The sequence below is a fragment of the Streptomyces chilikensis genome (genome assembly GCF_001642695.1).
Classification (GTDB): domain Bacteria; phylum Actinomycetota; class Actinomycetes; order Streptomycetales; family Streptomycetaceae; genus Streptomyces; species Streptomyces chilikensis.
Genome location: NZ_LWCC02000005.1, coordinates 1012861 through 1069134 on the forward strand (window position 1 = coordinate 1012861; position 56274 = coordinate 1069134).

The 56274-nt window shown below is 74.5% G+C and carries 50 protein-coding genes and 1 pseudogene (1 of these 51 only partly in view); 21 read left to right on the forward strand and 30 right to left on the reverse strand.

The genetic code is table 11. The features are described 5' to 3' along the window. Together A2U95_RS04520 and A2U95_RS04525 are read right to left on the reverse strand one after the other, a co-directional pair. Nucleotides 1-696, reverse strand: a 696-nt coding sequence (locus tag A2U95_RS04520) for a DUF2470 domain-containing protein (protein ID WP_166020930.1), incomplete at its 3' end; no start/stop codon positions are given. Nucleotides 697-882: 186 nt separating this feature from the next. After that, nucleotides 883-1998, reverse strand: coding sequence for a winged helix DNA-binding domain-containing protein (locus A2U95_RS04525; RefSeq protein WP_166020931.1), 1116 nt, complete (start codon nucleotides 1996-1998; stop codon nucleotides 883-885). A 169-nt stretch (nucleotides 1999-2167) separates the two neighbouring features. Here A2U95_RS04525 and ligA point away from each other — a divergent pair, with 169 nt between their 5' ends. Both ligA and A2U95_RS04540 read left to right on the forward strand, forming a co-directional pair. Next, on the forward strand, nucleotides 2168-4255 hold the full coding sequence (ligA, locus tag A2U95_RS04530) for an NAD-dependent DNA ligase LigA (protein ID WP_166020932.1): 2088 nt from the start codon (nucleotides 2168-2170) through the stop codon (nucleotides 4253-4255). A gap of 1488 nt (nucleotides 4256-5743) precedes the next feature. Next, nucleotides 5744-6967: an SfnB family sulfur acquisition oxidoreductase gene (locus A2U95_RS04540; RefSeq protein WP_166020933.1), complete on the forward strand. Its 1224-nt coding sequence runs from the start codon at nucleotides 5744-5746 to the stop codon at nucleotides 6965-6967. 51 nt (nucleotides 6968-7018) lie between these two features. On the opposite strand, the gene A2U95_RS04545 is transcribed toward A2U95_RS04540, so the two are convergent. After that, the gene (locus tag A2U95_RS04545; protein WP_166020934.1) at nucleotides 7019-7627 is read right to left on the reverse strand and encodes a TetR/AcrR family transcriptional regulator; all 609 of its coding nucleotides are present in this window, start codon (nucleotides 7625-7627) and stop codon (nucleotides 7019-7021) included. Between the two features lie 86 nt (nucleotides 7628-7713). On the opposite strand from A2U95_RS04545, the gene A2U95_RS04550 reads away from it, so the two are divergent. Then, nucleotides 7714-8454 carry an SDR family oxidoreductase gene (locus tag A2U95_RS04550; protein WP_166020935.1) on the forward strand — a complete coding sequence of 247 codons (741 nt, stop codon included), beginning with the start codon at nucleotides 7714-7716 and terminating at the stop codon, nucleotides 8452-8454. Nucleotides 8455-8509: 55 nt separating this feature from the next. Here the strand turns inward: A2U95_RS04550 and A2U95_RS04555 are convergent, their stop codons facing one another. After that, complete coding sequence (locus A2U95_RS04555) at nucleotides 8510-9187, reverse strand: LysE family translocator (RefSeq protein ID WP_166020936.1); 678 nt, start codon at nucleotides 9185-9187, stop codon at nucleotides 8510-8512. Between the two features lie 214 nt (nucleotides 9188-9401). Here A2U95_RS04555 and A2U95_RS04560 point away from each other — a divergent pair, with 214 nt between their 5' ends. Together A2U95_RS04560 and A2U95_RS04565 are read left to right on the forward strand one after the other, a co-directional pair. Beyond that, nucleotides 9402-10478, forward strand: a complete 1077-nt coding sequence (locus A2U95_RS04560; RefSeq protein WP_240957198.1) for a LacI family DNA-binding transcriptional regulator — start codon at nucleotides 9402-9404, stop codon at nucleotides 10476-10478. A gap of 12 nt (nucleotides 10479-10490) precedes the next feature. Continuing rightward, complete coding sequence (locus tag A2U95_RS04565) at nucleotides 10491-12536, forward strand: glycoside hydrolase family 31 protein (RefSeq protein ID WP_166020937.1); 2046 nt, start codon at nucleotides 10491-10493, stop codon at nucleotides 12534-12536. Between the two features lie 72 nt (nucleotides 12537-12608). Here A2U95_RS04565 and A2U95_RS04570 read toward each other — a convergent pair whose 3' ends face one another. The 6 genes from A2U95_RS04570 to A2U95_RS04595 all read right to left on the reverse strand — a co-directional run bounded on the left by A2U95_RS04570 (nucleotide 12609) and on the right by A2U95_RS04595 (nucleotide 21333). After that, nucleotides 12609-13322: a glycoside hydrolase family 12 protein gene (locus A2U95_RS04570; protein ID WP_166020938.1), complete on the reverse strand. Its 714-nt coding sequence runs from the start codon at nucleotides 13320-13322 to the stop codon at nucleotides 12609-12611. Between the two features lie 34 nt (nucleotides 13323-13356). Further along, the gene (locus tag A2U95_RS04575; RefSeq protein WP_166020939.1) at nucleotides 13357-15558 is read right to left on the reverse strand and encodes a glycosyl hydrolase family 95 catalytic domain-containing protein; all 2202 of its coding nucleotides are present in this window, start codon (nucleotides 15556-15558) and stop codon (nucleotides 13357-13359) included. Next, the gene (locus A2U95_RS04580; protein ID WP_166020940.1) at nucleotides 15555-17537 is read right to left on the reverse strand and encodes a beta-galactosidase; all 1983 of its coding nucleotides are present in this window, start codon (nucleotides 17535-17537) and stop codon (nucleotides 15555-15557) included. The genes A2U95_RS04575 and A2U95_RS04580 overlap by 4 nt, the downstream gene beginning before the upstream one ends. A gap of 80 nt (nucleotides 17538-17617) precedes the next feature. Continuing rightward, nucleotides 17618-18553: a carbohydrate ABC transporter permease gene (locus A2U95_RS04585; protein ID WP_166020941.1), complete on the reverse strand. Its 936-nt coding sequence runs from the start codon at nucleotides 18551-18553 to the stop codon at nucleotides 17618-17620. Then, the gene (locus A2U95_RS04590) at nucleotides 18550-19614 is read right to left on the reverse strand and encodes an ABC transporter permease (protein ID WP_166020942.1); all 1065 of its coding nucleotides are present in this window, start codon (nucleotides 19612-19614) and stop codon (nucleotides 18550-18552) included. The genes A2U95_RS04585 and A2U95_RS04590 overlap by 4 nt, the downstream gene beginning before the upstream one ends. A 27-nt stretch (nucleotides 19615-19641) precedes the next feature. Continuing rightward, entirely contained in the window at nucleotides 19642-21333 is a 1692-nt protein-coding gene (locus tag A2U95_RS04595; protein WP_166020943.1) for an extracellular solute-binding protein, read from the reverse strand. Nucleotides 21334-21645: 312 nt separating this feature from the next. Here A2U95_RS04595 and A2U95_RS04600 point away from each other — a divergent pair, with 312 nt between their 5' ends. Further along, the gene (locus A2U95_RS04600; protein ID WP_420856963.1) at nucleotides 21646-24495 is read left to right on the forward strand and encodes a glycoside hydrolase family 3 C-terminal domain-containing protein; all 2850 of its coding nucleotides are present in this window, start codon (nucleotides 21646-21648) and stop codon (nucleotides 24493-24495) included. 180 nt (nucleotides 24496-24675) lie between these two features. Here A2U95_RS04600 and A2U95_RS04605 read toward each other — a convergent pair whose 3' ends face one another. The 11 genes from A2U95_RS04605 to A2U95_RS04655 form a co-directional block, all read right to left on the reverse strand. Next, the gene (locus tag A2U95_RS04605) at nucleotides 24676-25905 is read right to left on the reverse strand and encodes a hypothetical protein (protein WP_240957199.1); all 1230 of its coding nucleotides are present in this window, start codon (nucleotides 25903-25905) and stop codon (nucleotides 24676-24678) included. Between the two features lie 481 nt (nucleotides 25906-26386). Further along, entirely contained in the window at nucleotides 26387-26677 is a 291-nt protein-coding gene (locus A2U95_RS04610; RefSeq protein ID WP_166020945.1) for a gas vesicle protein K, read from the reverse strand. Nucleotides 26678-26684: 7 nt separating this feature from the next. Beyond that, a complete protein-coding gene (locus A2U95_RS04615; protein ID WP_166020946.1) occupies nucleotides 26685-26936 on the reverse strand; it encodes a gas vesicle protein in 252 nt (83 codons plus the stop codon). After that, nucleotides 26933-27802, reverse strand: coding sequence for a GvpL/GvpF family gas vesicle protein (locus A2U95_RS04620; protein WP_166020947.1), 870 nt, complete (start codon nucleotides 27800-27802; stop codon nucleotides 26933-26935). Before A2U95_RS04620 ends, A2U95_RS04615 begins: the two co-directional genes overlap by 4 nt. Further along, nucleotides 27799-28200 carry a gas vesicle protein gene (locus A2U95_RS04625; protein ID WP_166024823.1) on the reverse strand — a complete coding sequence of 134 codons (402 nt, stop codon included), beginning with the start codon at nucleotides 28198-28200 and terminating at the stop codon, nucleotides 27799-27801. Before A2U95_RS04625 ends, A2U95_RS04620 begins: the two co-directional genes overlap by 4 nt. Before the next feature lie 5 nt (nucleotides 28201-28205). Beyond that, nucleotides 28206-29321 (reverse strand): SRPBCC family protein, encoded by a 1116-nt coding sequence (locus A2U95_RS04630; protein ID WP_166020948.1) that lies wholly within the window; start codon nucleotides 29319-29321, stop codon nucleotides 28206-28208. A gap of 5 nt (nucleotides 29322-29326) precedes the next feature. Continuing rightward, on the reverse strand, nucleotides 29327-29917 hold the full coding sequence (locus A2U95_RS04635) for a hypothetical protein (protein ID WP_166020949.1): 591 nt from the start codon (nucleotides 29915-29917) through the stop codon (nucleotides 29327-29329). After that, nucleotides 29914-30201 carry a gas vesicle protein GvpG gene (locus A2U95_RS04640; RefSeq protein ID WP_166020950.1) on the reverse strand — a complete coding sequence of 96 codons (288 nt, stop codon included), beginning with the start codon at nucleotides 30199-30201 and terminating at the stop codon, nucleotides 29914-29916. Before A2U95_RS04640 ends, A2U95_RS04635 begins: the two co-directional genes overlap by 4 nt. A 3-nt stretch (nucleotides 30202-30204) precedes the next feature. Beyond that, a complete protein-coding gene (locus A2U95_RS04645) occupies nucleotides 30205-30987 on the reverse strand; it encodes a GvpL/GvpF family gas vesicle protein (RefSeq protein WP_240957200.1) in 783 nt (260 codons plus the stop codon). A 2-nt stretch (nucleotides 30988-30989) separates the two neighbouring features. Then, nucleotides 30990-31589, reverse strand: a complete 600-nt coding sequence (gene gvpJ, locus A2U95_RS04650; protein WP_166020951.1) for a gas vesicle protein GvpJ — start codon at nucleotides 31587-31589, stop codon at nucleotides 30990-30992. Nucleotides 31590-31620: 31 nt separating this feature from the next. Continuing rightward, nucleotides 31621-31947 (reverse strand): gas vesicle protein GvpO, encoded by a 327-nt coding sequence (locus A2U95_RS04655; protein WP_166020952.1) that lies wholly within the window; start codon nucleotides 31945-31947, stop codon nucleotides 31621-31623. A 153-nt stretch (nucleotides 31948-32100) separates the two neighbouring features. Here A2U95_RS04655 and A2U95_RS04660 point away from each other — a divergent pair, with 153 nt between their 5' ends. The 5 genes and pseudogenes from A2U95_RS04660 to A2U95_RS04680 all read left to right on the forward strand — a co-directional run bounded on the left by A2U95_RS04660 (nucleotide 32101) and on the right by A2U95_RS04680 (nucleotide 38131). Beyond that, nucleotides 32101-32667: a DUF2243 domain-containing protein gene (locus A2U95_RS04660; protein WP_166020953.1), complete on the forward strand. Its 567-nt coding sequence runs from the start codon at nucleotides 32101-32103 to the stop codon at nucleotides 32665-32667. Further along, nucleotides 32667-33464, forward strand: a pseudogene (locus tag A2U95_RS04665) (cytochrome c oxidase assembly protein); the annotation flags it as partial. The gene A2U95_RS04660 and the pseudogene A2U95_RS04665, both read left to right, overlap by 1 nt. Before the next feature lie 304 nt (nucleotides 33465-33768). Beyond that, nucleotides 33769-35478 carry a PucR family transcriptional regulator gene (locus A2U95_RS04670; RefSeq protein WP_166020954.1) on the forward strand — a complete coding sequence of 570 codons (1710 nt, stop codon included), beginning with the start codon at nucleotides 33769-33771 and terminating at the stop codon, nucleotides 35476-35478. Between the two features lie 205 nt (nucleotides 35479-35683). Continuing rightward, nucleotides 35684-37024, forward strand: a complete 1341-nt coding sequence (gene gabT, locus A2U95_RS04675) for a 4-aminobutyrate--2-oxoglutarate transaminase (protein WP_166020955.1) — start codon at nucleotides 35684-35686, stop codon at nucleotides 37022-37024. 399 nt (nucleotides 37025-37423) lie between these two features. Then, entirely contained in the window at nucleotides 37424-38131 is a 708-nt protein-coding gene (locus A2U95_RS04680; RefSeq protein ID WP_240957201.1) for a phosphatase PAP2 family protein, read from the forward strand. A 14-nt stretch (nucleotides 38132-38145) separates the two neighbouring features. Here the strand turns inward: A2U95_RS04680 and A2U95_RS04685 are convergent, their stop codons facing one another. From A2U95_RS04685 to A2U95_RS04710, 6 genes are all read right to left on the reverse strand, one after another. Further along, a complete protein-coding gene (locus A2U95_RS04685; protein WP_240957202.1) occupies nucleotides 38146-38673 on the reverse strand; it encodes a hypothetical protein in 528 nt (175 codons plus the stop codon). A gap of 160 nt (nucleotides 38674-38833) precedes the next feature. Then, the gene (locus A2U95_RS04690; protein WP_166020957.1) at nucleotides 38834-40252 is read right to left on the reverse strand and encodes an NAD(P)/FAD-dependent oxidoreductase; all 1419 of its coding nucleotides are present in this window, start codon (nucleotides 40250-40252) and stop codon (nucleotides 38834-38836) included. A 31-nt stretch (nucleotides 40253-40283) separates the two neighbouring features. Beyond that, nucleotides 40284-41084, reverse strand: a complete 801-nt coding sequence (locus A2U95_RS04695; RefSeq protein ID WP_166020958.1) for an ABC transporter permease — start codon at nucleotides 41082-41084, stop codon at nucleotides 40284-40286. After that, a complete protein-coding gene (locus tag A2U95_RS04700; protein ID WP_166020959.1) occupies nucleotides 41084-42022 on the reverse strand; it encodes an ABC transporter permease in 939 nt (312 codons plus the stop codon). Before A2U95_RS04700 ends, A2U95_RS04695 begins: the two co-directional genes overlap by 1 nt. Further along, a complete protein-coding gene (locus A2U95_RS04705) occupies nucleotides 42019-43284 on the reverse strand; it encodes an ABC transporter ATP-binding protein (RefSeq protein WP_166020960.1) in 1266 nt (421 codons plus the stop codon). The genes A2U95_RS04700 and A2U95_RS04705 overlap by 4 nt, the downstream gene beginning before the upstream one ends. A gap of 5 nt (nucleotides 43285-43289) precedes the next feature. Then, nucleotides 43290-44519, reverse strand: coding sequence for a polyamine ABC transporter substrate-binding protein (locus A2U95_RS04710; protein ID WP_166020961.1), 1230 nt, complete (start codon nucleotides 44517-44519; stop codon nucleotides 43290-43292). Nucleotides 44520-44816: 297 nt separating this feature from the next. Between A2U95_RS04710 and A2U95_RS04715 the strand changes: the two genes are divergently transcribed. Next, on the forward strand, nucleotides 44817-45377 hold the full coding sequence (locus A2U95_RS04715; protein ID WP_166020962.1) for an NADAR family protein: 561 nt from the start codon (nucleotides 44817-44819) through the stop codon (nucleotides 45375-45377). 117 nt (nucleotides 45378-45494) lie between these two features. Here the strand turns inward: A2U95_RS04715 and A2U95_RS04720 are convergent, their stop codons facing one another. Continuing rightward, nucleotides 45495-45977 (reverse strand): DUF4190 domain-containing protein, encoded by a 483-nt coding sequence (locus A2U95_RS04720; protein WP_166020963.1) that lies wholly within the window; start codon nucleotides 45975-45977, stop codon nucleotides 45495-45497. Between the two features lie 123 nt (nucleotides 45978-46100). On the opposite strand from A2U95_RS04720, the gene A2U95_RS04725 reads away from it, so the two are divergent. The 3 genes from A2U95_RS04725 (at nucleotide 46101) to A2U95_RS04735 (ending at nucleotide 49210) form a co-directional block, all read left to right on the forward strand. Next, complete coding sequence (locus tag A2U95_RS04725; protein WP_166020964.1) at nucleotides 46101-47177, forward strand: adenosine deaminase; 1077 nt, start codon at nucleotides 46101-46103, stop codon at nucleotides 47175-47177. Continuing rightward, entirely contained in the window at nucleotides 47162-47881 is a 720-nt protein-coding gene (locus A2U95_RS04730; protein WP_166020965.1) for a glycerophosphodiester phosphodiesterase, read from the forward strand. Before A2U95_RS04725 ends, A2U95_RS04730 begins: the two co-directional genes overlap by 16 nt. 153 nt (nucleotides 47882-48034) lie before the next feature. After that, nucleotides 48035-49210 (forward strand): serine hydrolase domain-containing protein, encoded by a 1176-nt coding sequence (locus A2U95_RS04735; protein WP_166020966.1) that lies wholly within the window; start codon nucleotides 48035-48037, stop codon nucleotides 49208-49210. On the opposite strand, the gene A2U95_RS04740 is transcribed toward A2U95_RS04735, so the two are convergent. Continuing rightward, entirely contained in the window at nucleotides 49200-49742 is a 543-nt protein-coding gene (locus A2U95_RS04740) for a hypothetical protein (protein ID WP_166020967.1), read from the reverse strand. The two genes, A2U95_RS04735 and A2U95_RS04740, sit on opposite strands and share 11 nt — an antisense overlap. A gap of 261 nt (nucleotides 49743-50003) precedes the next feature. Between A2U95_RS04740 and A2U95_RS04745 the strand changes: the two genes are divergently transcribed. Beyond that, nucleotides 50004-50258: a hypothetical protein gene (locus A2U95_RS04745; protein ID WP_166020968.1), complete on the forward strand. Its 255-nt coding sequence runs from the start codon at nucleotides 50004-50006 to the stop codon at nucleotides 50256-50258. Nucleotides 50259-50331: 73 nt separating this feature from the next. Here A2U95_RS04745 and A2U95_RS04750 read toward each other — a convergent pair whose 3' ends face one another. Then, the gene (locus tag A2U95_RS04750) at nucleotides 50332-51771 is read right to left on the reverse strand and encodes a gamma-aminobutyraldehyde dehydrogenase (RefSeq protein WP_166020969.1); all 1440 of its coding nucleotides are present in this window, start codon (nucleotides 51769-51771) and stop codon (nucleotides 50332-50334) included. A 208-nt stretch (nucleotides 51772-51979) separates the two neighbouring features. Here A2U95_RS04750 and A2U95_RS04755 point away from each other — a divergent pair, with 208 nt between their 5' ends. The 5 genes from A2U95_RS04755 to A2U95_RS04775 form a co-directional block, all read left to right on the forward strand. Further along, on the forward strand, nucleotides 51980-52477 hold the full coding sequence (locus tag A2U95_RS04755) for an Lrp/AsnC family transcriptional regulator (RefSeq protein WP_166024827.1): 498 nt from the start codon (nucleotides 51980-51982) through the stop codon (nucleotides 52475-52477). Between the two features lie 2 nt (nucleotides 52478-52479). After that, nucleotides 52480-53859 (forward strand): aspartate aminotransferase family protein, encoded by a 1380-nt coding sequence (locus A2U95_RS04760; protein ID WP_166020970.1) that lies wholly within the window; start codon nucleotides 52480-52482, stop codon nucleotides 53857-53859. A 291-nt stretch (nucleotides 53860-54150) separates the two neighbouring features. Then, the gene (locus tag A2U95_RS04765) at nucleotides 54151-54891 is read left to right on the forward strand and encodes an ABC transporter ATP-binding protein (RefSeq protein WP_166020971.1); all 741 of its coding nucleotides are present in this window, start codon (nucleotides 54151-54153) and stop codon (nucleotides 54889-54891) included. Continuing rightward, nucleotides 54873-56120: a hypothetical protein gene (locus A2U95_RS04770; protein WP_166020972.1), complete on the forward strand. Its 1248-nt coding sequence runs from the start codon at nucleotides 54873-54875 to the stop codon at nucleotides 56118-56120. The genes A2U95_RS04765 and A2U95_RS04770 overlap by 19 nt, the downstream gene beginning before the upstream one ends. Before the next feature lie 131 nt (nucleotides 56121-56251). Beyond that, nucleotides 56252-56274, forward strand: the start of a protein-coding gene (locus A2U95_RS04775; RefSeq protein WP_166020973.1) for a VOC family protein. 385 nt of this gene lie beyond the right edge of the window; 23 of the gene's 408 nt are visible here — the first part of the coding sequence; the start codon lies at nucleotides 56252-56254; the stop codon falls past the right edge of the window.

Consider the following 56274-nt stretch of genomic DNA (forward strand, 5'->3'; position numbering starts at 1 on the left):
CGTGCCGGAGTGGGAGGCGCGGCGGCCGGCGGCCAGCAGGGCGTGGATCCGGACGCCGACCTGGTCGGCGTCGGTGACCGGGGTGGGGAACGGCAGGCACACGTCGCGTTCGGCGGCCGCGTACTCCAGGCGCAGGGTGACGCCGTGACGGTCCATCCGGAGCGGGAGCGCGCGCACCAGCCCGCGCCTGGCCCCCGGCTCGACGAGGCGCAGCAGGAGGGCGACCAGGTCGGAGTGGGCGGCGGCCAGGTGGCCCAGCAGTGACGCCTCGCGGGTGGCCAGGGGGTCGGGCTCCGCCGCCTCCAGCCGGCTCCACGGGACGTGGGCGCGCGCCCCGGCGCTCTCCAGGACCGCCCGGTCGAGCCGCATGCAGGTGCTCGCGGCGGTGTCCGGGTCGAAGGGGGCCGCCATGAGGCCGGTGAGCGTCACCCGGGCGCGCAGCCGGTCACGCACGGGCGTGGGGGCGATGTCGGTCAGCTCCACACGGGCCGGGAGGCGGGGCGCGCGGTCGCCGTCGCCGAACTCCGCGGTGGGCGCGTGGAGGTGGATCCGGCGCATGGCCGCGGTGCCGTCGAGACGGTGGACGTCGTGGCGCCGGCCGTCGACCACCACGGTCATGGAGTGGGCGGCCGTGATGACCGACCGCATCCGCTCGGCGGGCGTCGGCCGTCCGGCGTGGACAGTGCGCAGGCGCATGGGGGCTCCAGGGCGTCGCGGAACACAATTCTTACTTAGGTTTGCCTAACCTAACCTATAACCGCGCGGGCCGCGACGGGGCACGGCCGGTGGTCCCGTTCGTACGGAAGGCCGCGTGCGCCGTGCCCCCGCCGGCGTCCCCCGGTGCCGCGTCGCCGTGGGGCCGGGGGCCCGCCCCACGGGCCGTCAGACCGTGCGCACCGACAGCGTCGCCGCCCGCCCGGTGCACGCGGCGAGGTGCGCCGCCTCCGCCTCCAGCGCCTTCCCGGGCACCTGCGGGCACTCGCCGAACAGCTGGACGTCGATCGCGGCGTCCGTGAACTCCCAGACGCCCACGACGCGTCCCCGGTGCACGACCACCGGGGAGATCCAGCCGGCCGCGCGGCTCACGGCCTTGCGGCGCGCCGCGTCCAGGAGCCGGGTGTCGGAGGTGCCGGGCCCGAGCACGTACTGGTCGAAGCCGGCCAGCAGCCGCACCTCCCGCGAGGGCTCGGCCGCGGCCAGGGCGTCCAGGTCCTCCGTCCGCGCGTAGCAGCTCACGCCGTCGACCTCCACCCGCGTCAGCCCGGCGCCCAGGGAGGCGAACCAGCCGCGCAGCGCCGCCTTGCGGGAGGAGCCGCGGGTCAGCCAGGCGTCGAAGGCCTCCGGGGTCGCCGGCCCGTGGGCGCCCAGGTAGGCGGGGACGACGGTCCGGGCGGCCTCCTCCGGCTCCGGGACGCCGGCCCAGCCCGGCACCCGGTCGCGTGGGGAGGCGAAGGTGATCCGGTTCCCCCGGTTCGGCCCGTGGCAGAGCCTCCCCGTCCAGGCGAGCGGCTTGAGCACCGCGCCCCAGCCCGACGTCAGCTGTTCCTCGAGCCCGGCGAACCCGCCGCGCGCGACGAGGGCCGCCGTCAGCTCCTGGCGGGTCGGCGTCCGGCCGTCCAGCACCTCCTCCACGGCCTCGCCCAGGGCCGTCATCTGCTCCGGCGACACTCCGAAGGCGCGCTGCCAGGACGGTTTCTCCCAGGTCCGCGCGGCCGCCATCAGCGACAGGTACGCCGCCATGTGATCGGGCGTCAGCAGGTGGAGCGTGCCGCGCATGGCCCAGGTCCTGACGACCTCCCGGCTGTCCAGCGCCTCCTCCACGGCTCCCGGCACCGGCCCGAGCCGCCGGGTGGCGACCGCCAGTTCCGCCGACGACGCGACCTGCGCCTGGACCCCGGCGAGCCGTCGCACGAGGTCCGCGACCGACGCCGTGGTCCGCGGGGCGAGGCTCTGCCGCCGCAGCCGCCATGCGAGAACCTGGTCCTGGGTGACCTTCATGCGGCGGCTCCTCGTCCGGGTCGGGTGCGGAGTCCATCCTGCCCCCGGGGGCCCGGCCCGTCGGCCTTCCGCCGAAGATCCGCGCGCCCCGCCCCTCCGCGGGCCGTGGCCGGGCGGAGGCGGAACGATGCGCTCCGCATTGTCGGACCCCTGCGGAAGAGTGACCTCCATGACGACCTCTCCCGCCGTCCAGGCGCTGACGACCCCTGCCCGGTACACGGCCGCGATCGCCCGGGTGCGCGCGGCCGCCCGGGCGTACTACGGCGGCGACGGCGACGTCGCCGCCGAGAGCGTGATGGACGACGCGACGTACGACCGGGAACTGCTCGCGATAGCCGCCTACGAGGAGGCCCACCCGGGCGAGGCGGCCGCCGACTCGCCGACCCGCCAGGTCGCGGCGGGCGCGGCGCCGGCCGGCGACGTCGCGCACACCGTGCCGATGCTGTCGCTGGACAACGTCTTCTCCGCCGAGCAGCTGGTCGCGTGGGGCGAGGGCCTGCGGCGGCGCCTGGGCCGCCCGGTCGAGGGCGGTTTCACCGTGGAACCCAAGCTCGACGGCGCGGCGATCGCCGCGCGCTACCGCGACGGGCGCCTGGAGCGGATCGTCACCCGCGGCGACGGGCGGTTCGGCGAGGACGTCAGCCATGTGATCGGCACCGTGGAGGGACTGCCGGAACAGCTCGGCGCTCCGGTCACGGTCGAGGTGCGCGGCGAGGTCCTCTTCACCCGGGCGCAGTTCGAGCGCGCCAACGAGATCCGCGCCGAGCACGGCGCGAAGGTGTTCTCCAACCCCCGCAACGGAGCCTCCGGCACCCTGCGCGCCAAGGACCGGCCCTACCGGCCGGCCATGACGTTCTGGGCGTACGGCGCGGTCGACCTGGACGGCGGATCGTTCCTGCCGGCGGGGGCGTCGCACTCCGAGGTGCTGACCGCGCTGTCGCGGGCCGGCGTGCGGACCACCCGCGACAACCCGGCGGCGGCGCGGTTCGTGCGCACCGTGGAGGAGGCGCAGGCTCGCATCGAGGAGATACGGGCGATGCGGCCCGGCCTGCCGTTCGGCATCGACGGCGTCGTCGTCAAGGCGGACGCCGCCGCGGAACGGCGGGCGGCGGGGACCGGGTCGCGGTTCCCCCACTGGGCGATCGCCTACAAGCTGCCCGCGGTCGAGCGCACCACCCGGCTGCTGGAGGTGGAGTGGAACGTGGGCCGCACCGGCGTGCTCGCCCCGCGGGCGCGCCTGGAGCCGGTGGAGATCGACGGCAGCGTCGTCGAGTACGCCACGCTCCACAACCCGGCCGACATCCGCCGCCGCGACCTGCACGTCGGGGACACGGTCACCGTGTACAAGGCCGGCGACATCATCCCCCGCGTCCGGTCCGCCGTGGTGGGCCTGCGTCCGGCGGACGCCGTCGAGGTGCCGTTCCCCGGGGAGTGCCCGAACTGCGGCGGGGGGATCGACAGGAGCCAGGAGCGGTGGCGGTGCGTGAAGGGGGCCGCGTGCCGCCTGCCCGCGCTGATCGCCTACGCGGCGCAACGCGACTGCCTGGACATCGACGGCCTGGGCACGACGTACGTGAACGCGCTCGTCGCCTCCGGCGCCGTCACCGACATCGCCGACCTGTACACCCTCGACCTGGAGACGCTGTCCCGGGCGGCGGGGAGCGCCAAGCGGGGCGCGAGCCTGGTCGCGCGGATCGAGGCCGCCAAGGCCAGGCCGCTCAGCCGGCAGGTGTGCGCGCTCGGCATCCGCAACACCGGGCGGCGCCTGTCGCAGCGGATCGCCGCGCACTTCCGCACGATGGACGCGATCCGGGCCGCGGACGCGGAGGCGATGCGGGAGGTCGAGGGCATCGGCGCGGAGAAGGCGCCGGGCATCGTCGCGGCCTTCGCCGAACTCGGCCCCGTCATCGACAAGATGGCCGCCGCCGGGGCGACCATGACCGAGCCGGCCGACGAGAGCGCCGGCGGGGGCCCGCTCGCCGGCGAGGACGGCCGGCCGATGAAGGTCGTCGTCACCGGGAAGATGACCGGCCCGCTCGCCGACCTCGGCCGCACCGGCGTGAAGGACCTGATCGAGCGCGCGGGCGGGAAGGCCGGCGACAGCGTCACCGCCGCCACCGCCTACCTCGTCGCCGCGCCCGCCGCGGGCGGCCGGCTCAGCGCCAAGGCGGCCAAGGCGGAGCAGCTCGGCGTGAAGGTCCTCACCCCCGAGGAGTTCGCGGAGCTCCTGGCCGGCCACCTCGACGGTTCCGTCTGACCCGGGCTGCCGGTTCGGCGGGCCGGGCGGCCCGCGTCACGCCGGTGCCGGGCCGCTCGCCGCCCGGCCGGGCCCGTGGTGCGGGGCCGGGGGCCGGACGTCTCAGGCAGCCCGGCGGCGCTGGGCCGGACCGACCGGGACGTCCACCAGCAGGAAGGCCGGCAGCGTCCGCCCGAGGACCGGCAGTGCCCGGCCGAGCGCGGCGACGAGCGGGAGGCCCACGGCGAGGACCGGCAGGGGAAGGCCGCGCCAGGCGCCGCGCGCGGGAGCCCTGCCGACGGGGGAGCGCACCGGTCGCCGGGGCGGCGCGGCCGGCCACACCCCGGTCAGGAGCGCGGCGTCCAGGTGCCCCGACAGCGCGCCGGGGGAGGGCGACGAGCCGGCCGTCCCCGGCGAGGCGGCCAGGGCCCGGCGCGCGCGTGGTGGGCCAGGGCGTGCGCGGCGGCCGTGGGGGCGCCGACGACCGGCCGGGCGTGGGCGGACACCGTGTGCGGCGGGCCCCGCAGGGCCGTCGTCGCCGAGGTGACGGTCAGCGGATCGTGCTCACGGTCCGTGAACCGCCGGGCGGCGAGCGCGGTGCCCGCGAAGGCCAGGAGCAGCGCCCGGCCGGGGACCGGGCGGCCCGAGTCGAGGAGGTGGCCGGTGGCCGGTGGCCGTCGGGAGAACGCCGACGGCGGCGAACGTCACGGCCCGCACCCCTCGCGAACACCTGCCCGGAGTCATGACGCGCCCACCCCCGCGCTCCTCTCCCCGGGCGGGGGCCCGCCGTGCGGCGGCTCCCCCGGGGGTCATGCCTACGCGGCCGGGGCGCACCCCGCAAGACGGCCTCGCGCACGCACAGGTCCGCTCCGCCCATCCTCTGTCCTTCGCCGTGGCCTCACCGGTGTGGTCAGGCAGTCGGACGGCGGGCCCGTCCGGTTCCCGGCCCGCCGCCGGAGCCCGTGTCCGCCTGCCGGAGGGCCTGTTGACGCTGCACCGGCCTTCTGCTTGCATCGACCCATGTTGCGCCGGACGCTCACCTCCCGCCGCTGCGTCGACCTGGTCAGGGTCGCGGCGGCGCTCTGTCGTACGGCCTGACGACCCGGAGCCCCGGCCCACGCGTCCCGCCCGGAAGTCCCGCTCCCCGCACCCTCAGGCGTTCTCCGCCGTCGCCGTCGCCGTCGCCGTCGCCGTCGCCGTCGCCGTCGCCGTCGCCGTCGCCGTCGCCGTCGCCGTCGCCGGACCGTGCCGGTCCGCGGCCGCGGGAACGCCGGCCGGGCCCGCGGGCGTGGCCCCTCCCGGTGCCGGACGCCGCGGGACCACCGACGCCGCCACCGGGGCGCCCCCTCGTGCGGGGCGGCCCGTCCCCGAAACGGCCGGACGCGCCGCGTCCCCGGCGGGGTCCAGCCCCGGCGGGCGGCGGGTGGCGCGCCGCCGGAGCCGGGAACGGAGCACCTCGCCCTCCCCTTCCGAGAGCCCTTCGGACACTCCCCACGGAAAGCAGCAGCCATGGCAACCGCCCCTTCCCTGTCCCCGCCCGCCCATGTGATCGCCGACGACGCCGAGGCCCTCGTCGTCGCCGCGGAGCTGGCCGAACGCTTCCGGCACGACGCCTCCGGCCGGGACGCCGAACGCCTGCTGCCCGAGCGGGAGCTGGACGAGTTGTCCGCGTCCGGCCTGCTGGCGGTCACCGTGCCGGCGGAGTTCGGCGGGGCGGACGTCCGCCAGGAGACCCTCGCCGAGATCTTCCGCCTGCTCGCCTCCGCCGACGCCAGCCTGGCGCAGATCCCGCAGAGCCACTTCGTCTACGTCAACGTCCTGCGGCGCCAGGGCACGCCGGAGCAGCAGAAGTTCTTCTTCGGCGAGGTCCTCGCCGGCCGGCGCCTGGGGAACGCCCAGTCGGAGGCCGGCACCCGGCACGTCCAGGACATCCGCACCCGGCTGGACCCCGCCCCGTCCGGCGACGGCTCCTACCTGCTGACCGGCGTCAAGCACTACTGCACGGGCGCCCTGTTCGCCGACTGGATACCCGTGCTCGCCCGCGCGGCGGACGGCAACCTGTACGCCGCCTACGTGCCGCGTGACGCCGAGGGGCTGACCGTCGTCGACGACTGGGACGGCCTGGGCCAGCGCACCACGGCCAGCGGCACCGTCCGGCTGGAGGGCGTGCCGGTCCCCGCCGACCGGGTGGTGCCCCACCACCTCACCTTCCGGGGTCCGCAACTCCACGGGGCGGTGGCCCAGTTGCTGCACGCGGCGATCGACGCGGGGATCGCGGACGGCGCGCTCGCCGAGGCGGTCGCCTTCGTCCGCACCAAGAGCCGTCCCTGGTTCGAGGGCGTGGAGGCGGGATATCCGGAGGCCTTCGACGACCCGCTGCTGATCCAGCGCTTCGGGGAGCTCGCCCTCCAGGTCAGGGCCGCCGACGCCCTGCTCGCCGCGGCGGCGCGGGCCGTGGACTCCGCCCGCGCGGACCTGACCGACGACAGCGCGGCGGAGGCCTCGATCGCCGTGGCGGCCGCGAAGGTCACCGCCGGGCGGGCCGCGGTGGACGTCGCGAGCGCCCTGTTCGAGGTGTCCGGCACCCGGGCCGCCCGCGGCACCCTGGGCCTCGACCGGTACTGGCGGGACGCCCGGACCCACACCCTGCACGACCCCGACCGCTGGAAGATCCAGCACATCGGCCGTCAGGCGCTGCACGGCACCCGTCCGCCCCGCCACGGCCTGCTCTGACGGCGCCACCGCCGCTTCCGCCGTCGCCGCCGGTGGCGGCGGCCGCCGCGCTCAGCGCGGCGCCGCTCCGTGCAGCGCGTGGTCGACCAGGCGCGGGACGAGGGAGGCGTCGAAGGGCGTCCCGAGCACCAGCAGCCGGTGGTAGCAGGCGCCCCACAGCTGGTCCACGACGATGTCCAGGTCGGCGTCCGCCCGCAGCCGGCCCTGCCGCTGCGCGACGCGCAGACGCTCGCGCGCCAGCTCGCGGCGGGGCAGCGCGTAGTTCTCCGACCACGCCCGGGCGACGTCGGGGTCCGTCTGGGCCGCGCCGACGAGCTCCGCCACGGGCCGCTCCGCGCCCTCGTCCTTCAGCCAGCGGACGAAGGCGCGGAGCTGGGTGATCAGGTCGGCGCGCAGGTCGCCGGTGTCGGGGAAGTCGAGCACCGGGCGGCTCCGGGCGAAGTACGCCTCCGCCGCGAGCGCGCCGGGCGACGGCCACCACCTGTGGAGGGTCGTCCGGCTCACCCCCGCATCCTTCGCCACCCGGTCGAACGTGAGCGCCCGCAGGCCGTCCCGCAGCAGCAGGTCGCCCGCCGACGCCAGCACGGCGGCCCGCACCTCCGCGGCAGGTCGCCTGCCCCGGCCCGGCCGGCCGGACCGGCCGGCGGCGTTCTCGGACATCGTCACCTCGCTTGTGGACAGCGTGTTCATTTCCGCTGTAGCCTGATAAATGGACAGTGCGTTCATATTCTATCGGGGGTACCGTGATGACCGACGACACCGCGGGCCGGGTGGCGCTCGTGACCGGCGGGTCCGGCGGCATCGGCCGCGCCGTGGCCGAGCGGCTGGCCGCCGACGGCCTCGCCGTGGCCGTGCACCACGCGGGCAACGCCGCCCGCGCCGAGGAGACGCGGGACGCGATCACCCGGTCCGGCGGACGGGCCGTGACGGTCGGCGGGGACGTCGCCGACGAGCGGGCGATGGCCGCGGCGTTCGACGCCGTCGAGGAGGCCTTCGGCGGCATCGACGTCGTCGTCAACACCGCCGGGATCATGCTCCTGTCGCCCATCGCGACGCTGGACCTCGCGGACCTGGACCGCATGCACCGCACCAACGTCCGCGGCGCGTTCGTCGTCTCCCAGCTCGCCGCCAACCGGCTCCGGCCGGGCGGCGCGATCGTCAACTTCTCCACCTCCGTGACCCGCACCCGGTTCCCGGCCTACGGGGCCTACGTCGCGTCCAAGGCGGCGGTGGAGGGCATGACGCTCGTCCTGGCCCGCGAACTGCGCGGCAAGGACATCACGGTCAACGCCGTCGCGCCCGGCCCCACCGCCACGCCGCTGTTCACCGAGGGCAAGAGCCAGGAGGAGATCGACCGGATCGCCGCCATGAACCCCGCGGAACGGCTCGGCACCCCCGAGGACATCGCCGAGGCGGTCGCCTTCCTCGCCGGACCCGCCCGCTGGATCAACGGCCAGGTCCTCTTCGCCAACGGGGGCATGGCCTGACCCGCCGCGGAGCCCCGCGGCCGGGGGCGGGCCGGCCGGGGGCGGCCGCCGCGGCTCAGGCGGCCGCGGCGATGCCGGCGCCGATGGCGACGAACAGCCAGCCGGTGGTCAGCTCCCACCGGTGACGGACGCGCGGGCGGGCGAGGAACGCGCGCAGCCGTGCGGCGACGGCCACCAGGGCGAACCAGAGGGCGACGCCGATGAGGACGTCCAGGGTGCCGAGGAGGAAGATCTGCCGCGTCATCGTGCCGCCACCGCCACCGCCACCGCCACCGCCGCCGTGGACGAACTGCGGCAGGACGCTCAGGAAGAACAGCGCCGCCTTGGGGTTGAGCACGTTGGTGAGGAGGCCCTCGGAGAAGCCGGACCGCCACCGGCCGCGGCCGGCCCCCCGCCCGTCCGCGGACGGGCGCGCGTCCGGGAGTCCGGGGCCGCCCGCCGGGCGCGCGGCGCGGCGGGCGGCCAGGAGCGCCCGGATCCCCAGGTGCACCAGGTAGGCCGCGCCCAGCAGCCGGACGGCGTCGAAGACCGCGGGCGAACGGGCGGCGACCAGCGACAACCCGAGCGCGGCGGCGAGCATGTGCACGCACAGACCGGTCTGCGCGCCCAGCGCCGCGGCCCGCCCCTTCGCGGGGTGCTCGGTGGCCGACCGGAGCACCACGAGGAAGTCCGGGCCGGGGACCAGATAGGCCACCAGCACCACACCGACGAAACCCGCGAGGTCGACCGACATCCGCACCCCTCCTGCCGTGGCCGCCCCGGGTACCCCCGGCCGGCGGGCCGATGGCGCCGGTTTCCGCCACCGGGAGGCTCCCGGCGAGAAAGGCTGTCGAAGCGCTTCGACACCTATGGACACCCGGCCGTGGTGAAGTTACTGTCGACCCATTCTGACTCGCACGAATCGGCACAGCGCCCTGTCGAAGCGCTTCACAACCTTGGAGAGCTGGATGGTCACCCTCGCTGAGGTTGCCCAGCACGCCGGAGTCTCGGCCAGCACGGTGAGCTACGTCCTCAGCGGCAAACGGTCCATCTCGGCCACCACCCGGCAGCGGGTCGAGCAGAGCATCCGCGAACTCGGCTACCACCCCAACGCCGGCGCGCGCGCCCTGGCCAGCAGCAGGTCCAACATCATCGCCCTGGTGATCCCGCTCCGCACCGACATGTACGTGCCGGTCATGATGGAGATCGCCATCGCGGTGGCCACCACCGCGCGCACCCACGGCTACGACGTCCTGCTGCTCACCGGCGAGGAGGGCCCCGAGGCGGTGCGCCGGGTGACCGGCAGCGGACTGGCCGACGCCATGATCCTCATGGACGTCGAACTCGACGACGAGCGGCTCCCGTTGCTCCGCCAGGCCGACCAGCCGTCCGTGCTGATCGGCCTGCCCGCCGACACGACGGGGATGACCTGCGTCGACCTCGACTTCACGGCGACCGGGGCGCTGTGCGTGGAGCACCTGGCGGAGCTCGGGCACCGTGACATCGCGGTCATCGGCGAGGCGCCGGCCGTCTACGAGCGGCACACCGGCTTCGCCGAGCGCACCCTCGACGGACTCCGTTCCCGCGCACGGGAGCTGGGCGTCCGGGTCCTGCACCGCCCGTGCGAGGGCGGCTACGACGCCCTGACCGTCACCCTCGCCCGCGTCTTCGACGAACGCCCCGGCACCACCGGTTTCGTCGTGCAGAACGAGTCCGCGGTGGAGCCCCTGCTCGCCCTGCTGCGCCAGCAGGGCCGGGCCGTCCCCGAGGACGTGTCGGTGGTCGCGGTCTGCCCCGACCAGGTCGCCGTCCAGGCGTCCGTGCGGCTCACCTCGGTCGCCATCCCGGCGCAGGAGATGGGCCGGCGAGCCGTGGAACACCTCCTCACCAAGCTCGAGGGGCGTGGCAGCGAGGACATCGTGCTGCTCGCGCCGGAACTGGTGGTCCGCGCGAGCACCGGGCCGGCGCCCGCGGCTCCCCCTGACGCCGCCGGCCGGCCCCACGCCGCCCGGGCACCCCGGTCGGCCCGTCGTCCGCACCCGTAAGGAGTACGCCACGTGAACCAGCCGGTCGGAACACCGCCCGAGGTCGGCCTCGCCCAGTCCTCACCCACCGTCGGCGTCCTCCGGGAGCGCGACGGCGGCCTGGAGTGGAGCGGCCGGCAGGAGACCGTCCGCATCGAGCCGTGGGGCCCGGACGCGGTCCGGGTCCGGGCCAGACTCGGCGGTCCGGTCCTCGACGGCCTGCCCGGCGCGCTGCTCGGCACCGCGCCGGACGCCCCGGCCACGATCAGGATCGGTGACGGCACCGCCGCCCTGACGGTCGGCGCGCTGACCGTCGAGGTGGACGCGCAGGGCATGCTGCGCTTCCTGCGCACCGGCGACCGCGCGGAACTGCTCGCCGAGGAACGCGCCCACTTCTGGTGGCCGGGCCCCCGGCTCTACACCGCCGTGGGCAACGGGCACCACCGCCTGGAGCAGCGCTTCGCCGCCTACGAGGACGAGAAGCTGTACGGCCTCGGCCAGCACCAGCACGGCCGGCTCGACCAGAAGGGCCTGGTGATCGACCTGGTGCAGCGCAACGCCGAGGTGAGCATCCCCGTCCTGACCTCCAGCCGCGGCTACACGCTGCTGTGGAACAACCCGGCGATCGGCCGGGTCGAGCTGGCGGGCAACGGCACCCGCTGGGTGGCCGACTCGGCCCGGCAGATCGACTACTGGATCACCGCGGGCGCCCCGGCCGACGCCCAGCGCGCCTACACCTCGGTCACCGGCCGCACCCCCATGCTGCCCGCCTGGGCCGCCGGGTTCTGGCAGTGCAAGCTGCGCTACCGCACCCAGGACGAACTGCTCGCCGTGGCCCGCGAGTACCGGCGCCGGGGCCTGCCGCTCGACGCGATCGTCTGCGACTTCTTCCACTGGACCCACCTCGGCGAGTGGAAGTTCGACCCGAAGGAGTGGCCCGACCCGGCGGCCATGGTCCGCGAACTGGACGGACTCGGCGTCAAACTGGTCGTCTCGGTCTGGCCGTCGGTCTCGCCGCTGTCGGAGAACCATCCGGTGATGGAGCAGCGCGGGTACTTCATCGGCACCCAGTACGGGCCGCTGGCGCACGCCGACTGGCCGGACAAGGAGGTCGCCTCGACCGTCCAGGTCGCCTTCTACGACGCCACCAACCCCGAGGCGCGGGAGTTCGTCTGGTCCCGGATCAAGGAGAACTACCTGGACCCCTACGGCATCACGGCCTTCTGGCTGGACGCCTGCGAACCGGAGCTGAAGCCGGGCTTCCCGGAGAACCTGCGCTACTGGGCCGGACCCGGCCTGGAGGTCGGCAACCTGTACCCGCGGGAGAACTCCCGCGCCTTCCACGAAGGGCTGCGGGCGGCCGGCGAGAGCGAGGTCATCACCCTCAACCGGTCGGCCTGGGCGGGCAGTCAGCGGCACGGCGCGGCCCTGTGGTCCGGTGACATCGGCACCGACTTCGCGACCCTGCGCCGGCAGCTGGCCGCCGGCCTCAACACCGCGCTGTCCGGCATACCGTGGTGGAACACGGACATCGGGGGCTTCCACGGCGGCGACCCGGACGACCCGGCCTACCGCGAGGTGCTGGTGCGCTGGTTCCAGTTCGGCGCGCTGTCGCCGCTGATGCGGCTGCACGGCTTCCGGGACCCGGGCATGCCGCTCGGCCCGGACATGACCGGCGGCCCCAACGAGGTGTGGTCGTACGGCGAGGAGGCCGGGGCGGTCCTGGAGAAGTACCTGCGGCTGCGCGAGCGGCTGAAGCCGTACGTCCTGGAGGTCATGCGCGAGGCCCACGAGGAAGGGCTGCCGGTGATGCGGCCGCTGTTCCTGGAGTTCCCCGACGACCGCGCCGCCTGGTCGGTGGACGACGCCTACCTCCTCGGCCCCGACCTGCTGGTCGCCCCGGTGCTCGAGGCGGGGGCCACGAGCCGGAGCGTCCACCTCCCGGCGGGCGCGCGCTGGACGGACGCGTGGACGGGCGAGGCGCACGAGGGCGGTGCGGCCGTGACCGTCGAGGCGCCGCTGGAGCGCATTCCGCTCTTCCTGCGGGACGGGGCGAGCCTGCCGGTCCGCGAGGCCTGAGCCGGAAGGGGCCCGGAGCGGAAGGGGCCCGGGCCGGAAGGGGCCGCCCGCGGGTGCGGGCGGCCCCGGGGCCTAGCCGGCCGTGACCGTCAGGTTGTCGGTGCGGAAGTCCAGGCCGCCCGCCGACGAGGTGATCTCGTAGCCGAACTGCACGTCGCCGATGGTCTCGTCGCCCATCCAGCGCTTGGTGTCCTTGATCCACCGCAGGATGGGCAGCATGTCGACCGTTCCGGAGGTGGAGCGGGAGGTCCGCAGGAACGAGAAGACCTGGTTGGAGCCGTTGTCGCCCTTGTACACGTTCCAGGTGTGGCCGCCGAGGGTCACCGTGCCCTGGGACGAGCCGAGCGGGCCGACCGGACCGTACTGGTTGACCCAGAGCATGATCTCGTAGTCGTGGTCCGTGTCCCAGATGTCGTACGAGGTGTTGTACGCGCCCGCCGACGGCACGCTGACGCTGTAGCTGCTGGTGAGCGTGCGCAGCGAGGAGACGGTCCGGTTCACCACCTTCTTGGAGTTCGGGTAGGACTTGATGCCGCCGGTGTTCGGGTGGTCGGCCCACACGCCCCAGTTGGTGCCGGAGTTGGCCCACACGCACTGGCTGCCCGCGCCGGAGCCCCAGATGTTGTTGTAGAGGGTGTAGCCGTTCAGGCCGGTGTTGCCCCACCGGTCGCAGGAGCTCCACACCGCGGCCTGCGCGGGGGCGGCGGCGAGGCCCGTGGTGAGGCCCAGCGCGAGGGCGGGAGCCAGCAGGGCCCGGGTGATGCTGCGGAGGGTGCCTGTTGCCATGGTGTTCCTTCCACGGGTGGGGGGAGTCACGCGGTCACCGCGCCGTCAGGGTGAGGACGCGGTCTTCTCCGGCGACCAGGTCGAGGAACCCGGCGCCGGCCGAAGTCCTGAGTTCGATGCGGACCGTGCGGGTGGGCCGCAGGACGGCCGTGACGCCGTCCGGGCTCCAGGTGAGGTCGAGGACGGCGCCGAAGCGGGTGCGCACGCCGCGCAGCGATCCCCTGGGGTACGCCGGCGGCGGCGCGGGCAGCAGGACCAGCCTGCCGGGCGTGGACTGCGCCAGCGCCTCGATCAGCACCGCGGGCAGGGCGTGGGCCGCGTCCGCGTTGTAGACGTCGCGGTGCGGGTAGTGCGAGCTCATCAGCGAGACGTGGAAGTGGTCGCCGCGCAGCACGCGGGCCAGCGCGCGGGCGACCCGCTCGCCGTCCCGGAGCCGTGCGGCGACCAGCGCGTGGTGCAGGTGGCCGTGGGCGGAGTCGTTCTCCGGGCCGCGCAGTTCCAGGGCCCGGTGCGCGGCGGCGGCGAGCGCGGGCGTGTCGTAGGGGTTGATCTCGTCGAGCGGCCACACGCCGTAGAGGTGGCTGAGGTGGCGGTGGTCGTAGGTGTCGCCGAGGCCGGGCCAGGCCCACTCGGCCAGCGCCCCGTCGGCGTTGACGCGGTGCGGCGGCAGCCGGCCGGCGAGCGCGCGCCAGCGGTCGGCGGCGGCCCCGGGGTGGTAGCGGGCGGCGGTGAGCAGGGCGTGCCGGGCGGCGGAGAGGTCCATGGCCGCGTTGACCGCGCCCCAGCTCCCGCCCGCCGGGCGGTTCTCCGGCGAGTACGACGGCACCACCACCAGGTGGCCCGCGCCGTCGGTGCGGGTGAGGAAGTCCTCGTAGAACAGGGCGGTCTCGGCCAGCGCGGCGGCGGTCGCGGGAGTGGTCACGCCGTGGATCTCGTCGTGCTCGACGAGGGGGACCAGCAGCCAGTCCGCCCCGGCGGTCCACAGGTGGAGCGGGTACTCGCGGCTGAAGTGGAGGCTGAGCCCGCACTCGCCGTCGGTGTGCGAGGGGGCGACCACGCCCCGGGCGCCGAAGACGGCGCGCGCGTTCTCCCGCCAGTCCGGGAGCTGGCGTTCCACCAGGGCGGCCAGGGCCCCGGTGACCTCGGGGAGCGCGGCGGCGCCCGCCGAGGCGGTCTGGAGGTTGAGGTTGGCGTTGGTGGTGAAGGCGCCCGACCAGGCGGTGTCCCAGTCGCCGGTCCACAGACCGGTGAGCCGGGGCGGCAGCAGGCCGCTCGCGGAGAGCAGGTGGTAGCGGCCGGCCGCGAAGAGCCGTTCCAGGAGCGCGGCGCTGTCCGGCCGGCGGAGCAGCGCGGAGCCGGGAAGCGCGCGCTCGGCGGGGTCGGCCGCCAGGTCGAGCCCGGCCCGCAGGTAGGCGGTGCGGTGCAGGGCGGTGTGGCGGGCGAGGAGGGTGTCGTAGGTTCCGGCGGCGAGCAGGCCGCGCAGGGCCCGCGCCCCGGCCGCCAGGTCCGTCCCGCCGGTGTGGCGCCGCACCCGGGTCAGCAGCAGCACCGAGCGCGCGCCCGTGACGCGCACCCCGGCGGGCGTGGCGCCGGTGCGTCCGCCCGTGACGCGGACGAGGGTGACGCCCGTGTACGCGAGGTCGCCGTCCGGGTAGCGGACGGTCAGGCCGAGCACGGCGCCCCCGGGGACGAGCAGGACGCCGTGGTCGACGCGCAGGCGCTCCGGGGCGCCGGGCAGCCGGTGGTCCAGCCCGACGTCCAGCTCCGGGGCCGGCCCGGTGACCTGGTGGACGATCACGTCGTCGGCCCGGGAGACGAAGACCCGGGAGCACCGGTCGCCGCGCTCGGTGACGGCCTCCCCGGTGGTGAAGTCGACGGACCGCCGCATCCGCGAGGGCGCCCCGGCGCCGGCCACGGCCCGCAGCCGGACGAGGAAGGCCGGGTGGAACGGCCGCACCCACTGCAGCGGCCGCCCGTCGGTGAACTCCTCGGCGGCGGTGAGGTCCCCGGCCAGCATCCGGTCCCGCAGGGCGGGGAGGGCGGCGGCCAGGGCGGGGGGCCGGGCCCCCGCACTGCCGTTGGGACGGACCAGGGTGTGGTGGGTGACGACGACCCGGTCGTCGTCCGGGTCGCCGAACACCAGCGCGCCGTGCCGGCCGTTGCCGGTGAGGAAGGCGTCCTCCCAGCGGGTCGCCGGCGACGGCTCCCAGGTGCCGTGCACGGGGCCCGGGCTCACGGCCGGAGCACCGCCGCCCCGTACCGGCCGAGGGCGACCCCGTCCGTGACGGCGGTCCCGGAGAGCAGGTCGAGGTGGCGGCCGGGGAGCGGGACGGTCACCGGGGCGCGCCCGTGGTTGAGCAGGAACAGCAGCCCGCCCCGGCGGACCGCCTCCACCCCGGGGGGCAGCCCGTCCAGCACGGGGCTCACGCCCGCGCCGGCGGCGATCCGCGCGAGCAGGTCGCGCAGCGCCCGCGGTTCGGGGAGCGTGGACAGGTACCAGGCGCGGTCCCTGCGGAGCACCGCGGGCATGCCGTCGAGTTCGCCGCCCCGGTAGGCGAGGGTCTCGGAGACGGTGTCCGCCGCGTCGATCTCCTCCGACCACAGGGTTCCCGAGAAGCCCTCGCAGTCGACGTGCTCACCGGGCGGCAGCGGCCACCACTCGTGCAGGACGCCGATGCCGAACAGCTCGCGCAGCCGCGGGTCCATGCCGCCGGGCCGGATCCGGTCGTCCTGGTCGGCCGTACCGGTCAGGAAGCCGGCGACCAGTGTGCCGCCGCCGCGCACGTAGGCCAGCAGGTTGTCGACGGCGGCGTCGGTGAGCAGGTACAGCTGGGGCGCGACGACCATCCGGTAGCCGGACAGGTCGTGCTCCGGGTGGGCGAAGTCGCAGGTCACGGCGGACTCCCAGAGGGCGCCGTGCCAGGCGGACAGGACGGCCCCGTACTCGACCTCGGTGGAGGGGCGGCCCTGCTGGTCGCCGGCCCACCAGGCGTGCCAGTCGTGCAGCACGGCGACGTCCGCCCCGATGCCCGTGCCCGCGACCTCGCCGCCGATCCGCGCCAGGTCGGCGCCGAGCCGCTTCACCTCCTGGAAGGCACGGCCCCGCGGCCCGGCGTGGCCCAGCATGGCGGAGTGGAACTTCTCGGCGCCCTGCCGGGACTGGCGCCACTGGAAGTAGCAGACGGCGTCGGCGCCGCGGGCGACGGCCTGCAGCGACCAGAGGCGGTTGAGGCCCCGCGGCTTGGGCTGGTTGACGCCGCGCCAGCTGACGCCGCCGGCGGCCTGCTCCATCACCATCCACGGGCCCCGGGCCTGGGAGCGGGTGAGGTCCTGGACCAGGGCGGCGGACCGGGGCGCGAGCGGGTCGCGGGAGTCCGGGTACAGGTCGACGGAGACGACGTCCTCCTCCTCGGCCCACCGCCAGCCGTCCTGCCCCGTCCACAGCGGCATGAAGTTGGTGGTGACCGGGATGTGCGGGGTGTGCCGGGCGACGATGTCGCGTTCGGCGGTGAAGCACTCCAGCAGCATGTCGGAGGTGAAGCGGCGGAAGTCCAGCACCTGGGAGGGGTTGTTCAGGTAGTGCGCGCGGCGCGGGGGCAGCACGCCCTCCCAGCAGTCGTAGCCCTGGCTCCAGAAGGCGGTGCCCCAGGCGGTGTTGAGGGCGTCGAGGGTGCCGTACCGGTCGCGCAGCCAGCGCCGGAACGCGGCCGCCGCCTCGTCGCCGTGGTCGAACGTGCAGTACTCGTTGTTGATGTGCCACATCGTGAGGGCCGGGTGGGAGCCGTAGCGGGCGGCCAGGTCCTCGGTGATGGCGGCGGCGTACCGGCGGTAGACGGCGCTGGAGTGCGAGAAGTGCTGCCGGCCGCCCCACCACTCGACGTGGCCGTCGGCGTCACGGGGCAGCGTCTCGGGGTGGAGGCGGCCCATCCAGGGCGGGGGAGAGGCCGTCGGGGTGGCCAGCACGACGCCCACGCCGTTGTCGTGCATCAGGTCCATCAGGGTGTCGAGCCAGCCGAACTCCCGCTCACCCGGCCGGGGTTCCAGTCTGGCCCAGGAGAAGACGCCGAGGGTGACGGTGTTGACGCCGGCCTCCTTCATCAGCCGGACGTCCTCGTGCCAGGTCTCCTCGGGCCACTGTTCCGGGTTGTAGTCGCCGCCGAACAGGATGCGGCCGCGCGCGGCGTCGGCCAGTACGGGGCCTCGGGGCCGGTCCATGGGCACCTGCCTTGTCGTATGCCTTCTCGTGCGAGCCCGTGCGGGCGGACGGGGGTCGCGCCGCGGCGCGACCGCGCGGGTCAGCCCTTGACCGCGCCGGTCAGCATCCCCTTCCTGAAGTGCTTCTGGACGAACGGCGACAGCACGGCGACCGGCAGCAGCGCCAGCACCATCACCGCCATCTGGACGGCCAGGCCCGACAGTTCGCCCGTCTTGATCGCCTGTCCGAGCCCCACCGGGGCCTGCTGCTTCTGCACCAGCTGGATCATGACGTTCTGCAGCGGCATCTTGTCCTGGTCGTTGAGGTACAGCGACGCGTTGAACCAGGCGCTCCAGTACCCGACGGCGTAGAACAGGGTGATCACCGCGACGACGGCCCGGGAGAGCGGCAGGACGATCTGCCACAGGATGCGGAACTCGCCGGCGCCGTCGATCCGGGCGCTGTCGACGAGCTCCTGCGAGATGCCCATGAAGAACCCGCGCAGCACCAGGATGTTGAACACGCTCACCGCGCTCGGCAGGATCAGCGACAGGTAGGTGTCCATCAGGCCCAGCGACTGCACCAGCAGGTACGACGGGATCAGGCCGGCGCTGAAGAACATCGTCGCCATCAGCGTCATCAGGATCCAGCGGTGCCCCAGCGAGCCGCTGCGCGACAGGCCGTACGCGCACAGCACGGACACCGCCATCGAGAACAGGGTGCCGACCAGCGTCACCAGCACGCTGACCACGGCCGCCCGGCTGACCTGACCGCCGCTGAGCAGTTCCCGGTAGGCGACGAAGGTGATGTCCTGCGGGATCATCACCAGGCCGCCCGCCTCGTCGATCGTCCTCCGCGACGACAGGCTGGTGACGACGACGATCCACAGCGGGAAGAGGACGGCCAGGCAGGCGAGGGTGAGCACCAGGCCCTTGCCCGCGAGGCCGGCACGGCCCGGCGGCTCCTCCCACACGGGGCGCGGCGGGGCCGCCCACCACCGCTCCCGGGCGGACGCCTTGCCGAGTCGGGTCGTCACTTGCGGTACACCCCCTGCTCGCCCATGAGATGGGCGACCTTGTTCGCGGCGAGGACCAGGCCGATGCTGACCACGCCCTTGACGAGGCCCGCGGCGGCGGCGTAGCCGAAGTCCTGGTTGCGGACGCCGTACCACCACACGAAGGTGTCCAGGACCTCGGACGCCTCGGGACCGACGGCGTCGCGTTGCAGCAGGATCTGCTCGAAGCCGACGGTCAGCGCGTCGCCCACCCGCAGGACCAGCAGCAGGGCGATCACCGGACGCAGCGCGGGCAGCGTGACGTGCCACATGCGCCGCCACCGTCCGGCGCCGTCCATCGCGGCGGCCTCGTACAGCTCCTGGTCCACCGAGGCCAGCGCGGCGAGGAAGACGATGATCCCCCAGCCGGCGTCCTTCCACACGCTCTGCGCGGTGACGAGGAACTTGAACGTCTCCGGGTCGGTCATCAGGTCGATGCCGTCGAAGCCGTGCTGCCGCAGCAGCTGGGAGAGCAGCCCGGCGCCGCCGAGCAACTGCTGGAAGACGGCGACGACCAGCACCCAGGAGAAGAAGTGCGGCAGGTACAGGATCGCCTGGGAGACGGCCCGCACCCGGGGCCTGACCACGCTGTTGATGAGCAGGGCCAGCGCGATGGGCACCGGGAAGTAGAGGAGGAGCTGGAGCAGGAAGAGGACCAGCGTGTTCCGCACCGCGTGCCAGAAGGCCGGATCCCCGAAGAGCTGCTCGAAGTGCTCCGGGCCGACCCAGGAGCTGTTCAGGATCGAGACGACGCCGTTGTCGCTGATGTAGGGGTCGTAGTCCTCGAAGGCGACGACGTTGCCGAGGATCGGCACGTAGTTGAAGACCAGGACCAGGGCGACGGCCGGGACCGTCATCAGCAGCAGCGCGCGGTCGCGCCGCAGTCGCAGCCGCAGGGGCAGCCGCGACCCCCGGGGACGGCGGCCGGCGGTGCTCCGCCGGCCGCCGCCGGTGCCCCCGGTGGTGCCGCCGGACACCACCGGGGCCGTCTCCGGCTCTCTCGCCGCCCCGGTGTCGTTCCGGGGCGCCGTGCTGTGGGACACGGCCCTCTCCTCGCCTGTACGGGCCGGTCAGCCGGCCGCCGAGCCGTTCTCGTCCAGGAGCTTCCTGTACCAGTCGCGCAGTTCGTCGCCGCCCCTGCTCCTCCACTCGGAGACGGCCTGCTGCATGTCGGAGACCTTCTTGCGGCCGCGGACGATGTCGTCCTCCAGCTGCTCGAAGTCGTTGCCGAGGTCCGCCCAGCGGGACGGCTCGGTGATCATCTGGCCGTAGAAGCTGGACTTCCTCGTGAAGGCGCCCATCCGCTGCTGCCACCGCACCTGCGCCTCGGCGACCTCGGGGAAGTCGGGGTGGGCGATGGTGGCGGTGGGGCCGGCGATCATCACGAAGGCGTTCATCACCTCGTTGTTGCCCTGGTCGGTCTTGGCGGGCACCCCGTCCTTCACCGTGTAGTGGGTGCCCTCGACGCCGTAGTTGACGGCCATGTACTCCTTGGTGCCGTACGGCGCGGCGGTGACGTTGGCGACCGCCAGGACGTCACGGACCACGGCCTCGGAGGCCTTCTCGCTGACGAAGGCGAAGATGTTGGCCGGCTGGGTGGCCCACAGCACCGGATCGCCCCCGTCGTGGCCGAAGAAGTCCATCCCCCAGATCTTGAAGTCCGGGTTCTGGGTCGCCTGTTCGGCGGTGCGGCTCCACCACTGCGAGATGTCCTGGTTGTAGATGAGGAACTCGCCGGCCGCGAACTTCGGCCCCGCGTCGGGGGAGTTCTTGCCCAGCTCGGCGTCCGGGTGGACGTACCCGGCGGCGAAGAGCTTGCGGGTCCACTCCAGCGCCTCGAGGAACTCGTCCGTCTCCGTGCGGTGCACCAGCTTGCCGTCGACCAGGTTCCAGGCGAGCGGCTTCTCGCCGCCGGAGAGCACGCCGAAGGCGCTGAAGGCGGTCCACTTCATGTCCAGGCAGGCCCACCGCTTGGCCGCGGGACGGGTGATCTCCTTGCAGAGGTCCTCGAACTCCGCGCAGGAGCGCGGCACTTCGTAACCCTCCTCGTCGAAGACGTCCTGCCGGTAGAAGGGCACGTTGTTGGGCACGTAGGAGGACGGCATCGGCAGCCCGCGGAGCTTGCCGCCGATGATGCACCGCCGCCAGGCGTCGGTCGGGACCGCGGCCAGGTTCGGGTAGTCCTTGACCTTGTCGCCGGAGAGGTACGGGCCGAGGTCGGCGAACTTGTTGGTGATGGCGGTCGGTATCTTGCCGCCCATGTTCCAGCCGGGGATCACCACCACGTCCGGGATCGCGCTGGAGGCGAGCACCGCGCCGAGCTTCTGGTCGTAGGTGTTGCCGTCCTGGTTCTGCCACACGACGTCGACGCCGGTCAGGTCGTTCATCGCCCTGTAGTAGGCGTTGTCCTGCTTCGGCGGCGAGCCCCAGAACGGCGACATCACGGTGACCTCGTTGCCCTTGCCGAGCTTCTCGGGGACCGAGGTCCTGAGCGCGGCGAGGTCGAGCTCGGCGGTGAAGCCGACCGCCGAACCGTTCTTCGCGGGGATGTCCGGAGTGACGACGTCGTTGGCGACGTAGGCCGGAAGCAGCTCCTTCGCGCCCTTGTCCGAGGAGGAACCCCCGTCCTTGCCGCTGCCGGAGGCGCCGCAGGCGCTGAGCAGCGGCGTTCCGCCGGCCACCGCCACGACGGCGGCCGCCGTGGAGGCGAGGAAGGTTCTCCGGCCGGCGCCGGCGGGGGCGGGGGCGGCATTCGGCGTCATTGCGTCAAACCCTTCGTGGGGCGCCCGGACACCCGGGCCCGTCGGCTGCGGCGGCACTGTCGAACTGTCGAAGCGCTTCGAAGCTGGAGGCGAGGTTAGGTGAACACGACAGGGTGCACAAGGCTCGTCACCAAGATTCCTCGGCGGGCCCCGGAACCCGGAGAACACCGGGATTGTCTCGGAATGGACGGCGGGACGACGGACCCGCGCGCCGAACGGTCTTGACAGGGGCTCCTCCCGAAACCAGCATCGAAGCGCTTCGAAAGCCATCCGCCGCCGCCCTGCAGGGGGACCACCAAAGTGACCGCAGCGATGCCCGACGCACCGTCGTTCCGCGATTCCCGGCTGCCGTTCGCGAAGCGCGTCGAAGACCTCCTGGGGCGGCTCACCCTCGACGAGAAGATCTCCCTGCTGCACCAGTTCGCGCCCGCCGTCGAACGGCTCGGGGTCGCCGCCTTCCGCACCGGACAGGAGGCCCTGCACGGTGTCGCCTGGATGGGCCCGGCGACCGTGTTCCCGCAGGCGGTCGGGCTCGGCGCGACCTGGAACACCGACCTGGTCCGCCGGGTCGGCGAGGCGGTCTCCCGGGAGGCGCGCGCCATGCGCGCCCGCGACGACCGGGTCGGCCTCAACGTGTGGGCGCCGACGGTGAACCTGCTGCGCCACCCGCTGTGGGGCCGCAACGAGGAGGGCTACTCGGAGGACCCGGGCCTCACCTCGGCGATCGCCACCGCCTACACCCGGGGCCTGCGCGGGGACCACCCGGTGTACTGGCGCACCGCCCCGGTGCTCAAGCACTGGCTCGCGCACAACAACGAGACGGGCCGCGACGTCACCTCCTCCTCCGTCCCCCCGCGCGTCCTGCACGAATACGATCTGCGCGCCTTCCGGGAGACCGTCGAGGCCGGCGCGACCGCCGGGGTGATGCCCGCCTACAACCTGGTCAACGGCCGCCCCAACCACGTCTCCCCGTACCTCGCCGAGCACCTGCGGACCTGGACCGACGAGCCGCTGCTGGTCTGCTCGGACGCCGGCGCGCCGTCCAACCTGGTCGACTCCGAGCACTACTTCGACACCCACGAGGAGGCCGTCGCGGCCGCCCTGCGGGCGGGCGTCGACAGCTTCACCGACCACGGGACGGACAGCTCGGTGACGACCGGGCGCATCGCCGGGGCCCTCGAGCGGGGCCTGCTGACCGAGGCCGACGTCGACCGGGCGGTACGCCGCCACCTGTCGGTCCGCCTCCGGCTCGGCGAGTTCGACCCGGAGGACGACCCGCACGCCCGCACGGCGGAGTTCGACACGCCCTCCCACCGCCGGCTGGCCCAGGAGGCCGCCGAGCAGGCCGTCGTGCTGCTGAAGAACGACGACGGCCTGCTGCCCCTGCCGCCCGGGACGCGGATCGCGGTGGTCGGACTCCTCGCCGACGAGTGCAAGCTCGACTGGTACAGCGGCACGCTCATCCACCGCTCGACCCCGCTCCAAGGGCTGCGCGGGCGTTTCGGGGCGGAGCGCGTGGAGTTCGCCGAGGGCGTGGACCGGGTGCGGCTGCGCACGGGGAGCGGAGCCTTCCTGCGCGTGCCGGAGGCCGGCGGCGCGTCCGGCGGGGCGCGCGGCGCCGAGGGCGCGCTGGACCCGGCGCTGCTCGCCGGCCGCACCGACCTGCCGCCGCTGGTGACCGGCCCGGACGGCACCGTGCTGGACCTCGTCGACTGGGGCGGGGGGGTGCTCACGCTGCGCGCCCCCGACGGGCGCTACCTGTCGGTCGCGGAGGACGGCCGGGTGCGCGCCTCGGCGGAGCAGCCGGGGGGCTGGGTCGTGCGGGAGACGTTCCGCCTGGAACCGCGGGGAGACGCCCACCTCCTGCGCCACCTCGGCACGGGGCGGCACGTCTGCGTCGACGCGGACGGCGTCCGGGTGGCCGCGGAGGGCGAGTCCGCCGCCGAGCCCTTCGAACTCGTCGTCGAGGAACGCGGCGAGGACGCCGTCGCGCGGGCCGCCGCGCGGGCCGACGCGGTCGTGGTCGTCGCGGGCAACGACCCCCACATCAACGGCCGGGAGACCGAGGACCGCACCACGCTGCGGCTGCCCGGCCACCAGAGGCGGCTGCTGCGCGCCGCACGGGCCGCCAACCCGAGGACCGTGCTCGCCCTGGTCTCCTCCTACCCCTACGCGGTGCCCGCCGAGGCGCTCCCGGCGGTGCTGTGGACGGCCCACGGCGGCCAGGCCGCCGGCACCGCGCTGGCCCGGGTGCTCGCCGGCGACGTCTCGCCCGCCGGCCGCCTCCCGCAGACCTGGTACGCCGACGACGCCGACCTGCCCGGCCTGCTCGACTACGACGTCATCGGCTCGCGCCAGACCTACCTGTACTTCGAGGGCACACCGCTCTTCCCCTTCGGGCACGGGCTGTCCTACGCCTCGTTCTCCTACACCGGCCTGACGGCGGCCGTCACCGGCGGCTCGGTACGGGTGTCCTGCACGGTCGCCAACACCGGCGACGTCACGGCGGACGAGGTGGTGCAGCTCTACACGCGGGCGGTGGACCCGCCGGTGGTCCGCCCGCGCCGCGAACTGGCCGCGCACCGGCGGGTGCGGCTGGCCCCGGGCGAGAAGTCCGAGCAGGTCTTCGAGGTGCCGCTGTCCGCCTTCGGGTTCTGGGACGTGGCCCGGGGAGGCGAGCGGGTGGCCCCGGGACCCTGCGAGCTGCTGGTCGGGGCGTCCAGCGAGGACGTCCGGCTGCGGACGGTCGTCCTGCTGCCGGGAGAGCCCGGCGCCCCGCGCCCGGTCCGGGCCTCCGGACTGTCCGCGCCGGACTTCGACGAGCACGCGGGGGCCGAGATCGTGGACCGCGCGAAGGCCTCCGGCGACGCGGTCGCCCCGGCGGCCGGCGGGCGTGCCGAACTGCTCTACCGGGACTGCGACTTCGGCGAGGGAGTCACCTCCGTCACCGTCACCGTGGCCGGCGTCGGCACCCTCGACGTCACCGCCGCGCCGTCCTCCGGCGGCCCCGTGGCCACGGCCACGCTCTCCCCGGCCGTCCCCACCGCCGGCCCGTACGACTACACCACCCTCACCGCGCCGTTCACCGCGACGGGGGTGCGGGACGTCCGCGTCACCCTGCGCGGACGGCTCCGCCTCGCCGGGATGGACTTCACCGGCTGAGGCGACGGCCGGCGGCGCCCCCGTCCGCCCGGCGAGGCCTCGCCGGGCGGACCTGCCGAGGGCCCGCGTCCGGCCGGAGCACGGCCCACACCGTCCTGCCGCCCGGATGGTGCGGCCGGACGCCCCGGCCGTCCGCCGGAGCCTCGACGAGGAACAGGCCGCGCCCCGACCCGCCGTCCGTCAGCAGACGGACTGGCTGCTGTTGATCAGCGTGTTGTTGCGGAACGTCGTGTTGATGCCGCAAGGGCTCTCACGGATCGCGGAGTTGGTCACCGTCAGGTTCTGGATGAGGATGTCCGAGTTGTTCGGGAACTCCGTGCGCGCCGCCAGACGGATCTCGCCGCCGCCGCTGACCGTGCCGCTCTGGGCGGCGACGGTCACGTTGTAGCAGTTCTCGATCAGCACCGCGTTGTTGCCGGTGTTGGAGATGCTCACCCGGTCGATGACCGCGCCGCCGCTCTCCGAGACGCAGAAGACGCCGCGTCCGCCGCCCCGGGCGACCACTTCGCCCACCCGGATGTTGGTGGGGTACGAACTGCCCAGGCGCCCGTTGCGGTTGGCCATCCGGAAGGCCGCGTACCCGGTGCCGGTGCCCGCGTTCTCCGCGTCGACCCTGGTGATCGTGGCGTTGACGGTCTGGTTCAGGAGCAGGCCGGACTCGCCGACGTTGCGGGCGGTCACCGTGCCGACGCTGAGGCCGTCGACGCCGTAGGTCTCGACGGCGTGGCTGGAGGCGCCGGAGACGTAGACGCTGTCGATGCGGACGTTGCGGGTCCACTGGGTGGTGTCGCCCCGGTTGTCGATCCGCACGCCCAGCCCGGAGGACAGGCGCATGTCGATCTGGCCGAGGACCACGTTCTGCACGTTGCGCAGGAAGATGCCGTAGAGCGGGGTGCCGGTCACGTTGAGGTGCTGCACCTCGACGTCCCGGGTGCCGCGCGAGTACACCGGCGCCTGGTCGCCCGAACCGCTGCCGGTGACGTTGATGGTGCCGCAGACGTCCAGGGCGGTGTAGCTGGGCAGCGAGATGCGGGAGCCGGCCGACATGGAGCCGGAGCCGCGGACGACCACGCGCTCCTTGTACGTCCGGCCCGTGGTGAGGCTGTTGACGGCGGCCTGCACGGCGGCGCGCAGGTCGCCGCCGGTGTACACCGTCGAGGAGCCGCGGCGGGCGGTCCAGGTGCTCCCGTTCAGCACGGCCTCGGCCTGGTAGGCGCCCTCCCCGCAGGCCGCGGCGGCGGTCGCGGAGGACGCCAGCGCGACGGGGGCCGGGGCCTCGGGCGCGGCCAGCGCCGCGGCGGTGGTGGTGAGGGCCAGCGCCGCGGCGGCCAGGGCGCCGGTGCGCCGGCGCTCAGGGCCGCGCCTGCCCAGCAGCGCCGTGAGTAAAGGGAGTTCGGATCGGCTTCCCATCAGGGACATCTCCGCTCGGGTCGGCGAACCGGTCCGGGGGAACCGGTTCGTACGTTCGTGGGGAGGGTGAGTCTGCTGAGGGCGCGGGTGCAGCGTCAATGGCATGTTGAGACAGGCTGGGGGAGGGGGACGGGGGAAGTCCTGTTCCCCGTGTGCCCGGCGCCGCCGCGCCGCCCCGGTCACGGAGGATCCGGGGCGGGGCACCGGGGCCGGCGGATGAGGGGGCCCGCGTTCGGCGCGTGGGGCCCGCCGCAGGTCAGGGGCGCCGGAGCACGGGGTTCCGTTCCGCTCGCAGGGCCCGGGCCGCGGGCGGTACCGGCGGCGCCGCCGCTGCGGCCCGGGGCGTTCGTCCCGCTCGGCACTTTGACCGAAGTGCCGCGGCCGGTCCGCCCGCCGCGGCCGGACGCCGCCGGGCCGCGTCCTCGAGGCGCCGCCGCTCGACCACGGCCTTCGTTCCGGGACGGCGGGCGGACCTGAGGGCTCAGAGCAGTGAACCCAGCGGTCCCAGGTCCAGGTTGAGGTCGTCGCGGGTCAGTCCGTGCTGGGCGCAGAGGTCGTCCATGCGCTGCTCCAGGAGCATGAGGGCGGTGCCGAGGCGGTCCTCCTGCTCGGGGCTGAGCGTGCCCTCCTCGAACCGGCGGACCGCCTGCTTCTCCATGAGCTGGCGGAGCAGTTCGACCACGGTGAGCACGAGGTGGGCCAGGCCGTCGGCGACCTTCTCCGGATCGAGGTCGAGGGTACCGTCGCGAGGGGCGGGTGCCGTGGTGTTCATGAGGTCCTCACAGGGGGCCGCTGTCGGCCCAGGGGGAAGGGACGCGGGCGGAGACCGAGGACAGCAGGGCGTGCAGGGAGACCCGTACCAGCGGGACGTCGGCGATGGCGAGGACCAGGTCGCCGCTGACGACGACGCCCGCGCCGAGTACCCGGTCGAGGAGGTCGACGAGGGGGAGCCCGATCGGGGCGTACGGCTCGTCGCCGTCCCACGGAACGGGGGGCGGGAGCCCGTCCTCCCGGGCGTCCGGCAGGATCACGGCGCCCCCGTTCCCGCGGCGCCGGCAGCCGCCGTCGTGGCCGCCGCGGGCACCTGCTCGCCGAGGCGGGCGAAGGAGTAGGGGATCCACGGCCCGGAACTGGTGATCTCCACCTCACGCAGGCGCCCGTCCGCGCGCAGGCGGTCCAGCGCGGCCGTGAACTCGGCGCGGCGGGCGTCGTCGACCAGGTAGGCCGCGTTGAGGAGCTGGGGGGCCCTGCGGCCGGTCAGATGCTCGCTCTGCGGGCGGTGCGCGGTGGCGTCCACGGCGTACCTCCGCAGCGTCAGGTCGACGGTGCGGGCCACGGCCCGGGCCGTCTCGTGCCGGTCGCGCCGCATCCGCTGCCGTGCGCTCGCCCGGCTGAGGTAGCCCCGGCCGCCCGGGACCGCGGTGCCCGGACCGCCCGTGCCCGCGCTGCCGGAGCCGGCCGCGCCGGCCGCCGCCTCCGGGGCGGCGGCGTGGACCTTGACCGCCCACTCGGTCCGGCCGTCCAGCCGCCGGAACACCGCGAGGACCGCCTCCTCCCGGGAGGCCACGGCCGAGACCGCGTTGCCGTCGCTCAGGTAGACGGTGGCCATCGGCAGCGGCACGACCGGCCCGCAGGGCGCCGCCGCCGCCACGCCGCGGTGATGGGCGAGGGCACAACGCCGGAGCTCCTCGGGCCGGTTGAGCCGGTCGGTCAGCGCCCGCTCGCCGAAGTCGGCGGCGGGCACGTCCTGCACGACGAGGTGCACCGCCCCGGCGGCCAGGGTGCGCAGGGGGCCGCCGCCGGAGTGCCCGGCGACGGCGGCCAGCGCGCCGTCCGGCGGGCGGCCGGCGCAGAGGGCGAAGAGGTAGGTGACGGTGCCGGTGTCGCTGCTGCTCATCGGGCGTGGTTCTCCGTGCTGCTCTTCGTGGGCGTGGGCGTGGTGGTGGGGGACGGCCCGGGCGCGGTGCCGCTCGCGTCGTCGAGCCGGCTCTCCAGGGCCGCCAGGCGTTCGCGGAGCATCTCGTTCTCCTGGGTGAGGGCGTCCCGGGCGGCGCGCGAGGACATCGCCGGGTCGGTCTCCCACCAGTCGATGCCCGCCTTCTTCGCCGTGTCGACGGAGGCGATGAAGAGGCGGAGCCGGATGGTGAGGAGCTCGATGTCCAGCAGGTCGATCTTGATGTCGCCGGCGATGACGACGCCCTTGTCGAGGATGCGCTCCAGCAGGTCGGCGAGGGTGCTGTTGCCGGGGCCCGGGACGTACACGGTGGAGTCCGCCGGGTCCGCCCATGCGGACACGTCCGTCACGACGCTCCCTGCCGGCCGCGTCGCCGGCGCCGCCGGCCGTCGTCGCTCTCCGCGGCCTCCGGCTCCCCGTCCTCGTCACCGAGGTCCTCCTCGTCCGCGTACTCGTCGTCCTCCTCGGCGTCCTCGTCCTCCTCCGGTTCCTCGTCCTCCTCGTCCTCCTCGTCCGCCTCGCCGTAGGGCTCCTCCTCGAAGTCCTCCTCGTCGCCCAGGTCCTCCTCGTCCTCCTCGGCCTCCCTCGCCTCCTCGTCCTCCATCGCCTCCTCGTGGCTGCGGACGACCTCGCCGTCGCGGATCTCGCCGCGCCAGCCCTCCGGCTCCTCGTCGCCGTGGAGCGTGACGTGCCGGGCGAAGTGCTTGAGGTCCAGGCGCAGACGGCGGCCCTGGGCGCGCCACAGGTTGCCGGTCTTCTCGAAGAAGCCCGCCGGGTAGTACTCGACCACCACCACGATGCGGGTGAGGCGAGGGGCGAGCTCGTGGAAGGTGACCGCGCCCCGGGTGCTGCCCTTGGCGCCCTCGGAGGTCCACACGATCCGGTCGTCCGGGATCTGCTCCTGGACGGTGGCCTTCCAGCTCCTGCTGGACGGACCGACCTTCATGTTCCAGTCGGAGGTGATCTCGTCCTTCTGGCTCACCCCGCGGACGCCCTTGGTGAAGCCGCTGAACTCCTCGAACTGCGTCCACTGGTCGTAGGCGGTGCGCAGGGGAACGGCCACGTCGAGGATCTCCACGATGTTGGTGGCCTTGACACCGCCACCGCCTTTCCTCCCGCCACCGCCACCGCCACCGCCCCCGCCGCCCGTGAGCTTCTCCTTGACGGTGTCCTTCATGCCCTTGAACTTCTCCGACAGCATGGCCTTCGCCGGGGACTCGCCCTTGATCACCCGCCCGGCGACGGCGCCCAGGCCGCCCGCCTTTCCGGCCTTGCCGCCCGCGCCGTCCGCCGCGTCGAGGAGCCGGTCGGTGACGCCGCCGATCCGGTCGCCGGCCTTCGACACCAGGCTGCTGCCCAGGGCGCCGATCAACTCACCGAAGGCGTCCTTCAGTTCGTCGAGCGGAAGTCCTTCGTCCTGCTTGTCCCGGCCGCCGTCGCGTTCCTGTCGTCCGTTCGCCATGTCGCTCACTTCCCTCGCCGAGTGCCGGAGCCGGACCCGGAGCCGGACCTGGTGGCGGTTTTCTTCCTCACCGCGGCGTTGGCCACCGCGGGACCCGTCGAGGCCGCGCGGCGCACCGTGGCCCTGCGCGCGGTGCTCCGGCCTGCCGCGGACGACCGCCGCGGTCCGTCCGCGACCGGCTCCTCGTCGTCCTCGTCCGTGCCGTCCGTGTCCTCCGCGTCGCCGGCGGGCTCCTCGTCGGCGTACCCGTCGTCCTCGTCCCGCTCCCCGCGGCCCGCCGCCGCGCCGGAGAGGCGCTCGCTCTGATCACGCAGGGATTCGCTGAGGTCGAGGAGCTTGCGGCGGGCGGCCGCGGTGACCGCCGAGCGGCCGGCCTGCAGCAGCTCGTGGCGCACCTGGTCGGTGAGGTCCTGGAACTGCGGGGTCTCCCGCAGCTTGGCCAGGCCCTGTGCGGCGAGCCGGGACGGGGACAGGCTGAAGCGCCGCCCCGCCAGGTAGGTGCCGACGAGCAGGGCCAGCTTGGCCTTCTTCGTGCGGCCCAGCAGATATCCACCGGCGACGGCGGCGGCCATCGCCGCCTTGCAGTTCTGGTTCATCGAAGTCCCTCGGAAGTGCGGGTGCGAACGGAAGCGGTCGGCCGGCCGCCCACCCGGCGGACGGGGTTCTCCAGCAGCCTCAGGAGGCGGTCCTCCTCCTCCTCGAAGGACGCCTCGTCGATGGCGCCCTCGTCGAGGGCGCGGTGCAGCGCCGCCAGCCGCGCCTGCACCAGGCGCGGGTCACGGGCCTGGCGCTCGGCCTCCCGGGCCAGCTGGTCGGCGATCCACACCGTCCCCCGGACCGGGGCGAGGGGCAGCAGCAGGATTTCCTTGAACAGACCCACGTCCTAGCCCCCCGTCAGGGCCGGTGCGGCCGTCGTGGGGGCGTCGACGAAGCTGTAGCAGGGCAGCGGTCCCGTCAGGCTGAGCGCGATCCGGGCGCCGTGACGGCGCGCCTGTTCCTCCACGGTCCGCCGGAAGCGGTGTTCCGCGTCCGCGGGCACCAGGAAGGAGGCGCTCAGCACGACGGTGTCGTCCACCTCGCCCTGCGCCGTGCGGCGGGCCAGCGGGACCAGGCGGGAGCGCACCTCCTGCGCCGCGCGCCGGCCCTCCCGGGTGACCGCGCGGGCGAGCGCCTCGCCCAGCCGGACGTTGGCGTCGTAGTCGGGGCGGCGGCGGGTCCGCCGGGCCAGCTCCCGCAGCTTGGCGTCCCGGTGGACCAGGTCCTCGAAACAGCCGGGCACCGTCACACCCTTGACGTTCATCTCCACGCAGCCCCGGATCCGGTGCAGCTGGGCCTCGAAGTGGAGGCGCTGCTCGCGCAGGTAGGCGACCAGGGTGCCCTCGTCCCCGGCGAGCACCGCGAACCGCATGGGCAGGACCGGGGCCTGCCGGGCCAGCTCGCCGAGCACCGTCTGGTGCGCCAGCAGGTCCCGGCGGCGGGCCCGGACGCGGGCGGGGGCCGCGGAGACCGCGGCGGACAGGCCCGAGGAGGTCAGCAGCCGGACCGCGGCGCCGTCCACGCCCCCGGCCCGGGGGGCCCGGACGCCGGCCGGGGCGATGCCGTAGACGTACAGGGCCCCGGCGCCGGCGGAGCCCCGGGAGGGGGCGGCGAAGGACGCGGTGGCCACGGTCAGTCCTCCGAACGGCGACGGGCCCGCGGCCGGTCGCGGTCGTCGTCACGGTCGCGGCTCCGTTCCCCGGACGTGCCGGCCGGCCGGCGGCGGCCCTCCTCCGGCCGGCGGCGCCGCTGCGGCCGGGGGCTCTCCTCGTAGGCGTGCTCCTCCTCGTCGAGGCCGTCCCGCGCGTGGTCCTCGGCGTCCTCGGCGTACCCGGTGTCCTCGGCGTCCCGGTCGTCGCGGTGGCCCTCGGTTCCGAGGACGTCGCGCACCTTGTCGCCGAGGGACCGCCCCGCCTTGCGCGCGCCGGCCTTCGCGACCGTCCGGCCCACCGCCCCGCCGCCGCCGAAGAGTTCCGGCACGGTCTTGCTGCGCGAGGTCCGCTCCAGGTCGAGCCGGTTGCACGCTTCGGCGAACCGCAGGTAGGTGTCGACGCTCGCCACGACGATCCGGGCGTCGATCTTGATGATCTCGATGCCCACCAGGGAGACGCGGACGAAGACGTCGATGACCATGCCGCGGTCGAGGATCAGGTCCAGGACGTCGTACAGGGTGCCCGCGCGCGGCACGCAGGCGAGTTCGTCGGCGTACGGGGACGGGGTCACGACGGTCATGTGGCGTTCCTCTCGGAAGGGGTACGGCCGCCTACTGGTCGGCGCCCCCGCGCCGGTAGCGAGCGGTGCGGCGGTACTGGACCATGTCGCCCTCGGCGTCCAGTTCCACCTCGTAGGTCGCGAGCAGGCTGGTGGTGTCGGGGATGCGGGCCAGTTCCAGCACGTCGAGGACGACGGTCCAGCCGCCGTCCTCGGTCCTGCGGACCGCCGACACGCCCTCCTGCGGGCGGTGCACGAGTTCCGCCAGCCCTTCGGCGGCGCACCGCGCCGCGTCGGCCGCGGTGCGGACCCTGCGTTCCCGCGGCGCGCGCCCGGTGGCCGTGGCCGAGGCGCGTCGCCGCTCACCGTTGTCTGCCATGGCCCCACTCTGTCCGCAGGTGCCGCCCCGGCGCGTGCGCAGTTGGTCCGAGCGGGTCACCGCGCGCACCGGAGGGTTCGGAGGAGGCCGGGAGGGAAGCCGTTCCCCTCGGAACCGATCACGCTCGGGCGACGGAACGGGACGGGAACACGCATGGCCACGGAAGACGCCGCGCGGACGCACACCGCGACGCCCAGCAGCCTCCGGCTGCCCGGGATCCTGCTCGGAGCGGGTCTGGGAGGCTTCGTCGACGGGATCCTCCTCCACCAGGTCCTGCAGTGGCACCACCTGCTCACCAGCACCGACCAGGACCGCATCGGCGTCAGGTACTACGACCCGAGGACGGTTCCGGGACTGGAGATGAACACCCTCTGGGACGGCGTCTTCCACGCGCTCTGCTGGATTCTCGTCCTGGCGGGCCTGGCCGTCCTGTACGGGCGGGTGACGCACGACCGGCGGGCGGTGTGGACCTCGCGGGTGCTGTGGGGGTGGGTGCTGTTCGGCTGGGGCCTGTTCAACGTCGCCGAGGGACTGCTGAGCCACCAGATCCTCGGCATCCACCACGTCCGCGCCGGTGAACACCAGGCGTGGTGGGACGCCGGCTTCCTGGCGCTCGGCGTCCTGTTCATGATCGCCGGCCACCTGGTGCGGCGCGGTGGCAGGGCCTTCGACCCGAGCGCCCCGCGCGGCGCCGCGCGGGCCGCCGGGGACCGCGCCTGATGGACCACGGGCACCACCACGGCGGCGGCGCCCCCGGGCCGCTGGAGCCGGCGCTGACCGTCGTGGCCCTGGCCGCCGTCGCCTGCGGCTACCTGCTCGCCGTGCGGCGCGCCGGGCGGCGCAACCCCGTCCGGGGCTGGAACGCCTGGCGCACGGCGTCCTTCCTCGGCGGACTCGCCCTGCTCGCCCTGGCGCTGCTGCCGCCCCTGGGGCCGGCCGCGCACACCGACTTCCGCGCGCACATGACCCAGCACATGCTCATCGGCATGTACGCGCCGCTCGCGCTGGTGCTGGCGGCGCCGGTCACCCTCCTGCTGCGCGCGCTGCCCGCCCGTCACGCCCGCCGGGTCTCCGCGGCGCTGCACAGCCCGCCCGTCCGGGTGGTGACGCATCCCGCGGTGGCCCTGCTGCTCGGCACGGGCACGCTGGTGCTGCTGTACTTCACCCCGCTGTACGAGGCGGCCATGGCCCACCCGGCCGGACACCGGCTGCTGCACCTGCACTTCCTCGCCTCCGGCTGCCTGTTCGCCCACGTCGTCGCCGGCCCCGACCCGGCGCCCGCCCGCCCCGGCGTGCCGGCCCGCATGGTCTGGCTCGGTGTCGCGATCGCCGCGCACGCCCTGGTCTCCCAGGCCCTGTACGGCGGGTTCCACGTCCAGGTCCACGCTCCGGCCGTCCAGCTCCGGCAGGGCGCGGAGATCATGTACTACGGCGGGGACCTCGCCGAGCTGCTGCTGGCCGGCGCGCTGGTGGCGACCTGGCGGCCCGAACGCCGCACCGGCCGGCGGCGCCCCGCCGCCGGCCCGGCGCACGGCCGGTCCGCGGCCGGGAAGCGGACGGCCGGGAAGCAGGCGGCCGGCGGCCCGCCGGCCGCCGGGAGCGGCCCCGGCCGGCTCCGCGACGCCGCGCACGCGAGGGCCGGCCGTGCCGGCGCGACCGTGTCCGCGCCGGGCGGACGCGGTGCCGCCCCGCACTCCCCCACGCCCCCGAGGGGGACACGGCCGGAGGGCGAAAGGCGCGCACCTCAGCGGGACAGTGCGGCACAATCACGGGTGGGTTTCACTCCACTCCGGCCAAGACCGTCACCTGTCAGGAACACCGATGCCGCCCACCCTCGCCTCGCTGCTGCACCACTCCGCGCTGCGCCTGACCCTCCGGGCCGGCGAGGGCACCCTGGACGTCCCCGTCCGCTGGGCGCACGTCAGCGAGCTGCCGGACCCCGTCCCCTACATGGAGGGCGGTGAACTCCTGCTCACCACCGCGTTGAAGGTCGACGCCGAGGACCCCGCGGAGGCCGGCCGGTACGTGCGCCGCCTGGCCGCCGCAGGCGTCGTCGGCCTCGGGTTCGGCGTGGGCGTCAACTACGAGAAGGTGCCCGAGGCTCTGGTGGACGCCGCGGCCGAGCACGGCCTCCCGCTGCTGGAGGTGCCGCGCAGCACGCCCTTCCTGGCGATCAGCAAGGCCGTCTCCGCCGCCATCGCCGCCGACCAGTACCGGGCGGTGACCGCCGGTTTCGCCGCCCAGCGCGAACTGACCCGCCGGGCGCTGGGCGACGGCCCCGAAGGGCTGCTGGCGTCCCTGGCCTCCCAGGTCGACGGCTGGGCCGCGCTGTACGACGCCGCCGGCGCGGTGGTCGCGGTGGCGCCCGACTGGGCGGAGCGGCGCGCCGCCCGGCTCACCCCGGACGTGCAACGCCTGCGTGAGCGCCAGTCGCCCGCCACCGCGGTGATCGCCGGGCAGCCCGACGAGGAGGACCCGGCCCGGGCGGCCGGCGCCGGGAGCCCGCGCGAGGGACGGCCCCGCACCCGGGACCGTGACCAGGACACCGGTGAGGACCGCGTCGAGCTGCACACCCTCGGCACCGGCCGCCGTCCCCGTTCCACGCTCGCCGTCGGCACCGCGGCTCCGCTGGGCACCGCCGAGCGGTACGCCGTGCACTCGGCGATCGCGCTGCTCACCCTCACCACCGAGCGGTCCCGCTCGCTGCACGCGGCGGAACAGCGCATCGGCGCCGCCGTGCTGCACATGCTTCTCTCCGGTGAGGCGGAGCACGCCCGCACGGTCGCCGGCGACCTGTACGGCGGCCTGCTCGACGCGCCGTTCCGGGTCGTGGTGGCGGAGTGCCGAGGCGAGGAACTGCCCGCCGCGCTGGAGGCGGCCGCCGCGTGGGCGGGCGAGCCGGTGCTGGTGGTGCCCGAGGAGGAGCAGGGCCGCCTCGTGGTGCTGGCGGCGGACGGCGGCGCCGCGCTGGCCGCCTGCGCCGAGCAGGCCGCGGCCCTGGAGACCGCCGCGGAGCGCGGCGGGACCGCACCGGCCATCGGCGTGTCCGCCCCGGCCGGGCCGACCAGCGTGGCGTCGGCGTACAAGCAGGCGGTGCAGGCGCTGGCGGTGGCCCGCCGACGGGGCCGGGTGCTGGTCGAGCACGAGCACATGGCGGCCGGCTCGGTGCTGCCGCTGCTCGCGGACGACGCCGTGCGCGCCTTCGCCGAGGGGCAGCTGCGCGCGCTGCGGGACCACGACGCCACCGGACGGGGCGACCTGGTCGCCTCGCTGCGCGCCTGGCTGTCGCGGCACGGCCAGTGGGACGCGGCCGCCGCCGACCTGGGCGTGCACCGGCACACGCTGCGGTACCGGATGCGCCGGGTGGAGGAGATCCTGGGCCGCTCGCTGGACGACCCGGACGTCCGGATGGAGCTCTGGCTGGCCCTCAAGGCCACGGGCAACGGCAACGGCAACGGCAACGGCAACGGAGGCGGGGGCGGGCACGGCGGCGGCACCGGCCGGAGCGGGGCGCCCCGCTCCGGCGCCTGAGCCGCCCGCACCGCACTGCGCCTCCGCGGACAAGGCGACACGCCGAACGCTCCCCCGTGGAGCATGCTCACCCCGTCCCCCCGGCCCTAGCCTGCGAACAAGGAGGGAAGCGTCCGTCCTGCGGCACACGGCCGGCAGCGACACAGCGGCACAGCCGCAGGGCGACACACCCCCGACCGTCCGCACGACCCTCAGGGAGTCCCCCATGACCGCATCCGCGCTGCCTCAGGAGCGCCGCGTCGTCACCGCCGTCCCCGGCCCGAAGTCGATCGAGCTGCAGGCCCGCCGGGCCGCCGCGGTGGCCCAGGGCGTGGGCTCCACCCTGCCGGTGTTCGCCTCCCGCGCGGACGGCGGCGTCATCGAGGACGTCGACGGCAACCGCTTCATCGACTTCGGCTCCGGCATCGCCGTCACCACGGTCGGCGCCTCCGCCGAGGCCGTGGTCCGCCGCGCCTCCGCCCAGCTCGCGGACTTCACCCACACCTGTTTCATGGTCACCCCCTACGAGGGCTACGTGGCCGTGGCCGAGGCGCTGGCCGAGCTGACCCCGGGCGACCACGCCAAGAAGTCCGCGCTGTTCAACTCCGGCGCCGAGGCGGTGGAGAACGCGGTCAAGATCGCCCGCGCGTACACCAAGCGCCAGGCGGTCGTGGTCTTCGACCACGGCTACCACGGCCGCACCAACCTCACCATGGCGCTGACGGCGAAGAACATGCCGTACAAGCAGGGCTTCGGCCCGTTCGCCCCCGAGGTGTACCGGGTACCGGTGGCCTACGGCTACCGCTGGCCGACGGGCGCCGGGAACGCCGGTCCGGAGGCCGCCGCCCAGGCGATCGACCAGATCACCAAGCAGGTCGGGCCGGAGAACGTCGCCGCGATCATCATCGAGCCGGTGCTCGGCGAGGGCGGCTTCATCGAGCCGGCCAAGGGCTTCCTGCCCGCGATCCGCGAGTTCGCCGCCGAGCACGGCATCGTCTTCGTGGCGGACGAGATCCAGTCCGGCTTCTGCCGCACCGGCCAGTGGTTCGCCTGTGAGGACGAGGGCGTCGTCCCGGACCTGATCACCACCGCCAAGGGCATCGCCGGCGGCCTGCCGCTGGCCGCGGTCACCGGCCGAGCCGAGATCATGGACGCCGCGCACGCCGGCGGCCTCGGCGGCACCTACGGCGGCAACCCGGTGGCCTGTGCCGCCGCGCTGGGCGCGATCGAGACCATGAAGGAGCTCGACCTCAACGCCCGCGCCCGGCACATCGAGGAGGTCATGAGGGGCCGCCTCCACGCGATGGCGGAGAAGTTCGACGCCATCGGCGACGTCCGCGGCCGGGGCGGCATGATCGCCATCGAGCTGGTCAAGGACCGCGCCACCAAGGAGCCCGACGCCCAGCTCGCCGCCGCCGTGGCGAAGGCCTGCCACCAGGAGGGCGTGCTCGTCCTCACCTGCGGCACCTACGGGAACGTGCTCCGCTTCCTGCCGCCGCTGGTGATCGGGGACGAGCTGCTGAACGAGGGCCTCGACGTCCTTGAGCAGGCGTTCGGCGCGGCCTGAGCCGCGTCCGCCGGGCCCGCGCGGCACGGGGGCGGGGCGCGGGCGTCCGCCCGGGAGAGCCTGTGAAGAAGGTGTGCGAGGTGGATGGCGGGTCGGGCCCGCGGCTGTTCCGCCCTCCCGCCCTGCCGTAAGTTCTCCCTGGATGAGAGACACCCCGCACCCGCGGTCCGCCGCGGGTCGTCCGGGCCGAGGATTCCCCGCCTCCGGCCCGGTCGTGCATCGCGCACGCCCGGAGACCTGACGCTCCGGGTTCTCCTCACCGATCGGACGGCCGTCCGCCCCACACCCCCCGGGGCGCACGGCGATCCGGTCCGGACCTCCCTTGCCGGTGGTCCTCCGAAGGGCCGGCACACATCCCCCCTTGTGCCGGCCCTTCGGCATGTCCGGCACCCTGGGGGCGTGCCGACCACTCCTCCCCGTCCCCGTCCGCCGTTCCTCCGGTGGGCGCCGTGCCTCCTGGCCCTGCTCTTCGCGGTGGTGACCTGGCAGGTCGCCTCGCGGGGCCCCCTGGCCCGGGCGGACGAGCGGCTGGGGAGGGCGCTCGTCGAACGGGACGGGGTGTCGGCGTTCCTCGCCGACCTGGGCAACGTGGAGGTGGCCCTTCCGGTGCTGGCGGCGGCCGCCTGTCACGCGGCGTGGCGGGCGCGCGGGGCGGGGGCGCCGCGGTGGTGGACGGCGCTCGCGGTGGCCGCGGGCGCGGCGGTGGCCGTGCCGCTGGTGGTCGCCCCGCTCCAGGCGCTGATCGCCCGTCCCGGACCGCCGCCGATGGCCCCCGACACCGGTTTCTACCCGTCGGGCCACACCGCCACGGCGGTCGTCTTCTACGGCGTGGCCGTCCTGCTCCTGCTTCCCTGGCTGCGGCGGCGTGCGGCGCGGCTCGTCGCGGCCGGGGTCTGCGTGGTCCTGGTGGCGGCCACCGCGGTCGGCCTCGTCCGCCACGGCTACCACTGGCCGCTGGACGTCCTCGGCAGCCTCGCCGCCGGCGCCGCCGCCCTCGCGACCCCGGCCGCCCTGCGCACCCGCGCCGCCCGTCAGGGCCCGTCCGGCCGTCAGAACCCGCCCGCCCGTCAGGGCCCGTCCGGCCGTCAGAACCCGTCCGCCCGTTAGGGCCCGTCCGGCCGTCAGGGTCCGTCCGGGCGTTCCCGTCGTCGCCCGGAGGGCGGCCGCGCGGCGGACCGGGAACGGCCGGGGAGGGCCCGGCCTCCGGTCGGCCCCGCCACCGCCTCGTGCACGGCGATCTCCAGCCGCACGGGGTCCGTCAGCAGCCCCGTCCCGCCGGGCGGGACCAGCCGGCGCGTCCTCGCCCCGCGCACCCGTCCGGGGTCCGGGCCGACCACCCAGGTGCCGCGCCCCGCCGCCCGGACCCCCGTGCCGAGCCACCGCCCGGCGGTGCCGGGCGGGACCAGGAACCCCACCCGCTCCCCGTCGAAGCCGACCGGCACCGGACCCGGCCGGCCGGGGCACCGCAGCACCGCCGGCGTGGCGCGGCCCGGCCCGCCCGGCAGTGTCAGCACGTCCCAGCCCTTCCCGGCGGGCAGCAGGACCACGCCGTCGGCGCGCCGGGCCCATTCCCTGCGGCATGCGGCCGGATCGGGGACGACCGACGCCGGCCACTCGACCGCCCGCCTCGCCACAGCCGTCCCGTGCATCCGCGGAGCCTCCTCGTCGCCGGGGTGCCGCCGCCGTGCCGACGGCACTCCTCCGGGGGAGGGAGGCGGTGGCGCCCCGGTCATTGCGCGACTTCCGCGCAGCCACCCGTTCGGGTGAGGGTGGCCGCGCGGAAGGACGGTGGCCGGCGGGGCGGCGCGGTCAGCTGTCGAACCCGAGCCCCACCCGGTCCAGCGCCCGCAGCCAGACGTTCCGTCTGCCCCCGTTCACGTCGGCCCGGGCCAGCGACCACCGGGTGAGCGCGATGCCGGTCCAGGCGAACGGCTCGGGCGGGAACGGCAGCGGCTTGGACCGCACCATCTCCAGCGCCGTCCGCTCGGTGGTCCCGCCGTCCAGCAGGTCCAGCACCACCTGCGCGCCGAACCGGGTGGCGCCCACGCCCAGCCCCGTGTAGCCGACGGAGTAGCCGACCCGCCCCCGGTGCGCCGTGCCGAAGAACGGCGCGAACCGCGAGCAGGTGTCGATGGCGCCGCCCCAGGCGTGGGTGAAGCGCACTCCCTCCAGCTGCGGGAAGCAGCCGAAGAACTGCTCGGCGAGGGCCGCGAAGGTCTCGGGGCGGCTGTCGTACTCGGCGCGCACCTGCCCCCCGTAGCGGTAGACGGCGTCGTAGCCGCCCCACAGGATCCGGTTGTCGGCGGTGAGCCGGAAGTAGTGGAACTGGTTGGCAAGGTCCGCCAGCCCCTGGCGGCCCCGCCACCCGAGCGAGGCGGACTGCGCCCCGGTCAGGGGCTCGGTCACCAGGGCGTAGTCGTAGACCGGCACCGTGTACGGCCGTACCCGGCGCAGCAGGCTGGGGAAGACGTTGGTGGCCAGGGCCACCTTCCCGGCCCGCACCGATCCGTAGGGCGTGGACACCGTGACGCCGGCGCCCTGCCGCCGCAGCGAGAGCGCCGGACTGTGCTCGTGGATCCGGACGCCCAGCTCCAGGCAGGCCCTCTTCAGCTCCCAGGCCAGTTTGGCCGGGTGGACCAGGGCGACGCCCCGCCGGTCGTACAGCCCGGCGAGGAAGGTCGGGGAGTCCACCTGGGCGCGCACGCCCTCGGCGTCGAGGAGTTCGACGCCGTCGGCGAGTCCGTGGGCCTCCATCAGCCGGTACAGCTCGCGCATCTCGCCGACCTGGTGCGGTTCGGTGGCGAGGTCGATCTCCCCGGTGCGCTCGAACTCGCAGTCCATGCCGTACCGGGCGACGGTGTCCTCGATGGCGTCGAGGTTGCGCGCGCCCAGTTCCTCCAGGACGCCGATCTCGTCCGGCCACCGGGAGAGCCCGTTGGCGAGTCCGTGGGTGAGGGAGGCGGCGCAGAAGCCGCCGTTGCGCCCCGAGGCGGCCCAGGCCACCTCCTTGCCCTCCAGCAGCAGGACGTCGCGGCCCGGGTCGCGTTCCTTGGCGAGCAGCGCGGTCCACAGTCCGCTGTACCCGCCGCCGACCACCAGCAGGTCGCAGGTGGCGGCGGCGGTGAGGGCGGGCTCGGGGCGGGGCCTTCCGGGGTCCTCCAGCCAGTAGGCGGCCGGCCGGGCCTCGGCGAGAGACTTGGTCCAACGGTTCATGGCTCCAGGGGCCATGAATCTCAACTCCCCACAGGATGTGTTGTTGTCACGCCTTCATGCGTTTTCGGCCGTTGCCCACGGCCATGGAGACGACGACGACCAGCACGGCGACGAGGAACATGGCCGTGCCGACGACGTTGATCTGGACGGGGGTCCCGCGCTGCGCCGATCCCCAGACGTACATGGGGAAGGTGACCGTGGAACCCGCGGTGAAGTTGGTGATGATGAAGTCGTCGAAGGAGAGCGCGAAGGCGAGGAGCGCGCCGGCGGCGATGCCGGGCCAGGCGATGGGCAGGGTGACGCGGAGGAAGGTCTGCGCCGGTCCGGCGTAGAGGTCCTGCGCGGCCTGTTCCAGGCGCGGGTCCATCGACATCACGCGCGCCTTGACGGCGGTGACGACGAAGCTGAGGCAGAACATGACGTGGGCGATCAGCACCGTCCAGAAGCCCAGCCGCGCGCCCGTGTTGAGGAACAGGGTGAGCAGCGAGGCGGCCATCACGACCTCGGGCATCGCCATCGGGAGGAAGATCAGCGAGTTGACCGCGCCGCGCGCCCGGAACCGGTACCGGGCCAGGGCGAAGGCGGTCGTGGTGCCGAGGACGGTGGCGGCGAGGGTCGCCCAGAGGGCGAGCTGCAGGCTCAGCGCGAGCGAGTCGCAGAGCCCGTCGACGCCGCACGGGTCGGTCCAGGCGTCGGTGGAGAACTCGTTCCAGGCGTAGTTGAAACGCCCGGAGGGGTCGTTGAAGGAGAACACCGTCACGACGACGTTGGGCAGCAGCAGGTAGCCGAGCGTCAGCAGCCCGAAGATCACGACGAGGCGGCGCCGGAACCAGGTGAGCAGGGCCATCAGACGAGGTCCTCCGTCCCGGAGCGGCGGATGTGGACGCTGACGGCCACCAGGATCACGGCCATCAGGATGAAGGAGAGGGCCGCGGCGGTCGGATAGTCCAGGACGCGCAGGAACTGTGTCTGGACGACGTTGCCGATCATGCGGGTGTCGGTGGAGCCCAGCAGGTCGGCGTTGACGTAGTCGCCGCCCGCCGGGATGAAGGTCAGCAGCGTCCCGGCCGTCACTCCCGGCATGGAGAGCGGCAGGGTCACCTTGCGGAAGACGGTGGCGGGGCGGGCGTAGAGGTCGGCGGCCGCCTCGTGCAGGCGCGGGTCGATGCGCTCCAGCGAGGTGTAGAGCGGAAGGACCATGAAGGGCAGGAAGTTGTAGGTGAGGCCGCAGACCACGGCCAGCGGCGTGGCCAGGACGCGCTCCCCGTCGGTGAGGCCGAGTCCGGCGGTCACGTCGAGGACGTGCAGGGTGTTCAGCGCGTCGACCACCGCTCCCCCGTCGGCCAGGATCGTCTTCCAGGCGAGGGTGCGGACCAGGAAGCTGGTGAAGAACGGCGCGATCACCAGGATCATGATCAGGTTGCGCCACCGTCCGGCCCGGAAGGCGATCAGGTAGGCCAGCGGGTAGCCGAGCAGCAGGCAGAGCGCGGTGGCGGTGCCCGCGTAGAGGACCGAGCGCAGGAACTGCGGCCAGTACTCGGCGAGCGCCTCCGTGTAGGTGGCGAACCGCCAGGTCACCTCGTAGCCGGCCTCCAGCGACCCGGTCTGGACCGAGGTGGAGGCCTGGTAGACCACCGGCAGCACGAAGAAGACCAGCAGCCAGAGCAGGCCGGGCAGGAGCAGCAGGTAGGGGGTGAGCCGGCCGCGCCGGCGCGCGGGGGCGGCCTCCTCCGCGGCGGCGGCCGGCGCGGGCGGGGGCGGCCCGGTGAGGGCGGTGGAGCTCATCCGGCCGCCTCCTTCACGCCGCCGCCGGTCCCGCCGGTGCTCCCGGCCCGCGCGGGGTTCCCGGCCGTCCCGGGGGCTTCCTCCGTGCGGGCGGCGGTGGCCGGCTCGACCCGCTCGACCCCGGCCTCGATGTCCTGGGCGGCGTCCAGGGCGAAGGTGTGGGCCCGGTCCCAGTGCAGGACCACCTGTGCGCCGGGCGCCAGACGGGGGTCGCGGTCGACGTTCTGCGCGTACACCGCGAGGCCCTTTCCGGCGGGGCTGTCGACCAGGTACTGGGTGGAGACGCCGAGGAAGCTCGCCTCGGTGATCACCCCGGTGACCCGGTTCCGGCCGTCGGGTATCCGCCCGGCCTCGTCCGCCAGGGTCAGCGCGGCCTTCTCCGGCCGCACGCCGACCAGCAGCCTGGCGCCGGTCCCGGCGGGGGCGGAGCAGCGCCCGGCGGGGACGCCCAGCCCGCCGCCGCCGGCGCGCACCAGGATCTCGCCGCCGGCCGTGGAGGCGACCTCGGCCTCGATCAGGTTGGAGGTGCCGAGGAAGTTGGCGACGAAGGTGGTGGCCGGGTTCTCGTAGAGGTCGGCGGGCGCGCCGAGTTGCTCGACGCGGCCGGCGTTCATCACGGCGACCGTGTCGGCCATGGTCATGGCCTCCTCCTGGTCGTGCGTGACGTGGATGAAGGTGATGCCGACCTCGGTCTGGATCCGCTTGAGCTCGAGCTGCATCCGCCGGCGCAGCTTGAGGTCGAGGGCGCCGAGCGGCTCGTCCAGCAGCAGCACCTTGGGGTGGTTGATCAGGGCGCGGGCCACCGCGACCCGCTGCTGCTGTCCGCCGGAGAGCTGGTGCGGCTTGCGGTGGGCGTGCTCGCCGAGCTGGACCAGGTCGAGCATGTCCCGGACCTGCTTCCTCACCGACCTGACGCCGCGGCGGCGCAGGCCGAAGGCGACGTTCTCGAAGACGTCCAGGTGGGGGAAGAGCGCGTAGGACTGGAAGACGGTGTTCACCGGCCGCTTGTACGGGGGCAGCCGGGTGACGTCCTGCCGGCCGAGGTGGACGGAGCCGCTGCTGGGCTCCTCCAGGCCGGCGATCATCCTCAGGGTGGTGGTCTTGCCGCAGCCGGAGGCGCCGAGCAGGGCGAAGAAGGAGCCCTCGGGGACGGTGAGGTCGAGCGGGTGGACGGCCGTGAAGTCGCCGTACGTCCTGCTGATGCCGCTGAGGCGGACGTCCCCGCCGTCGCCGGGGGCGGTGGTACCGGTCGTCTCTGTCACGTCTCTCACGCCCCTGTCAGCTTGGCGAACTTGGCTTCGTAGGCCGTCTCTTCCTCGTCGCTCAGGGAGCGGAACGCCCGGGACCTCTCGGCCATGGCCCGGTCGGGGAGGATCAGCGGGTCGGCGGCGGCGTCCGGGTCGATGGCGGCGAGCTCCTCCTTGACGCCGTCGACCGGGCAGACGTAGTTGATGTACGCGGCGAGCCGGGCCGCCATCGCCGGCTGGTAGTAGTGGTCGATCAGCCGCTCGGCGTTGGTCTTGTGCCGCGCGTGGGCGGGGACCAGCAGGTTGTCCGTGGACGTCAGGTAGCCGCTGTCGGGGACCACGAAGTCGATCTCGGGGCTGTCGGCCTTGAGCTGGACGACGTCCCCGGCCCAGGCGAGGCAGGCGGCGAAGTCCCCGCTGGTGAGGTCGGCGGTGTAGTCGTTGCCGGTGAAGCGGCGTATCTGGCCCCTGTCGACGGCCTTCTGGAGGCGGGCGAGGGCCGCGTCGTAGTCGTCGTCGGTGAAGTCGCCGGGGTCCTTGCCCATGTCCAGCAGGGCCATGCCCATGGTGTCGCGCATCTCGGTGAGCATGCCGACCCGGCCCTTGAGCCTCGGGTTGTCCAGCAGGTCCGACACGGACCTCACCTCGATGCCGTCGAGCGCCTTCTTGTTGTACGCGATGACGGTGGAGATGGCGGTCCACGGATACGAGTAGGCGCGGCCCGGGTCCCAGTCCGGCGAGCGGAACTGGGCGGAGAGGTTGGCGTAGGCGGTGGGCAGGTTGGAGGGGTCGAGTTTCTGCGCCCAGCCGAGGCGGATCATGCGGGCGGCGAGCCAGTCGGTGACGCAGACCAGGTCGCGGCCGGTGTCCTGCCCGGCGGCCAGCTGGGGCTTGATCTTCGCGAAGAATTCGTTGTTGTCGTTGATGTCCTCGCTGTACTCGACCTGGACGCCGGTCTGCCGGGTGAACGCCTCCAGGGTGGGGTGGCGGGTCTCGCTCTCGTCGACGTCCATGTACTCGGTCCAGTTGGAGAAGCTGACCGTCCTCTCCTGCGCCGAGCGGTCGTCGGCGGCGGCGGCGCCCCGCGCGTCGCCGGCCGGCGGGATGCCGCACGCGCCCAGCGCGCCGGCGCCGCCGGCCGCGAACACGCCGCCCACCGAGGCGCGCAGCAGCGAGCGGCGGGTGAGGGCGGTCCCGCGGACCGGCGAGGGACGGGCCGGGGAGGGCCGGTCTGGTTCGTACTGCTCCATGCGCGTGGCGCCCTTTCGGGTGTGCCCTTTCGGGAGGTGCCGACGGGAGGCGGCCCGCCGGGCCGGCGGTCCTGGGACGTCCGGCCGCCCGGGGGGGGTGGCGGGCGGGGACGTCGCGGCGTGATGCCTGGTCACCGGCACGGCCGGGACCGGGTGCCGATCCTGACAGAGCAACGGCCCCCCAACAAGGGATTCCGTTGTTGCCTTTTGGTTAATCGACGGAATCTGTCGACCGGGCGTCGGTCACCGGAGAAATCCAGGGGCCGGGTGCCGGTGATCCGTGCGATCGTGGCGGACATGCGAACGTCTCAGGTGCGGTCCCGTGAGGACCTGGCCGGCCTGCTGCGCTCCGGCGCCCGGGCCAAGTTCCTGTACTTCTGGGGTCACCGCCCGCGGAAGGACGGCGGCGTCGGCGCGGGCTGCCTGAGCCAGTGGTGGCCGTCCCCGTTCACCGTGGACGGCCAGGACTACGCGACGGCGGAGCACTGGATGATGGCGAACAAGGCCCGCCTCTTCGGCGACGCGGAGGCCGAGCGCCGCGTCCTCGGGGCCGGCAGCCCGGCGCAGGCCAAGAACGAGGGCCGGCTGGTCCGCGGTTTCGACGAGGCGGTGTGGGAGCGCGAGCGCTTCGGCATCGTCGTCGAGGGCAGCGTGCACAAGTTCGCCGCCCACGAGGAACTGCGGGCCTTTCTGCGGGGCACCGGCGACCGCGTCCTGGTGGAGGCCAGCCCGCTCGACCGGGTCTGGGGCATAGGCCTGGCCGCCACGGACGAGCGGGCCGCGGATCCCTCGCGGTGGCGGGGGCTCAACCTGCTGGGCTTCGCCCTGATGGAGGCCCGGGACCGGCTGGTCCGCTGAGCTCCGCCGGGGACCCCGCCGCCGGGACGCGGGCGGCTCGCGCCGTCCGCGTCCCGGCGGTGCGGGAAGTCCGCGCGCCGCGGGGCGCCTGCCGGCAGGCGCCCCGGGCCGCTCGTCCTACAGCGCCGCCATGGGGCCCAGCGACGCCCCGATGATGACCACCAGCACGATCGGCAGCACGATGGCGCAGATGCCGCAGATCAGGCCCGCCATGGCCATGCCCCTGTTGGTGGCCTCGCCGCGCTTCGCCTTCTGGATGCCGATCGCGCCGAAGACGATCGCGAGCACGCCCAGCAGGATGGCCAGCGGCCAGAAGCACAGGAACACCACGCCGACGATGCCGAGCACCATCGAGGTGACGCCCATGCCGTTGGACGGCTGCGGCGGCATGCCGGCCCACTGCGGGGTGGACTGCGGCGGCACCACGGGTCCGAAGCCCTGCGGTGCGGGCGGGGCCTGCGGCGGCGGGCCGAACGGGCTCGGCGCGGACGCGGGCGGCGGCGGCACCGCCCCCGGCTGCGGCGGCGTGCCCTCCGCGGGCTTCGCCCACGGGTCGGGCGTGCCCCCGGCGTACGGGTTGTCGGCGGTGTTGTCGGCCATGCGGTGGCTGTCCCCTCCTGCTTCGCCGCGTACGCCATCCGTACGCGGACGCGCCATCCTATGGCCCACGGCGGCGCCCCCGGGGGGCGGCCCTACGATGATGCGGACCCAGGGAGGACCTCCATGACCGACCAGCCCGCCGCCGGCCACACCCTCGACGCCGGCGTCCCCCGCGACCTGCACGCCTTCGTCGCGGGGCTCCCCAAGGCCGAACTGCACGTCCACCACGTCGGCTCGGCATCCCCGAGGATCGTGGCGGAACTGGCCGCCCGCCACCCGGACTCGAGCGTCCCCACCGACCCGGAGGCGCTGGCCGACTACTTCACCTTCACCGACTTCGCCCACTTCATCCAGGTGTACCTGTCGGTGGTCGACCTGGTCCGCACCCCCGAGGACGTCCGGCTGCTGACCTACGAGGTCGCCCGCGACATGGCCCGCCAGCAGGTGCGCTACGCCGAGCTGACCGTCACCCCGTACTCCTCGGTCAGCCGGGGCATGGACGAGAAGGCGTTCATGGAGGCCATCGAGGACGCCCGGAAGTCCGCCGAGGCCGACTTCGGCACGGTGCTGCGCTGGTGCTTCGACATCCCCGGCGAGGCCGGCCTGGAGGCCGCCGAGGAGACCGTCCGGCTGGCCACCGACGACGGCGTCCGCCCCGAGGGACTGATCTCGTTCGGTCTCGGCGGCCCGGAGGTGGGCGTCCCCCGGCCGCAGTTCAAGCCGTACTTCGACCGCGCCCGCGCGGCCGGGCTGCGCTCCGTCCCGCACGCCGGCGAGACCACCGGACCGCAGACGGTGTGGGACGCGCTGCGCGAGCTGGGCGCCGAGCGCATCGGCCACGGCACCAGCTCCGCCCGCGACCCGCGCCTGCTGGAGCACCTCGCCGAGCACCGGATCGCCCTGGAGGTGTGCCCGACCTCCAACATCGCCACCCGCGCGGTGCGCACCCTGGACGAGCACCCGATCAAGGAGTTCGCCAAGGCCGGGGTGCTGGTGACGGTGAACTCGGACGACCCGCCGATGTTCGGCACCGACCTGAACAACGAGTACGCGGTCGCCGCCCGCCTGCTGGACCTGGACGAGCGCGGCGTCGCCGAGCTGGCGAAGAACGCCGTGGAGGCCTCCTTCCTCGACCCGGCCGGCAAGGCCCGGATCGAGGCGGAGATCGACGCCTACACCGCCGCGTGGCTCGCCCCCTGACCGCGGTCGCCCACCGCGGCGACCCGTACCGCCACCGGGAGAACACCCTGGCCTCGCTGCGCTCGGCGCTGGAGCGGGGCGCGGACGCGGTGGAGGTGGACGTCCGCCTCACCCGCGACGGGGTGCCGGTGCTGCTGCACGACCGGACCCTTCGGCGGCTGTGGGGCCACGACCTCCCCGTGGCCTCCCTCACCGCGGCCGGGCTGCGGGACCTCACCGACGGCGGGGTGCCCGCGCTGGCCCGGGCGCTGGAGGTCACCGCGGGGCACCGGGTGCTGCTCGACCTGCCCGGTGACGCGGCCGGCTCGCCGCGCGCGCTGCGGCGCGTCCTCGAGGCGGTGCGGGAGGCCGGGGCGGAGGACCGCGTGTACTGGTCGGGCGCGGCGTCCACCCTGCTGGCGCTGCGGGCCGCCGCCCCGTCGGCCGAACTGGCGCTGACCTGGACCACCTCCGCCCCGCCGCGCGCCGGCCTGCTGGCGGCGGTCCGGCCCCGGTGGCTCAACTACCGCTTCGGCCTGGTCACCGCGGAGCTGGTGCGGCGGCTGCACGCCGAGGGGTACCTGGTCTCGGCGTGGACCGCGGACACCCGCCGGTCCATGCGGGGGCTGGCCCGGGCGGGCGTGGACGCGGTCACCACCAACCGGATCGACGTGCTGGCCGCGCTGCGGGACGCCCGGCGGCCGGTGCCGGACGCGGCCCCCTAAGGGGCGCCCCCGCCCTCCCCCGGAGCCTCGGCCGCCCCTGCCGTGAGGGGGGTTGCAGGGGTCGTCCCCTCCTCGGCGGTGATCCGCGCCGGAGGTGGCGGCCAGCAGGATGACCCGTGCCGCAACGCACCCGTCACCGCGAGGAGTCACCGCATGCCCCGTACCGCACGCAGCGCCCGCACCGCCCGCGCCACCGCCGTCGCCGCCGCACTGGCCCTGGGGCTCGGCGCCCTGGCCGTGCCGGCCGGCGCCGCGGCGGCCGCCCCGCGCCCGCTCGCCTCCTGCGTCACCCTCGCCCCCGGTCCCGACGCCGCGTCCCTCTGCGCCGCGGTCTCCGGGCTCCCCAACGACGGGGCCACCGCCGCCCAGGTCCGCGTCGGCGGCGAGGGCGCCTGGCTCGGCACGGCCGGCGTCCGGGACCTCGGCTCCGGCGCCCCCGCCGTGCGGCACGCCCGCTTCCGCGCCGGTTCCACCTCGAAGGTCGTCACCGCCTCGATGGTGCTCCAGCTCGCCGCCGAGGGCCGGATCGGCCTCGACCGGCCCGTGCAGCGGTACCTGCCCGGCCTCTTCCCCGCGGAGTTCGAGCCGATGACGGTGCGCCAGCTGCTGAACCACACCAGCGGCCTGAGGCCGGGCGCCTCCTTCGGCGACACCACCGAGGAGATGTGGGAGCACCGTTTCGACACCCTGACGCCCCAGGAGGTGGTCGCCGGGTCGATCGCCGCGGGGCCGGGCACCGCCCCCGGTGAGGTGCAGCGGTACTCCAACATCCACTACGTCGTCCTCGGCCTGATGATCGAGGAGGTCACCGGCGACACCTTCGCCCACCAGGCCGAGGTCCGGATCTTCCGTCCGCTGGGCATGAAGGACAGCTACTTCCCGGTGGACGGCGACCCCCGCGTCCGCGGCCCGCACAACCGCGGCTACGAACGGATCGACGGCCGCCTCACGGACGTCACCGAGTGGAACATGACGGACCGCTTCGCCGCCGGCGACCTGATCTCCTCCACCGCCGACCTGGAGACCCTGGTGGTCTCCCTCTTCCGCGGCGAGGTCGTCCCCCAGCCGTACCTCGACCAGATGTTCCAGGTCCCGCGGGTCGACGACGAGGACGGCCGGGACGCGACCATCGGTCTGGGCCTGGAGCGCTTCGAGATCAACGGGCAGGAGGTCTGGGGCAAGACCGGCTCGCGCCCCGGCTACCACACGGTGGTGGCGGCCACCCGGGACCTGTCCCGCACCGTGGCCTATTCGGTCAACTCCACCGACGCGCGGGGCGACGGCCTCGCCATCGCCCGGCGCTTCGCCTTCCCGGCCTTCAACCGCTGACCGCCGCCGCCCTGACCGCCGCGGCCGCCGCGTCCGCACCGGCCGCGGCGGTCAGCGCCTCCAGCCGCTTGATGCGGCGGCGCAGGATCAGCAGCGGGATCACCCCGAACACCCCGAAGGACATGTCGATCAGCATCCAGAAGACCGGGATGCCCCGGATCGGCCCGCAGACCAGCGCCAGCGGGACGACCCCCGCGCAGGCGATCATCCCGAACTCGATCACCCAGACGTTGCGCACCGGATCCCGGTAGGGCCCCCAGAAGGCCACCGCGATCACCAGGTGGGCGAAGGCCAGCCAGTCCGTCCCGTACAGCAGGAACGGGTACGAGGCGTCCGCCTCATCCAGCCCCCGGCGCACCCGGGTGATCCACTCCACCAGCCCGTCGGGCGCGGGCAGGACGGACAACGCCTGCTCCGCCCACCGCAGTTCGTGGACCAGGGGGAAGGCGGTGATCCCGCTCAGCACCAGGCACACGACGAAGAACAGCAGCCAACACCGGATGCCCCTCAGCAGGGCGGCTCTGTCGCTCACGCGAGTGAGGGTACACCGCCTGTTGAACGCGTTCAAAAATGGCCGGTGTGACGGCGTCGGCCTCAACCGCCCGTGTGCGCCGTACGGTTGGCCGGTGCGGACCCATGTGACGTCGCCCTCCGGGGAAGGCCTCGCCGCCCGGTGGGGCCGGCCCGGCCCACTCGCCGTGGACATCGGCATCACGGTGCTGGTGCAGATCGCCGTGACCATGCCGTTCCTCGTGCCCAGGCCTCCGGCGCGCCCCGGTCGCCGCCGGAGGAGATGTCCACCGTCCCCCGGGTGACCGGCGTCGGGACCGGCGACGCGGCGCGGCCGAGCGCCGGGCCCACCCGCCTGGAGCTGCCCGACGGCACGGTCGCGTGGGGCGGGACGGGCGGCCGCTACGGCTACCGCACCGGGGCCGGCGCCACCCGTGACCCGGAGCGGGTCCTCGTCCACCCGGTCAACTCGACGGACGCCGAGGCCGAGGGGACGAACCCGGTGATCGGCAGGCTGCCGGCCGTCTTCGGTCTCTGAGGGAGGCACGGGAAGGGCCCCGGCGGGAGGACGGCTCCCACCGGGGCCCGCCCGGCGTGCGCGGACGCCGGGGTCAGCCCTCGAGCGAGGTCATCACGTGCTTGATGCGCGTGTAGTCCTCGAAGCCGTATCCGGACAGGTCCTTGCCGTAGCCGGACTTCTTGAACCCGCCGTGCGGCATCTCGGCGACCAGCGGGATGTGGGTGTTGATCCAGACGCAGCCGAAGTCCAGCGCCTTGGACATCCGCATGGCCCGCGCGTGGTCGCGGGTCCACACCGAGGAGGCCAGCGCGTAGTCGACGCCGTTGGCGTACGCGAGCGCCTGGGCCTCGTCGGCGAAGGACTGGACGGTGATGACCGGGCCGAAGACCTCCTGCTGGATGATCTCGTCGTCCTGCTTCAGGCCGGAGACCACGGTCGGGGCGTAGAAGTAGCCCTTGTCGCCCACCCGGTGGCCGCCGGCCTCCACCTTGGCGTGGGCCGGGAGCCGGTCGATGAAGCCGGAGACCTGGGCGAGCTGGTTGGCGTTGTTCAGCGGGCCGTAGAGCACGTCCTCGTCGTCCGGCTGCCCGGTCTTCGTGGCGGCCGCGGTCTTGGCGAGGGCGGCGACGAACTCGTCGTGCACCGACTCGTGGACCAGCACGCGGGTGGCGGCGGTGCAGTCCTGGCCGGCGTTGAAGTAGCCGGCCTCGGCGATGGCGGAGACGGCCTTGTCGATGTCGACGTCCTCGAAGACCACGACCGGCGCCTTGCCGCCGAGCTCGAGGTGGACCCGCTTCAGGTCCTTGGCCGCGGAGCCGGCGACCTGCATGCCGGCGCGGACCGAACCGGTGATGGAGGCCATCGCGGGGGTCGGGTGCTCGACCATCGCCCGGCCGGTCTCGCGGTCGCCGCAGACGACGTTGAAGACGCCCTTGGGCAGGATGCCGCCGAGGATCTCGGCGAGCAGCACGGTGGACTCGGGGGTGGTGTCGGAGGGCTTGAGGACCACGGTGTTGCCCGCGGCGATGGCCGGGGCGAACTTCCAGACGGCCATCATCATCGGGTAGTTCCACGGCGCGACCTGCGCGCAGACGCCGACCGGCTCGCGGCGGACGATGGAGGTCAGCCCCTCCATGTACTCGCCGGCCGAGCGGCCCTCGAGCATCCGGGCCGCGCCCGCGAAGAAGCGGATCTGGTCGACCATCGGCGGGATCTCCTCGGTGCGGGTGAGCCCGACCGGCTTGCCGGTGTTCCTCACCTCGGCCGCGACGAGTTCCTCGGCGCGCTCCTCCACGGCGTCGGCGATCTTCAGGAGGGCCCTCTGCCGCTCGGCGGGCGTGGTGTCCCGCCAGGCCGGGAAGGCCGCGGCGGCGGCCGCCATGGCCGCGTCGACGTCGGCCTGCGCGGACAGCGGGGCGGTGGCGTAGACCTCGCCCGTCGTCGGGTCGACCACCTCGGTGGTGCGTCCGTCGGCGGCGTCCCGGAACTCACCGTCGATGTAGTTGCGCAGACGACGCAGTTCGGTGCTCACTGCCGGCCTCCTGATCAGTGCGGGTGTCCTCCACGGGCGCCCCCGACGGGGCGCCGTGCGGAACGTCTCGTTACGTGAGACGCCCACACTAGTCCGGGCACCGCCGTTTACGACACCCCCACCCGGAGGATTTCTGCGAAATCCGCAGCGCGATGGTCGATGCACGACGGATTTCATCGATTCGCTCTTGCCTGACGACCGATCCGTCGTGCAGAGTGACGGCGTGGCCAGTCGAAACGCAGACACGAGCAACGGCGCCCCGCACCTGGACTCCGTCTCCCTCGCGATCATCGAGCAGCTCCAGGAGGACGGCCGGCGCCCCTACGCCGCGATCGGCAAGGCGGTCGGGCTGTCCGAGGCGGCCGTGCGGCAGCGGGTGCAGAAGCTGCTGGACCAAGGCGTGATGCAGATCGTGGCGGTGACCGACCCGCTCACCGTGGGGTTCCGGCGGCAGGCCATGGTCGGCGTGCACGTGGAGGGCGACGTCGAGGCGGTGGCCGAGGCGATCGCCGCCATGGACGAGGCGGAGTACGTGGTGATGACCGCGGGCTCGTTCGACCTGATCGTGGAGATCGTCTGCGAGGACGACGACCACATGCTCGAAGTGATCAACCGGCGGATACGCGCCGTCCCGGGAGTGCGGTCCACCGAGAGCTTCGTCTACCTCAAGCTCAAGAAGCAGACCTACATGTGGGGAACGCGATAGCCGTGAACAGTCAGGACCGCAGCAGCGAGGGCCGGGGCGGCTCCGCCTACGACCACCTGTGGATGCACTTCACCCGCATGTCGTCGTACGAGAACGCTCCCGTGCCGACGATCGTGCGGGGCGAGGGCGTCCACATCTACGACGACGCCGGCAAGCGGTACCTGGACGGCCTCGCGGGCCTGTTCGTGGTCCAGGCGGGCCACGGCCGCGCCGAGCTGGCCGAGACCGCGGCCCGGCAGGCGCGGGAGCTGGCGTTCTTCCCGGTGTGGTCCTACGCCCACCCGAAGGCGGTGGAGCTGGCCGAGCGGCTGGCGCACCACGCTCCCGGCGACCTGAACAAGGTCTTCTTCACCACCGGCGGCGGTGAGGCGGTGGAGACCGCCTGGAAGCTGGCCAAGCAGTACTTCAAGCTGACCGGGAAGCCCACCAAGCACAAGGTGATCTCCCGCGCCACCGCCTACCACGGCACCCCGCAGGGCGCCCTGTCCATCACCGGGCTGCCCGCCCTCAAGGCCCCGTTCGAGCCGCTGGTGCCGGGCGCGCACAAGGTGTCCAACACCAACATCTACCGCGCCCCGGTCCACGGCGACGACCCGGAGGCCTTCGGCCGCTGGGCGGCCGACCAGATCGAGCAGCAGATCCTCTTCGAGGGCCCCGACACGGTCGCCGCGGTCTTCCTGGAGCCGGTGCAGAACGCCGGCGGCTGCTTCCCGCCGCCGCCGGGGTACTTCCGGCGGGTCCGGGAGATCTGCGACACCTACGACGTGCTCCTCGTCTCCGACGAGGTCATCTGCGCCTTCGGCCGCCTGGGCACGATGTTCGGCTGCGAGAAGTTCGGCTACCGGCCCGACATGATCACCTGCGCCAAGGGGATGACCTCGGGCTACTCCCCGATAGGGGCCTGCATCGTCTCGGACCGGATCGCCGAGCCGTTCTACCGGGGCGACAACGTCTTCCTGCACGGCTACACCTTCGGCGGCCACCCCGTCTCCGCGGCGGTGGCGCTGGCCAACCTGGACATCTTCGAGTCCGAGAAGCTCAACCAGCACGTGCTGGACCACGAGGCGGCGTTCCTGGACACGCTGCGCAAGCTGCACGACCTGCCGATCGTGGGCGACGTGCGCGGCAACGGGTTCTTCTACGGGATCGAGCTGGTCAAGGACAAGAACACCAAGGAGACCTTCGACGCGGAGGAGACCGAGCGGATCCTCTACGGGTTCGTCTCGAAGAAGCTCTTCGAGAACGGCCTCTACTGCCGGGCCGACGACCGCGGCGACCCGGTGGTCCAGCTCGCGCCGCCGCTCGTCTCCGACCAGGGCACCTTCGACGAGATCGAGCAGATCCTCCGCGCGACCCTCACGGAGGCGTGGACCAAGCTCTGATCCCGGCCGGACGCCTCGCGGACCACCGGCTGCCCCGGCCCCCGGCCGTTCCCGGCGGGGGACCGGGGCAGCGGCATGCCGGGACGAGTCCCCGGACGGATGAGCTGACCGTGTGACAACAGCGTCGCCGTGCGGGGCCGGACGGGTGAGACACGGGCCCCCGGAGCCCCGGCCTCGCACGGCCGCCGCCCGGATCTCCCTACCGTGCCCAGTGACCGATCGGGTCTGCCTTCGTTCCCCCGGACGGGGGACACGCAGGATGAAAACGCGATCTGAACCGAGGTGACGCCCGTGGAGGCCCCGCCGGACAACGACGTGCTCTGGGCCCGTGCCCTGCACTTCACGCATCGCGACCGCACGCCCGGGCTGAACGGCGTGTCGCTGGGCGTCAGGGACGGCGAGATCCTCGCCGTCGGCGGCCCGCGCGGCAGCGGCAAGACGACCCTGCTGCGCTGCGTGTCGGGCATGCTGACGCCGACCAAGGGGGAGGTCTGGTTCAACAGCACCCCCGTGCACACCATGCGCCCGTCGGCCCGCGAACGCCTGCGCCGTGAGCGGTTCGCCTGGGTCGGCCCCGAGCCGGGGCTGGTCCCGGAGCTGAACGTCTGGGAGAACGCCGCGCTACCGCTGATGCTGCGCGGCACGGGCCGCCGCAAGGCCAAGGAACGGGCCCTCGACTGGCTGGAACGCCTCGACGTGGGCGCGGTCGCCCGCAGGAACCCCCGGGAACTCGACCAGGCGCAGCGCCAGCGGGTGTCCATCGCCCGCGCCCTCGCGCCGTCCCCCACCGTGCTGTTCGCCGACGAGCCGACCGCCCCGCTGCACCGCGCCGACCGGGTGCACGTGCTGCGGACCCTGATGACCGCGGCCCGCTCGCACGACATCACCGTGGTGCTGGCCACCAACGACCTGGAGGCGGCCGCCCTGGCCGACCGCGTCGTCCACCTCCTCGACGGACGCCGCGTCAGCAACGCGCAGCTGCCCCCGGCTGCCGGCACGGAGGGGCGCGCCGCGTGCTCGCTCTCCGTCTAGGCCGCCGCTCCGGCGCCGCCGTCCAGCTCCGCCGGCTGATGGTCGCGGCGGCCTCCGGCGGCACCGGGTTCCTGCTGCTGTCCTCCCTCGGCCACGCCCTGGCCCACCCCGAGGCCCCGGGAGCCGCCACCGTCCGCCTGGCCTGGTGCGCCGCGCCGCTGGCCGCCACCGTGTACTTCGCGGTGGCGGTGGCCCGCACCGATCCGGGGACCCGTCCGCGGCCGGGGCTGTCCGCGATCGGTCTGGGGCCCGGCCGCCTGATGGCCGTCTCCGCGGCCACCACCGCGCTCAGCTGCCTCCTCGGCTCGACGCTGGCGCTGCTGTTCTTCCTGCACCTGCGCGGCGACCTCACCGGCATGCCGTTCGACGACGGCGCGGCCGCCCTCCTCGCGGCCGGCCGGCCGCTGCCGCTGCCGGCCACCCTCACCCTGCTCGCCCTGGTCCCGCTGATCGCCTCCGCGGCGACGGCAGCCTCGCTCCGCCCGCGCGAGGCGGGCGGCCTGCGCGGCGCGGCCCGCCGGCGGATCGCCGACGCCCGCCGCCGGGATCCCGGCCCCGGCACGGACGACGACGGGACCACCGAGGCACCCGCCGAGGCGCCCGCCGCCGAGACCGCCGCCCCGCCGGCGCCCACCGCGGCCCCCGACGGGCTGCCCTGGGGGGTCGCCGTCCTCGTCGCGGGCCTGGGCGTCGCCGGCTACGCCAACCGCGCCGGCGTCGCCCTCACCCCCGACCTGTCGCTGGTCCCCGCGGGACTGCTGGCCGGATGGGCGCTGGCCGCGCTCGGGCTGGCGCTGATCGGGCCGGGCCTCACCCACCTGTGCGGCAGGGGGCTGCAGGCCGCCCGCCCGGGTGCGGTCCGGCTGCTCGCCGGGCGGGTGCTGATGGCGGAGGCCTCGCGCATCGGCCGCCCGCTGGGTGTGGTGGCGGCCGTCGCCGCGCTCGCGTACGCGCTGGTGCTCCGGTACGACCTGGGAGGGCCGGTCCTCGGCCCGCTGGGCGGCCTGGGCGCGCTCCTGGTGGCCGGCTGCACGGCGGCCACCCTGGTCACCGCCGCGATCGAGGTCCGGCAGGTGCGCGCCGAGACCATGCTGGCCCTGCTGCGGGTCGGCTCCCCGGCCGCCACCCTGCGCGCCTGCGCCGCGCTGCGCGCGGGCGTCCTGCTCGCCGTCTTCGGCCCGCTCACGGTGGCGGTGGCCGAGCTGGCCTCGCTCACGCCGGGGGGCTGACCCCGCGGACGGCCCCGGGGGCGGGAAACCGAAAAGGGAAAGGGCGCCGGATCCGCGATGAGTCCGGCGCCCTTCCGGGGTCTTCCCTGCATCCGCACCCCCTACGAACGACGTACGGAAGAAGGCTCCCCATGTACCAGCAGATGATCTTCGT

Excerpts from the sequence above, each read along its gene's own strand:
- A2U95_RS04525 (WP_166020931.1), bottom strand. The coding sequence starts at position 1,998 with ATGAAGGTCACCCAGGACCAGGTTCTCGCATGGCGGCTGCGGCGGCAG.
- ligA (WP_166020932.1), top strand. The coding sequence starts at position 2,168 with ATGACGACCTCTCCCGCCGTCCAGGCGCTGACGACCCCTGCCCGGTAC.
- A2U95_RS04540 (WP_166020933.1), top strand. The coding sequence starts at position 5,744 with ATGGCAACCGCCCCTTCCCTGTCCCCGCCCGCCCATGTGATCGCCGAC.
- A2U95_RS04545 (WP_166020934.1), bottom strand. The coding sequence starts at position 7,627 with ATGTCCGAGAACGCCGCCGGCCGGTCCGGCCGGCCGGGCCGGGGCAGG.
- A2U95_RS04550 (WP_166020935.1), top strand. The coding sequence starts at position 7,714 with ATGACCGACGACACCGCGGGCCGGGTGGCGCTCGTGACCGGCGGGTCC.
- A2U95_RS04555 (WP_166020936.1), bottom strand. The coding sequence starts at position 9,187 with ATGTCGGTCGACCTCGCGGGTTTCGTCGGTGTGGTGCTGGTGGCCTAT.
- A2U95_RS04560 (WP_240957198.1), top strand. The coding sequence starts at position 9,402 with ATGGTCACCCTCGCTGAGGTTGCCCAGCACGCCGGAGTCTCGGCCAGC.
- A2U95_RS04570 (WP_166020938.1), bottom strand. The coding sequence starts at position 13,322 with ATGGCAACAGGCACCCTCCGCAGCATCACCCGGGCCCTGCTGGCTCCC.
- A2U95_RS04580 (WP_166020940.1), bottom strand. The coding sequence starts at position 17,537 with ATGGACCGGCCCCGAGGCCCCGTACTGGCCGACGCCGCGCGCGGCCGC.
- A2U95_RS04595 (WP_166020943.1), bottom strand. The coding sequence starts at position 21,333 with ATGACGCCGAATGCCGCCCCCGCCCCCGCCGGCGCCGGCCGGAGAACC.
- A2U95_RS04600 (WP_420856963.1), top strand. The coding sequence starts at position 21,646 with ATGCCCGACGCACCGTCGTTCCGCGATTCCCGGCTGCCGTTCGCGAAG.
- A2U95_RS04605 (WP_240957199.1), bottom strand. The coding sequence starts at position 25,905 with ATGGGAAGCCGATCCGAACTCCCTTTACTCACGGCGCTGCTGGGCAGG.
- A2U95_RS04610 (WP_166020945.1), bottom strand. The coding sequence starts at position 26,677 with ATGAACACCACGGCACCCGCCCCTCGCGACGGTACCCTCGACCTCGAT.
- A2U95_RS04620 (WP_166020947.1), bottom strand. The coding sequence starts at position 27,802 with ATGAGCAGCAGCGACACCGGCACCGTCACCTACCTCTTCGCCCTCTGC.
- A2U95_RS04630 (WP_166020948.1), bottom strand. The coding sequence starts at position 29,321 with ATGGCGAACGGACGACAGGAACGCGACGGCGGCCGGGACAAGCAGGAC.
- A2U95_RS04635 (WP_166020949.1), bottom strand. The coding sequence starts at position 29,917 with ATGAACCAGAACTGCAAGGCGGCGATGGCCGCCGCCGTCGCCGGTGGA.
- gvpJ (WP_166020951.1), bottom strand. The coding sequence starts at position 31,589 with ATGACCGTCGTGACCCCGTCCCCGTACGCCGACGAACTCGCCTGCGTG.
- A2U95_RS04655 (WP_166020952.1), bottom strand. The coding sequence starts at position 31,947 with ATGGCAGACAACGGTGAGCGGCGACGCGCCTCGGCCACGGCCACCGGG.
- A2U95_RS04660 (WP_166020953.1), top strand. The coding sequence starts at position 32,101 with ATGGCCACGGAAGACGCCGCGCGGACGCACACCGCGACGCCCAGCAGC.
- A2U95_RS04670 (WP_166020954.1), top strand. The coding sequence starts at position 33,769 with ATGCCGCCCACCCTCGCCTCGCTGCTGCACCACTCCGCGCTGCGCCTG.
- gabT (WP_166020955.1), top strand. The coding sequence starts at position 35,684 with ATGACCGCATCCGCGCTGCCTCAGGAGCGCCGCGTCGTCACCGCCGTC.
- A2U95_RS04685 (WP_240957202.1), bottom strand. The coding sequence starts at position 38,673 with ATGCACGGGACGGCTGTGGCGAGGCGGGCGGTCGAGTGGCCGGCGTCG.
- A2U95_RS04690 (WP_166020957.1), bottom strand. The coding sequence starts at position 40,252 with ATGGCCCCTGGAGCCATGAACCGTTGGACCAAGTCTCTCGCCGAGGCC.
- A2U95_RS04695 (WP_166020958.1), bottom strand. The coding sequence starts at position 41,084 with ATGGCCCTGCTCACCTGGTTCCGGCGCCGCCTCGTCGTGATCTTCGGG.
- A2U95_RS04700 (WP_166020959.1), bottom strand. The coding sequence starts at position 42,022 with ATGAGCTCCACCGCCCTCACCGGGCCGCCCCCGCCCGCGCCGGCCGCC.
- A2U95_RS04710 (WP_166020961.1), bottom strand. The coding sequence starts at position 44,519 with ATGGAGCAGTACGAACCAGACCGGCCCTCCCCGGCCCGTCCCTCGCCG.
- A2U95_RS04715 (WP_166020962.1), top strand. The coding sequence starts at position 44,817 with ATGCGAACGTCTCAGGTGCGGTCCCGTGAGGACCTGGCCGGCCTGCTG.
- A2U95_RS04720 (WP_166020963.1), bottom strand. The coding sequence starts at position 45,977 with ATGGCCGACAACACCGCCGACAACCCGTACGCCGGGGGCACGCCCGAC.
- A2U95_RS04725 (WP_166020964.1), top strand. The coding sequence starts at position 46,101 with ATGACCGACCAGCCCGCCGCCGGCCACACCCTCGACGCCGGCGTCCCC.
- A2U95_RS04735 (WP_166020966.1), top strand. The coding sequence starts at position 48,035 with ATGCCCCGTACCGCACGCAGCGCCCGCACCGCCCGCGCCACCGCCGTC.
- A2U95_RS04745 (WP_166020968.1), top strand. The coding sequence starts at position 50,004 with ATGTCCACCGTCCCCCGGGTGACCGGCGTCGGGACCGGCGACGCGGCG.